Source organism: Nostoc sp. DSM 114161 (assembly GCF_052692665.1).
Map to the genome: position 1 here is coordinate 2945772 of NZ_CP195141.1, position 57671 is coordinate 3003442.

The 57671-nt window shown below is 41.9% G+C and carries 52 protein-coding genes and 3 pseudogenes (2 of these 55 cut by a window edge); 20 read left to right on the forward strand and 35 right to left on the reverse strand.

Translation table 11 applies throughout. The features are described 5' to 3' along the window. Together NSTC745_RS12995 and NSTC745_RS13000 are read right to left on the reverse strand one after the other, a co-directional pair. A pseudogene (locus tag NSTC745_RS12995) lies at window positions 1-1767 on the reverse strand (AAA family ATPase) (its annotated part extends 3398 nt beyond the left edge of the window); the annotation flags it as partial. Window positions 1768-1933: 166 nt separating this feature from the next. Next, window positions 1934-2668 carry an MBL fold metallo-hydrolase gene (locus NSTC745_RS13000; RefSeq protein ID WP_445637506.1) on the reverse strand — a complete coding sequence of 245 codons (735 nt, stop codon included), beginning with the start codon at window positions 2666-2668 and terminating at the stop codon, window positions 1934-1936. A gap of 193 nt (window positions 2669-2861) precedes the next feature. Between NSTC745_RS13000 and NSTC745_RS13005 the strand changes: the two genes are divergently transcribed. After that, the gene (locus NSTC745_RS13005; protein WP_445638593.1) at window positions 2862-4385 is read left to right on the forward strand and encodes a site-2 protease family protein; all 1524 of its coding nucleotides are present in this window, start codon (window positions 2862-2864) and stop codon (window positions 4383-4385) included. 11 nt (window positions 4386-4396) lie between these two features. Here the strand turns inward: NSTC745_RS13005 and NSTC745_RS13010 are convergent, their stop codons facing one another. The 3 genes from NSTC745_RS13010 to NSTC745_RS13020 all read right to left on the reverse strand — a co-directional run bounded on the left by NSTC745_RS13010 (window position 4397) and on the right by NSTC745_RS13020 (window position 8480). Continuing rightward, window positions 4397-7078, reverse strand: a complete 2682-nt coding sequence (locus NSTC745_RS13010) for an MGH1-like glycoside hydrolase domain-containing protein (protein WP_445637507.1) — start codon at window positions 7076-7078, stop codon at window positions 4397-4399. Between the two features lie 79 nt (window positions 7079-7157). Continuing rightward, a complete protein-coding gene (locus tag NSTC745_RS13015) occupies window positions 7158-7724 on the reverse strand; it encodes a phycobiliprotein lyase (protein ID WP_445637508.1) in 567 nt (188 codons plus the stop codon). 75 nt (window positions 7725-7799) lie between these two features. Further along, the gene (locus tag NSTC745_RS13020; protein ID WP_096534695.1) at window positions 7800-8480 is read right to left on the reverse strand and encodes a HEAT repeat domain-containing protein; all 681 of its coding nucleotides are present in this window, start codon (window positions 8478-8480) and stop codon (window positions 7800-7802) included. A gap of 270 nt (window positions 8481-8750) precedes the next feature. On the opposite strand from NSTC745_RS13020, the gene NSTC745_RS13025 reads away from it, so the two are divergent. Next, on the forward strand, window positions 8751-9302 hold the full coding sequence (locus NSTC745_RS13025) for a YciE/YciF ferroxidase family protein (protein ID WP_445637509.1): 552 nt from the start codon (window positions 8751-8753) through the stop codon (window positions 9300-9302). 628 nt (window positions 9303-9930) lie between these two features. Here NSTC745_RS13025 and glmS read toward each other — a convergent pair. From glmS to NSTC745_RS13040, 3 genes are all read right to left on the reverse strand, one after another. Further along, window positions 9931-11814: a glutamine--fructose-6-phosphate transaminase (isomerizing) gene (gene glmS, locus NSTC745_RS13030; RefSeq protein WP_445637510.1), complete on the reverse strand. Its 1884-nt coding sequence runs from the start codon at window positions 11812-11814 to the stop codon at window positions 9931-9933. A 407-nt stretch (window positions 11815-12221) separates the two neighbouring features. Next, complete coding sequence (gene psaC, locus NSTC745_RS13035; RefSeq protein WP_012411495.1) at window positions 12222-12467, reverse strand: photosystem I iron-sulfur center protein PsaC; 246 nt, start codon at window positions 12465-12467, stop codon at window positions 12222-12224. Between the two features lie 733 nt (window positions 12468-13200). Further along, window positions 13201-13437, reverse strand: a complete 237-nt coding sequence (locus NSTC745_RS13040) for a hypothetical protein (protein WP_445637511.1) — start codon at window positions 13435-13437, stop codon at window positions 13201-13203. Between the two features lie 208 nt (window positions 13438-13645). On the opposite strand from NSTC745_RS13040, the gene NSTC745_RS13045 reads away from it, so the two are divergent. Beyond that, a complete protein-coding gene (locus NSTC745_RS13045) occupies window positions 13646-14014 on the forward strand; it encodes a Dethiobiotin synthetase (RefSeq protein ID WP_445637512.1) in 369 nt (122 codons plus the stop codon). A 141-nt stretch (window positions 14015-14155) separates the two neighbouring features. On the opposite strand, the gene NSTC745_RS13050 is transcribed toward NSTC745_RS13045, so the two are convergent. After that, window positions 14156-14767: a hypothetical protein gene (locus NSTC745_RS13050; protein ID WP_445637513.1), complete on the reverse strand. Its 612-nt coding sequence runs from the start codon at window positions 14765-14767 to the stop codon at window positions 14156-14158. A gap of 159 nt (window positions 14768-14926) precedes the next feature. Here NSTC745_RS13050 and NSTC745_RS13055 point away from each other — a divergent pair, with 159 nt between their 5' ends. The 3 genes from NSTC745_RS13055 to NSTC745_RS13065 all read left to right on the forward strand — a co-directional run bounded on the left by NSTC745_RS13055 (window position 14927) and on the right by NSTC745_RS13065 (window position 15756). After that, window positions 14927-15187, forward strand: coding sequence for a ribbon-helix-helix domain-containing protein (locus NSTC745_RS13055; protein ID WP_445637514.1), 261 nt, complete (start codon window positions 14927-14929; stop codon window positions 15185-15187). A gap of 2 nt (window positions 15188-15189) precedes the next feature. Beyond that, window positions 15190-15495, forward strand: a complete 306-nt coding sequence (locus tag NSTC745_RS13060) for a type II toxin-antitoxin system RelE/ParE family toxin (RefSeq protein WP_445637515.1) — start codon at window positions 15190-15192, stop codon at window positions 15493-15495. Window positions 15496-15621: 126 nt separating this feature from the next. Then, the gene (locus tag NSTC745_RS13065; protein WP_445637516.1) at window positions 15622-15756 is read left to right on the forward strand and encodes a WD40 repeat domain-containing protein; all 135 of its coding nucleotides are present in this window, start codon (window positions 15622-15624) and stop codon (window positions 15754-15756) included. Between the two features lie 33 nt (window positions 15757-15789). Here the strand turns inward: NSTC745_RS13065 and NSTC745_RS13070 are convergent, their stop codons facing one another. The 5 genes and pseudogenes from NSTC745_RS13070 to NSTC745_RS13090 form a co-directional block, all read right to left on the reverse strand. Then, entirely contained in the window at window positions 15790-16134 is a 345-nt protein-coding gene (locus tag NSTC745_RS13070; RefSeq protein WP_445638594.1) for an HNH endonuclease, read from the reverse strand. Window positions 16135-16225: 91 nt separating this feature from the next. Then, window positions 16226-16486 carry a hypothetical protein gene (locus NSTC745_RS13075; RefSeq protein WP_445637517.1) on the reverse strand — a complete coding sequence of 87 codons (261 nt, stop codon included), beginning with the start codon at window positions 16484-16486 and terminating at the stop codon, window positions 16226-16228. A gap of 72 nt (window positions 16487-16558) precedes the next feature. Beyond that, window positions 16559-17581, reverse strand: coding sequence for a zinc-dependent alcohol dehydrogenase (locus tag NSTC745_RS13080; RefSeq protein WP_445638595.1), 1023 nt, complete (start codon window positions 17579-17581; stop codon window positions 16559-16561). Window positions 17582-17701: 120 nt separating this feature from the next. Beyond that, window positions 17702-17887 (reverse strand): hypothetical protein, encoded by a 186-nt coding sequence (locus NSTC745_RS13085; protein WP_096534704.1) that lies wholly within the window; start codon window positions 17885-17887, stop codon window positions 17702-17704. 109 nt (window positions 17888-17996) lie between these two features. Next, window positions 17997-19037 (reverse strand): annotated as a pseudogene (locus NSTC745_RS13090) (glycosyltransferase family 4 protein). A gap of 458 nt (window positions 19038-19495) precedes the next feature. Here NSTC745_RS13090 and xth point away from each other — a divergent pair. Continuing rightward, window positions 19496-20278 (forward strand): exodeoxyribonuclease III, encoded by a 783-nt coding sequence (gene xth / locus NSTC745_RS13095; protein ID WP_445637518.1) that lies wholly within the window; start codon window positions 19496-19498, stop codon window positions 20276-20278. A gap of 196 nt (window positions 20279-20474) precedes the next feature. Here the strand turns inward: xth and crtH are convergent, their stop codons facing one another. Beyond that, on the reverse strand, window positions 20475-21965 hold the full coding sequence (crtH, locus tag NSTC745_RS13100) for a carotenoid isomerase (protein ID WP_445637519.1): 1491 nt from the start codon (window positions 21963-21965) through the stop codon (window positions 20475-20477). 527 nt (window positions 21966-22492) lie between these two features. On the opposite strand from crtH, the gene upp reads away from it, so the two are divergent. The 3 genes from upp to NSTC745_RS13115 all read left to right on the forward strand — a co-directional run bounded on the left by upp (window position 22493) and on the right by NSTC745_RS13115 (window position 23949). After that, window positions 22493-23143 carry a uracil phosphoribosyltransferase gene (upp, locus tag NSTC745_RS13105; protein WP_445637520.1) on the forward strand — a complete coding sequence of 217 codons (651 nt, stop codon included), beginning with the start codon at window positions 22493-22495 and terminating at the stop codon, window positions 23141-23143. A 71-nt stretch (window positions 23144-23214) separates the two neighbouring features. Then, on the forward strand, window positions 23215-23565 hold the full coding sequence (locus NSTC745_RS13110) for a hypothetical protein (RefSeq protein WP_445637521.1): 351 nt from the start codon (window positions 23215-23217) through the stop codon (window positions 23563-23565). Window positions 23566-23685: 120 nt separating this feature from the next. Further along, window positions 23686-23949: a YggT family protein gene (locus NSTC745_RS13115; RefSeq protein ID WP_096534711.1), complete on the forward strand. Its 264-nt coding sequence runs from the start codon at window positions 23686-23688 to the stop codon at window positions 23947-23949. 100 nt (window positions 23950-24049) lie between these two features. Here the strand turns inward: NSTC745_RS13115 and NSTC745_RS13120 are convergent, their stop codons facing one another. After that, on the reverse strand, window positions 24050-24481 hold the full coding sequence (locus NSTC745_RS13120) for a biotin carboxylase (protein ID WP_445637522.1): 432 nt from the start codon (window positions 24479-24481) through the stop codon (window positions 24050-24052). A 648-nt stretch (window positions 24482-25129) separates the two neighbouring features. Between NSTC745_RS13120 and NSTC745_RS13125 the strand changes: the two genes are divergently transcribed. Next, window positions 25130-25741, forward strand: coding sequence for a hypothetical protein (locus NSTC745_RS13125; RefSeq protein WP_445637523.1), 612 nt, complete (start codon window positions 25130-25132; stop codon window positions 25739-25741). A gap of 103 nt (window positions 25742-25844) precedes the next feature. Here NSTC745_RS13125 and NSTC745_RS13130 read toward each other — a convergent pair whose 3' ends face one another. Continuing rightward, window positions 25845-27044, reverse strand: coding sequence for an alpha/beta hydrolase (locus NSTC745_RS13130; RefSeq protein WP_445637524.1), 1200 nt, complete (start codon window positions 27042-27044; stop codon window positions 25845-25847). Between the two features lie 424 nt (window positions 27045-27468). Between NSTC745_RS13130 and NSTC745_RS13135 the strand changes: the two genes are divergently transcribed. Beyond that, complete coding sequence (locus NSTC745_RS13135) at window positions 27469-30528, forward strand: PAS domain-containing sensor histidine kinase (protein WP_445637525.1); 3060 nt, start codon at window positions 27469-27471, stop codon at window positions 30526-30528. A 251-nt stretch (window positions 30529-30779) separates the two neighbouring features. Here NSTC745_RS13135 and NSTC745_RS13140 read toward each other — a convergent pair whose 3' ends face one another. Further along, on the reverse strand, window positions 30780-31661 hold the full coding sequence (locus NSTC745_RS13140) for a shikimate dehydrogenase (protein ID WP_445637526.1): 882 nt from the start codon (window positions 31659-31661) through the stop codon (window positions 30780-30782). Between the two features lie 321 nt (window positions 31662-31982). On the opposite strand from NSTC745_RS13140, the gene NSTC745_RS13145 reads away from it, so the two are divergent. Next, window positions 31983-32918: an alpha/beta fold hydrolase gene (locus NSTC745_RS13145; protein WP_445637527.1), complete on the forward strand. Its 936-nt coding sequence runs from the start codon at window positions 31983-31985 to the stop codon at window positions 32916-32918. A gap of 80 nt (window positions 32919-32998) precedes the next feature. On the opposite strand, the gene NSTC745_RS13150 is transcribed toward NSTC745_RS13145, so the two are convergent. Together NSTC745_RS13150 and NSTC745_RS13155 are read right to left on the reverse strand one after the other, a co-directional pair. Continuing rightward, a complete protein-coding gene (locus NSTC745_RS13150; RefSeq protein WP_445637528.1) occupies window positions 32999-33712 on the reverse strand; it encodes a hypothetical protein in 714 nt (237 codons plus the stop codon). A gap of 534 nt (window positions 33713-34246) precedes the next feature. After that, window positions 34247-34585 carry a hypothetical protein gene (locus tag NSTC745_RS13155; RefSeq protein WP_445638596.1) on the reverse strand — a complete coding sequence of 113 codons (339 nt, stop codon included), beginning with the start codon at window positions 34583-34585 and terminating at the stop codon, window positions 34247-34249. A 101-nt stretch (window positions 34586-34686) separates the two neighbouring features. Here NSTC745_RS13155 and NSTC745_RS13160 point away from each other — a divergent pair, with 101 nt between their 5' ends. The 5 genes from NSTC745_RS13160 (at window position 34687) to ggt (ending at window position 38964) form a co-directional block, all read left to right on the forward strand. Next, window positions 34687-35082: a hypothetical protein gene (locus NSTC745_RS13160; protein ID WP_445637529.1), complete on the forward strand. Its 396-nt coding sequence runs from the start codon at window positions 34687-34689 to the stop codon at window positions 35080-35082. Window positions 35083-35356: 274 nt separating this feature from the next. Then, complete coding sequence (locus NSTC745_RS13165) at window positions 35357-36109, forward strand: ATP-binding cassette domain-containing protein (RefSeq protein WP_445637530.1); 753 nt, start codon at window positions 35357-35359, stop codon at window positions 36107-36109. A gap of 118 nt (window positions 36110-36227) precedes the next feature. Further along, window positions 36228-36857 (forward strand): ABC transporter permease, encoded by a 630-nt coding sequence (locus NSTC745_RS13170; RefSeq protein WP_445637531.1) that lies wholly within the window; start codon window positions 36228-36230, stop codon window positions 36855-36857. Further along, window positions 36818-37129: a hypothetical protein gene (locus NSTC745_RS13175; RefSeq protein WP_445637532.1), complete on the forward strand. Its 312-nt coding sequence runs from the start codon at window positions 36818-36820 to the stop codon at window positions 37127-37129. The genes NSTC745_RS13170 and NSTC745_RS13175 overlap by 40 nt, the downstream gene beginning before the upstream one ends. A gap of 38 nt (window positions 37130-37167) precedes the next feature. Then, the gene (ggt, locus tag NSTC745_RS13180; protein ID WP_445637533.1) at window positions 37168-38964 is read left to right on the forward strand and encodes a gamma-glutamyltransferase; all 1797 of its coding nucleotides are present in this window, start codon (window positions 37168-37170) and stop codon (window positions 38962-38964) included. Between the two features lie 134 nt (window positions 38965-39098). Here ggt and NSTC745_RS13185 read toward each other — a convergent pair whose 3' ends face one another. Further along, window positions 39099-39356, reverse strand: coding sequence for a hypothetical protein (locus tag NSTC745_RS13185; RefSeq protein WP_096534721.1), 258 nt, complete (start codon window positions 39354-39356; stop codon window positions 39099-39101). 636 nt (window positions 39357-39992) lie between these two features. Between NSTC745_RS13185 and NSTC745_RS13190 the strand changes: the two are divergent. Beyond that, window positions 39993-40067, forward strand: a pseudogene (locus tag NSTC745_RS13190) (helix-turn-helix domain-containing protein); the annotation flags it as partial. 18 nt (window positions 40068-40085) lie between these two features. Here NSTC745_RS13190 and NSTC745_RS13195 read toward each other — a convergent pair. From NSTC745_RS13195 to NSTC745_RS13205, 3 genes are all read right to left on the reverse strand, one after another. Beyond that, complete coding sequence (locus tag NSTC745_RS13195) at window positions 40086-40541, reverse strand: DUF2141 domain-containing protein (RefSeq protein ID WP_445637534.1); 456 nt, start codon at window positions 40539-40541, stop codon at window positions 40086-40088. A 271-nt stretch (window positions 40542-40812) separates the two neighbouring features. After that, on the reverse strand, window positions 40813-42684 hold the full coding sequence (locus NSTC745_RS13200; RefSeq protein ID WP_445637535.1) for a PAS domain-containing sensor histidine kinase: 1872 nt from the start codon (window positions 42682-42684) through the stop codon (window positions 40813-40815). A 476-nt stretch (window positions 42685-43160) separates the two neighbouring features. After that, entirely contained in the window at window positions 43161-45746 is a 2586-nt protein-coding gene (locus NSTC745_RS13205) for a sensor histidine kinase (RefSeq protein ID WP_445637536.1), read from the reverse strand. A 1189-nt stretch (window positions 45747-46935) separates the two neighbouring features. On the opposite strand from NSTC745_RS13205, the gene NSTC745_RS13210 reads away from it, so the two are divergent. Continuing rightward, a complete protein-coding gene (locus NSTC745_RS13210) occupies window positions 46936-48579 on the forward strand; it encodes a hypothetical protein (RefSeq protein WP_445637537.1) in 1644 nt (547 codons plus the stop codon). Window positions 48580-48682: 103 nt separating this feature from the next. Here the strand turns inward: NSTC745_RS13210 and NSTC745_RS13215 are convergent, their stop codons facing one another. The 11 genes from NSTC745_RS13215 to NSTC745_RS13265 all read right to left on the reverse strand — a co-directional run. After that, on the reverse strand, window positions 48683-49243 hold the full coding sequence (locus NSTC745_RS13215) for a WcaF family extracellular polysaccharide biosynthesis acetyltransferase (RefSeq protein WP_445637538.1): 561 nt from the start codon (window positions 49241-49243) through the stop codon (window positions 48683-48685). A 1-nt stretch (window position 49244) separates the two neighbouring features. Beyond that, window positions 49245-49847, reverse strand: coding sequence for a YdcF family protein (locus NSTC745_RS13220; RefSeq protein ID WP_445637539.1), 603 nt, complete (start codon window positions 49845-49847; stop codon window positions 49245-49247). Beyond that, window positions 49844-50617, reverse strand: coding sequence for a glycosyltransferase family 2 protein (locus NSTC745_RS13225; RefSeq protein ID WP_445637540.1), 774 nt, complete (start codon window positions 50615-50617; stop codon window positions 49844-49846). The genes NSTC745_RS13220 and NSTC745_RS13225 overlap by 4 nt, the downstream gene beginning before the upstream one ends. Before the next feature lie 82 nt (window positions 50618-50699). Then, on the reverse strand, window positions 50700-51893 hold the full coding sequence (locus NSTC745_RS13230; RefSeq protein WP_445637541.1) for a glycosyltransferase: 1194 nt from the start codon (window positions 51891-51893) through the stop codon (window positions 50700-50702). A 163-nt stretch (window positions 51894-52056) separates the two neighbouring features. Then, window positions 52057-52191 carry a hypothetical protein gene (locus tag NSTC745_RS13235; RefSeq protein ID WP_445637542.1) on the reverse strand — a complete coding sequence of 45 codons (135 nt, stop codon included), beginning with the start codon at window positions 52189-52191 and terminating at the stop codon, window positions 52057-52059. Window positions 52192-52224: 33 nt separating this feature from the next. Then, entirely contained in the window at window positions 52225-53565 is a 1341-nt protein-coding gene (locus tag NSTC745_RS13240; RefSeq protein WP_445637543.1) for an O-antigen ligase family protein, read from the reverse strand. 10 nt (window positions 53566-53575) lie between these two features. Then, a complete protein-coding gene (locus NSTC745_RS13245) occupies window positions 53576-54691 on the reverse strand; it encodes a glycosyltransferase family 4 protein (RefSeq protein WP_445637544.1) in 1116 nt (371 codons plus the stop codon). A gap of 2 nt (window positions 54692-54693) precedes the next feature. Then, on the reverse strand, window positions 54694-55332 hold the full coding sequence (locus NSTC745_RS13250) for a class I SAM-dependent methyltransferase (protein WP_445637545.1): 639 nt from the start codon (window positions 55330-55332) through the stop codon (window positions 54694-54696). A 26-nt stretch (window positions 55333-55358) separates the two neighbouring features. Next, window positions 55359-56486 carry a glycosyltransferase family 4 protein gene (locus NSTC745_RS13255; protein ID WP_445637546.1) on the reverse strand — a complete coding sequence of 376 codons (1128 nt, stop codon included), beginning with the start codon at window positions 56484-56486 and terminating at the stop codon, window positions 55359-55361. Window positions 56487-56522: 36 nt separating this feature from the next. Beyond that, window positions 56523-57506, reverse strand: coding sequence for a hypothetical protein (locus NSTC745_RS13260; RefSeq protein ID WP_445637547.1), 984 nt, complete (start codon window positions 57504-57506; stop codon window positions 56523-56525). 5 nt (window positions 57507-57511) lie between these two features. After that, on the reverse strand, window positions 57512-57671 hold the end of the coding sequence (locus NSTC745_RS13265) for a glycosyltransferase family 2 protein (RefSeq protein WP_445637548.1). 704 nt of this gene lie beyond the right edge of the window; the window shows 160 of its 864 coding nt (coding positions 705-864); its start codon lies off the right edge, out of view — the gene reads right to left on this strand; the stop codon is at window positions 57512-57514.

Below are 57671 nucleotides of genomic sequence, written 5' to 3' on the forward strand. Positions count from 1 at the left end.
ATCAAAGGTAATTAGCCCGTCCTCATGTAATGTCTTGAGAAACTGAGTTGTAAAAAACGCATTGCCTTTGGCTTTTTGATAAACTAGTTCAGTCAACGGCAAGGCAACTTCTGTTACACAACTCAAGGTGTCTGCAATCAAATTGTTGACATCAGCTTGGTTTAAGGCTGTCAGCGTTAGAGTGTTAACCGTCGCTACCTTCTTAATTTCATCAAGTGTCAGCATTAACGGATGAGCCGCAAATACTTCGTTATCGCGGTATGCACCAATAACGAACAGATAGCCCTTTGAGTTTTCATCTATCAACAGCTTCAGCAAATTCAGCGATGCTGAATCTGCCCACTGCAAATCGTCTAGGAACACTACTAATGGATGTTCCCTCGTAGCAAACACTTGAATAAACTTGACAAACAGTAGATTGAAGCGGTTTTGTGCAGCAGCGCCTGATAGTTCTGGCGCAGGTGGTTGCTTGCCAATAATCAGTTCTAATTCCGGAATCACATCAATTATTACCTGTCCGCTCTCACCCAAGGCAGAGAGAATTTTATTTCGCCACTGTTGTAGTTGACTGTCGCTTTCAGCGAGCAACTGTGTCATCAAATCGGAAAAAGCTCGGACAAAGGCAGACAGGGGAATGTTGCGGTCGAATTGGTCGTATTTACCTTTGATGAAATACCCACTCCAGCGGACAATCGGCTTATGTACTTCATTCACCACAGCAGTTTTGCCAATACCAGAGAAGCCAGCCACCAACATCAACTCAGCTGCTCCATTGGCAACTCTGCCAAATGCTTCTAGCAAGGTTTTGACTTCTTGCTCTCGTCCATAGAGTTTTTCTCTTATGAGAAAGCGATCGCTAATATCGTGCTGTCCCAAATCAAACCAGGTATGTTTGCCTGTTGCTTGCCATTCTTGGTAACATCTCTCCAGATCGTATTTCAGCCCCAACGCACTCTGATAGCGGTTTTCAGCGTTCTTTGCCATCAGCTTGCAAATAATCTCTCCTAGCATTAAAGGCATTTCCGGGTTGAGATCGCAGATGGAATTGGGCTGTTTTGCGATATGGGAATGCACTAATTCCATTGGCTCGTCGGATGTAAAAGGCAGTTGTCCGCTCAGTAACTCAAAAAATGTCACACCTAATGAATAAAAGTCGCTGCGGTAGTCAATGCCTCGGTTCATCCGCCCAGTTTGCTCTGGCGATAGATACGCTAGCGTCCCTTCGAGTCCATTGATACTCTGAATTTCCTGGGTTTCTCTTGGTAAGAGCGAGGCAATACTGAAGTCAATCAGTTTGACTTGTTTGGTATCAGGGTGGATTAGGATATTGGCTGGTTTAATGTCCTTGTGAATGACGCGCTGTTGGTGCAACTGGTGTAAAGTATCTAACAGTTGCAGGGCAATGGGTAGAAATTCTTGTAATGTTAGTGGTTTTGCACAAGTAAATTGGCGTAGGGAAATACCACCAAAGTCCTCCATTACCAAGGCATAGCCATTATGATAGGGTTCGAGGCTGTAAGGTTTGATAATGCCAGGAATATCTAGATTTTTGGCGATCGCATATTGGTTGCGAAACTGTACTAATTCCCCCAAAGTTGGGTATTCTCGTTTTAAGAGCTTGATGACAACTGGCTGGCGATGCCTGCGGCGGGCTGCGCCTACGCATTCTCGTACTGCCCGATATACTTGAGTGCGAGAACCTGAATAAAGTTGTTCCACAATCTCGTAGCTAGCGATATTTACAGTTTCAACAACTTTTGCGCTCATAAATTTCTACCAGAATTCGTTGTCTAACGATTAGAATTCCCTAGACAGCATCTTGGTTAACAGATATGGGAAAATTTGGATTGGGCATTGGGAATGGGGAAAGGGAAAGGGGTAAGGGGGAAAAGTCTTTAATATTCCCAAACGAACCTTTGGTACTCGATAAATTTTAAAGTAGCGGCTGCATTCGCAGCAAAGCTTGTAAATCCAAAGAGGCGAGGTGTTGGTAAGCTCCATCTATGGCACGCTTGCCTCTTAAGAAACCTGTATTAGCTCCGGGGCAAATGTACTCAAGAGTTTCTGGTGTAAAACGTTCTAATAACAACCGAAGGCTTTTAATTTGTCGCGGCCAGTGAAAAGTTTTCGCTGTCCGTAATGGTACTGGGTGACCTTGCTGGTTAGGGAGTAAATGACGACCGGAAAACAGGATACCTCCAAGTTGACTGTAGTACAAGCAAGATGAACCGGGAGAATGACCTGGCGTCCAAATCACTTGTATTTCTGGATCGATAATAAATTCTTGACTAAAAGTAGTTACGGTTAAGCCTGGTAATAAATAAGCTTCCTGTTCTTGAATCAGGACTTTGCAGTCGAAAATTTGCTGAAATTCAGCGGTCTTGCCAATAGCGCCTCGATGGGTGAGAAATAACCAATCCACGCCCCCATGCGTTGCTAAAAAATCTTGATTTGTTTGGTCTAGGCTAGGGCAGTCTATGAGGATATTGCTTTCATTTCTTACAATAAAATAAGAGGTTCCCCCTAATGTGTCCCGATTGGGTGGGAAAGCAAAAATGCTCTCTTGTGCGAAGTCCATTCTTAGAGAATCTTCGCTAGGAATTTCGTTCGGGAATACAACTCGTGGTGGGTTGGTTGTGCGACTCGGCTGTTGAGGTGAAGGGAACATAATGTAAAGAACCGAAACTGAGGAGTTGTGGATAATCTGGTTACAGTGTAAAAATTCTCAAGGATTGAAACTTAAGCGTTAACTAGCACTGTTAACCCTTGGTTAAAAAATTAGGGTTTGGGTCTACCTTGTAGTTAAGGCGATGCTGCTAAAGCTACTGGTGGGGCGTTTTGTCAAAATTACTGAAAATAATATGGAATTTTGGTTTTTGTTTCTCCTCCTACTGGGGTTAGCTACTTATCTAATGGTGCAGCACAGCGTCGCTCAGATCACCCGGACGCCAGTATGGTTGTTGTGGTTGGTTTTAATGACACCAGCATTGCTGTTGATTGGATGGATGCTGATGTATGGGGCGAAACAACCTCCGCCAGTAGCGTTGTTCATGTGGTCTTTATTTATCTGCATAGTGTTTTACTGGATATTATTTCAATGGGGGCGTCGAGTACCACCAAATACACAGACCGATGAAGCCCCAGCCCCAGCCTCAGAATCACAGCCAATTACACAGCCTACCGCAGAAACAACAGTGCGTCCAATCGAACCAAGAGAAGAAACTCAACTGCGAAATTGTTTTCCTTGGTCTGTATATTACGTCCAAAATATTGAGTATCGACCGCAAGCGGTAATTTGTCGCGGTCAGTTGCGAACTAAAGCTAGCAATGCTTACCAACAAATTAAGGCTAATATTGAAGCACAATTTGGCGATCGCTTTCTACTAATCTTTCAAGAAGGTTTCAATGGCAAACCTTTCTTTGTACTGGTTCCTAACACTCAAGCTGCTAAACAAACAGATACACCACAAAGCGACCAACAACAGTTAACTCGACCAGGATTAGCGCTTTTACTGCTTCTCGCTACTTTGGTAACTACTACTTTGGTAGGAGTGGATATTGCTGGCGTTTCTCTCCCGCAAACATCTGATATAGGATCTTTACTAAAAACTCTATTTAGCCTTGATGTTTTACTCAAAGGTTTGCCCTATGCTTTAGGACTAATGGCGATTTTGGGCACTCATGAACTGGGACATTATTTAACAGCTAGATTCTACAATATTCGCTCGACGTTGCCTTACTTTATTCCCGTGCCTTTCTTCTTAGGAACCTTTGGTGCATTCATTCAAATGCGTAGTCCGATTCCTAACCGCAAAGCTTTATTTGATATTAGTATTGCTGGCCCCTTCGCGGGCTTTGTCGTCACGTTGCCGATTTTAATTTGGGGATTGGCTCATTCTGATGTGGTTGCTCTGACTGAAAAAACCCGACTTTTGAATCCCGATGCCCTCAATCCCAAGTATTCTATTTTATTAGCAATACTCTCAAAGTTAGCTTTGGGAAGTCAATTAACAGCAAAATCGGCTCTTGACTTGCATCCAGTGGCAGTGGCCGGTTTCTTAGGATTAGTTGTCACCGCTTTAAATTTAATGCCTGTGGGACAATTAGATGGAGGTCACATTATCCATGCAATGTTTGGACAAAGAACCGCAATTGTAATTGGTCAAATTGCTCGCGTTTTGTTACTATTACTCTCTTTAGTTCGAGAAGAATTTTTGTTGTGGGCAATTATCTTACTGTTTATGCCATTGGTTGATGAACCTGCGCTGAATGATGTCACTGAATTGGATAATAAACGTGACATTTGGGGATTATTATCGATGGCTTTGTTGATTGTTATTGTTTTACCATTACCACAGGCGATCGCCAACTTTTTGCAAATTTAATCAAACACACATTAACGACTGCCAGAAATCGGAATGTTAATGCGATTGCCTATGTTTAAACGAGCGATGAGCGCAGTCCAACCAGTTTGGTGACTTGCTCCCAACCCCCGGCCAGTATCGCCGTCAAAATATTCGTGAAACAAATTGAGATGCTGCCAATGGGGGTCTGTGGCAAAACGCACCTCGTCTCCATGCCACGGACAAACACCAGATTCATCGGGGCAAAAAAGGCTATTGAGACGGCGACTCAATTCTTTGGCAACCTGCGCCAAGTTCATCATGCATCCAGATCCTCTAGGACACTCCACTTGCAAAGTATCGCCATAGAAGTGGTAATAACGCTCTAATGCTTCAATCAGTAAATAATTGAGGGGAAACCAAATCGGGCCGCGCCAATTGGAGTTTCCACCAAACAATCCGCTATTGGATTCTGCGGGTTGATATTCTACTCGGTATTCCGCCTCGTCAACCTTGAAAGAATATGGTTGCTCTCGATGAATCTTGGAGAGCGAGCGAATGCCGTAGGGAGAAAGGAACTCGTTTTCATCGAGTAAATAATCAAGGATTCGTTCTAAACGTTCGCGAGTTGGAATTGCTAGCAAGCGACGCTTGTGTTGGGGATCTTCGCACAAACAAGAAATTTGTTTCGACAATTCGGGACGGTTTTCTAGAAACCAACGCATTCGTTTAGAAAAACCACGTAAGCGCTCAATCATCGGCTGTTCTAAAATTTCCACAGCCAGTAAAGGCAACAATCCCACCAGCGAACGTACCCGCAAGGGAACTGATTTTTTTTCGCAGCGCAATCGATCGTAGTAGAAGCCATCTTGCTCATCCCACAAACCAGTGCCACCGAAGGTGTTGATTGCACTGGAGATGGCCATAAAATGTTCAAAAAATTTAGAAGCGATGTCTTCGTAAGCTGGATCTTCAGATGCCAATTCTAATGCCATCGACAACATCGTGCCGCAGTAAAATGCCATCCAGCCAGTTGCATCCGCTTGTTCTAATTGTTGCCCACTGGGTAAAGATTGAGAGCGATCGAAAACTCCAATATTATCCAAACCAAGAAAACCACCAGCAAAGATATTTTTGCCCTCGGCGTCTTGGCGGTTTACCCACCAAGTAAAGTTGAGCAGTAATTTCTGAAACACGCGAGCGAGAAAAAGCCGATCGCGTTTGCCCTTGGGAGCTGTGAGCTTATACACACGCCAGCACGCCCAAGCATGAACGGGGGGATTTGTATCTGAGAATCCCAACTCGTAAGCAGGAAGCGCCCCATTTGGATGCATGTACCATTCACGCAAGAACAGGATTAGTTGCTGTTTTGCATAGTCGGGATCGATTTTCGCCATTGGAATCATATGAAACGCTAGATCCCAAGTGGCATACCAGGGATACTCCCACTTATCTGGCACAGAAATGATATCCCGATTGTACAAATGCTGTGCCCAATCGTGGTTAAGTCCGTGGCGATCGCTAGTAGGATAGTTTCCGTCACCTGCTAACCAATCGGCAACGCTGTAATGGTAAAACTGTTTTGACCACAGCAATCCCGCGCAGGCTTGAATCAGAATACGCCGTTCTTCGGGTGAAATGTTGTTTGGTAGATCGGCATAAAATTCCTCAGTTTCTTGGATGCGTTTAGAGAAAATGCGCTCGAAGTCTTGTCCAAAAGGCTGTTGAGGAGCTTCACCTTCAGCAAATAATCGTAGTTTTAGCGTTAAGCTTCCTTGAGCAGGAATTTCTAAGCGATAATGGGCAGCTGCTTTAGTGCCAACATTGTCAGGATTAATCGCCTCTGTTTTTTGCTCAATTACATAATTATGAAATCCATCTTTAACATAAAGATTAGTATTAGGAACGCCAAACACCTGCTCAAAATTTGTTTCATTATCAGTAAATAGAAAATTAACGCTTTCTTGTCCCGGTAAGGGTTCGGCAGCTAAATAAAAACGACCTAGCGAAACATGGTCGGCAATTAGTTGTGTTGGGTTATCTACTTTAATTTGTGGTTTGGGCCAATAACCTTCTCCGGTGCGCGACCAAGACCAAGTATTTTTATACCAAACTGTTGGTAAAACATGCAGCAGTGCAGGATTTGAACTGCGATTCTCGATGGTAATGCGAATTAGGATATCGTTAGGGGATGCCTTAGCGTACTCAACGAAGACATCGAAGTAACAATTATCATCAAATATACCTGTATCGAGCAGTTCGTATTCGCCTTCTTCGGCAGTGCGACGCTGATTTTCTTCCACAAGTCGAGCATAAGGAAACTCAGCTTGGGGGTATTTATATAAAGCTTTACAGTAAGAATAAGTAGGTGTAGAGTCTAAGTAGAAATAACACTCTTTGACATCTTCGCCATGATTGCCTTGAGTGTTGGTAAGTCCAAATAGCCGTTCTTTGAGAATGCGATCGCGTTCGTTCCACAAAGCAAGTGCAAAACAAAGACGACCTTGGCGATCGCAAATTCCCAACAAACCATCTTCACCCCAGCGGTAGGCACGGCTACGAGCATGGTCGTGAGGAAAGTAATCCCAAGTAGAGCCGTCTGGTGAGTAATCTTCACGCACTGTAGCCCACTGCCGTTCGGCTAGATAGGGCCCCCAACGTTTCCAGTTCTCATCTCTGCGGGCGTCTTCGGCTAAACGTTGAGACTCTGCATCTAGAAAATTGTTCTCACTCATTGCTGACTCTCGCAAAATATGGTAAGAATATTTAAATTTAATCCCCCATAAATAGCAGGGGGAGTGTTTTGTATTAAAACTAACTTGATACTGAGCTAGCCGCCTCAGAAGTCTTCGCCGCAGGTGGAAAGCCACCCAAGCGAATCTCAGAAGTGAAGGAAGTGATACTAAATCCACCAGAACGCTTTAAGACATTCACCCGCATTCGCAAATTGGGGCTAGCAAACCACAGACGCTCCTCAGAATGCATGGTTTCATCTTCTGTAGTTAGAGTCAAAGCACCATCACTATCTATCTGATAGCGTCCGGGAACTGGAGTTTTTTGGGCATCAACTATCTGCCTGAGTAACTTGCCTTGGGCCGGATTATCGGTATCGGGTACTGAAACTAAGACGGTAGAACCACTATGTTTTACTTGCTCCCGTTCCATTGTGCCGTTCCAAGTGACTTTGAGACCACAGGAGGCGGAACTAGGATTAATTGCGTACTGTTGACACAATTTGCTTACTTCTGGATGATCTGCTGGTAGTGCCTCGATAATGGTCTCTGACTTGCCATGTTCAGATTGATTCAACGCTAAATGATGAATAGTACGATGAGAAAACCATTTACCAGCACTTAACTCAAAAAACTCTTCAATATTCATGAATGAAATTACCCTGCATCAAAATGCAAAAATTCCCACTTAATTATTATTAAAAGGTACCAGCAGCCTTTAATATTAAGCTTGATTACCTATTTCCTCAAGCCTCTTGAGGCTAATTCTTGCTGCCTCAGCAACGTTGTAATGATTGTCTTTTTCCAAATATTTCAACGCTGAGACGCTCTTGGGAGTTGGAAGATTGCCTAAAGCTTCAGCCAAACGTTGCCTAATAAACCAATCATCTGATTGAGCAAACCGCAGGATACTATCAACAGACTCAACGGCTTTAATTTCTCCAAGCGCGGATATTGCAGCCTCTTGCAATACTTTTTCTTTGCTATCGAGGGCTTGTAACAGAAGTTGACGGGCACGCGGATCTTTAAGATTACCTAGCGATACGGCTGCGCTAAAGCGTACTAACCAATCAGTATCTTCATAAAATGCCCGTGAGAGTGCTTCAAAAGCTCTGACATCACCTAAATATCCTAAAGCACCAGCGGCATCAGCACGCATACCATAATCTGGATCGTTTTCGAGAATTCTGACCAAAATTGAATAACATTCTGGCGTAGGCTTGACTCCAAGGGCAAAGATCGCCATCGATCGCAGTTGCAAAGATTCGTCATCTAGTACTTTTTTAATTAAAGGTACTGCCTCCTCAGGGGAAACGTGACGCAGATTAGCAAGGGCTACCATGCGATCGCGCAAATCAGGACTTTCTAACTGAGTAGAAATTTCTTTTAAGCTTAAATTTGTCATTTGATTCAAAACGTTTTCTTTACTTATCTTAATTTACCCGATCCCTTCATCAGGCTGTCGCCACCATAAAGTAGGAGTTTGGCGACTTTACAAAATGGCTAAATTATGAGTCAAAAATAAATAAATATTAATTCTCGCGAGATTGTGTATGGAATTTAGCAGTTAGATTTAACACTTAGCTGTGTCTGAGGTATGAAGAGAAGACTTGATAAGGGACGTAGGTTAGGGGTGTGACTGTGAAATAGACTGTTAACCTTTAGGAGAATCATCATGGTTCAACTTAGCGAACGTCCAGGCACTAAAAAAATCACAAACTTGCGCGATAAGTTCATCTACGAACTTGGTGGAATATACGATGCTGAACATCGCTTTTTGGAAGCTCAGCAGCTAATGTGGCAGTATAGTCAACATAAGCAATTAAAGTCCTTGCTCGAAACCCATATTCGGGAAACCGAGCAGCAAATCAGAAATTTGGAGCAAGTATTCAGTAACTTGGGACAGCAACCACAGCGGGTGACTTGTGACGCTGCGGCTGGTCTAATTAGCGATGCCCAAAAGTTAACACTACTAGCTGCTGATAATCCGAAAATTGTGGAACTAGGAGTAGCAGGAGCGCAGGCTAAGGTAGAACAATTGGAAATTGCTACCTATCGCGGCTTGATTAAAGGTGCTCAGGAGATAGGGCAAAACGAAGTTGTGCGACTGCTACAACAAAACTTGCAGCAGGAAGAACAGACAGCTCAAAAGATTGAGCAACATCTACCGCAGTTACTTCAAGAAGCCAAATCTGCTGAAAGTTCAGGTAGTAATAGGTCTCGTTAATCTCTTGTCGGATTGATGTAGTGGAGTGAGCTAAAACAAAAGCAAGGTCACAACAGCCTTGCTTTTGTTATTGCTATGTCAGCCCTTTTTTGAGTCAACTACAAAAGCTAAAAAAAGAGCATACGCGAAACACCCAAACGCGAAGGCGGAAGTTGCTACAGGAAAGGGAAACAGAAAAATCCGATCTGCTCCCTTCGACTTCGCTCAGGGAACACTCACTTTGAATTTTCATCTTTTTTAAAGTTGAACAGCAGCAAATCTTAGATCGGCAAATACCAGTAATGTAGATATAAGCCACAAGCTAATTTATGCGATCGCTTTCTCGTTATAAAGAGTCTTCCCTGAGCCAAAAGAACGCTCCCTTCGACTTCGCTCAGGGAGCAGCAAATATCACTGAAACGATTGCCTGTTCTTACAAGTGCATTGTTTGACCTTTGTAAGCGATCGCAATTTTCAAGAATCAAAAATCAAATATGATTCCTATATTATTGGTGTTACATTAGTGTTGATTTCATAAAAATTCCTGTAGATGCTTGCATATTCACCTACAGGATAAGTTGTATAATTGTTTTATGTATTATACGACAATTTTATTGTTGTACAATTGTGAATTGTTAATGGTGCTTTCTCACTCAACAGTTACTGATTTCGCTAGGTTTCTTGGCTGGTCAACATCTAAACCGCGACGGGCAGCAATGTGATAAGCCAATAGTTGCAAAGGTACAACTGTGAGGAGGGGAGAAAGTAATTCTTCCACATAAGAAACAGGGAGTAAATCGTTAAAGATTTCGCCAGCTTCGCCATCTTTAACGGGAGTCACGCCAATTAAGCGAGAATCTCTAGCTTTGGCTTCTTGAGAGTTGGAAATAACCTTTTCATACACACTACCAGGAACTGCGATCGCCACTACTGGAACTTTCGCATCTAACAAAGCGATGGGGCCGTGTTTCATCTCGCCAGCTGGATATCCTTCAGCGTGAATGTAGCTGATTTCTTTTAATTTTAACGCCCCTTCTAAAGCAATTGGAAAGTTAATTCCTCTGCCTACAAAAATGAAATCTTGGGTTTCAGCAAATTCGTGGGCTAGCTGTTCGCTTAAATGTTCCTGAGTTTCTAATGTTGACTCAATCTCTTTAGGAATTTCTCGCAAGCTATTAATAATTTTCTCTAAAGTTTCTTTGTCAACTGTCTGACGATGAGCTGCTAAATCTAATGCCAATGCATAAAACGCCATTAGTTGGGCAGTAAAAGTTTTTGTCGCCGCTACACCAATTTCAATACCTGCTAAGGTGCTAATAATATTTGGTACTAAATGGCCAAGGCTACTTTCTGGACGATTAGTAATACCTAAAAGTCGTGCTTCATATTTAGCTTCTTTACCCTGGCGACGTTCTTTTTCCATTGCCAAAGCTGCCAGAGTATCAGCGGTTTCGCCTGATTGAGTAACGCCAATAATCAAAGTATTTGATGTCAATGGTGATGGTGCATAACGATACTCAGAAGCGTAATGTACTTGAGTAGAAATTCCTGCTAATTGTTCGATTAAATATTTGCCAATTAATGCTGCGTGCCAACTTGTGCCACAAGCAACGATGTGAATTTGTTCTAAATCTGTATATAAATCTTCAGGTAACCCTAGATTGATTGGCGATCGCACATTTTCTTCTACATTATTAAAATAAGCTTCTAAACTAGCTCTGACGACCCCTGGTTGCTCGTGAATTTCCTTGAGCATGAAGTGTTTGAATCCCTGTTTTTCTACCATCGTGGGATTCAAATTCAGTAATCGGGGTTGCTTTTTGAGCCTATCGCCAGCAAAATTGTAAATCTCAACGCCCAATGGTGTCAGGCGGGCAATTTCGCCATTTTCCAAAGGTAGCACCGCACGGGTGTAGGAAACGATCGCTGGCGTGTCGGAAGCACAAAAGAACTCTCCTTGACCAAAACCAATCACCAAGGGTGCTTGTTGGCGAACAACAATCAATTCATCAGGATAATCAGCAGAAACCACCGCAAGTGCAAATGCCCCTTCTAAGCGGGTAACAGCTTGGCGAACTGCTTCTAGGAAAGAAGATGAAGAAGGTGAAGGGGGAAAATTCTTTAAAATTTCGGCGATGAGGTGGGGGATAACTTCGGTATCGGTTTCGGAACGAAAAACGTGTCCTTTTGCTTTGAGTTCTTCCCGTAACTCGCGGTAATTTTCAATAATGCCATTTTGTACCACCGCCACTCGCATTGCGGTATCCATGTGGGGATGGGCGTTGTATTCTTCTGGTTTACCATGAGTCGCCCAACGAGTATGACCAATACCAATTTGGGCAGGGGTTTCCATTTGTTCGAGTTTAGAACGTAGGTTATGCAGCTTGCCCTTTGCTCGCACGCAATGAACTTCACCTTCCCAAACAGTGGCGATTCCAGCGGAATCATAGCCCCTGTACTCTAGTTTTTCCAGCCCAGCCAGTAAAATGTCTGTTGCAGCTTGAGTGCCTATATATCCAACAATTCCGCACATTGCTCACACCACTTTTTTTCAGGATGATTAAATCCAGTATAGTTGTTACCACAAACTGGGTGTTTTGCAAAGAAAAAAGGGGGCTATTTGCTCCCTTTGCCACTAGGTATTGTTATGGATTTTGGGCTTTTGACTCGAAGGTACAAAGGCGGCTTATAGGATTTAACAAAAAAGAATTCAGGAGTCAGGAGTCAGGAGTTCAGAATTCAGGAGTCAGAATTCAGTATGAAAAAGGTCTTGAGTGCTCAGTTCCGAGTCCTGAGGGAACAATCAAGAAATTATTTTGGTAATTTACTTGTTTGTATCTCAGCACTAAGCACTCTGTTAGAACTCCGAGCGCCAGTTATCCTTTGGAAATGCCAAAGGCTAACGGGCGATCGGAAGTTGAGTGACTCGGTAGGAGCTTTTTAGTAAGCTAGACCCATACTGCGAGTTGTTTCAGCACCCAGGTAAACCCGAATGCTCAAAAAGTCGGTGGGGCAAGCAGTTTCGCAACGCTTACAGCCTACACAGTCTTCTGTACGAGGTGAAGAGGCAATTTGAGCAGCTTTGCAGCCATCCCAAGGAACCATCTCCAGTACGTCAGTGGGGCAAGCGCGGACGCATTGAGTACAACCAATGCAGGTATCGTAGATTTTTACGGTATGAGACATTGAAAAAACGGCTCCTTTCGAGTGTTCTTCTCTGCGAAAGAATCATAATCAACGCATAGTTTACCGCAGTGCTTGATAGGCCGTAGTCAAAAGGCTACATAACTTCAAACAATTTAATAAGGACGTTAGAAAATTTGTTTTTGCGAGATCGTCCCTATTGACCTCTAAATTAGCAACATTATAGGGACGTATTTACCCCACTTAAATACCATAATATGGTTTGATAGTAAAGTCATCTACAAAAAAATCAATTTAAAAGATGAAAAGAGCAAGTTATCTATAGTACTTATTTATTGGATACTATACTAATCTCAAACAAAACGAATTCATAACAAAATATTAAATATTTAGTAAAATTTCCCAATTAAGTGTATAGATGATGTGGTTTGACGATCGCCTACCTATTCAAACTAGGCGATGGCAAGTTTCCATCGAAAACAGCATCTTTGTTGAGAATAAAACGATGAAAATCTAATACAGCAAAATTGGTGAAGTCAGAATTAGAATAGCCTTCACAGGTAGCTTTCAGACCTAGATATTCTACTTCACGCTTGTTGAAATCTGCTGTATATCCTCAATAACGAGTTATGTTTTGAAACAATTATGCGATCGCGTCACATAAATAACAGAAAATACAGCGATCGCTCTGAGTCTTTATAGCGATCGCTTACCAAGAATTTCTATATTTAGATTTTTAATTCTGGCAAATTTATAATTTTTACTCTCAGATATTTTAGAGTATTTCCGAACTGGCAAACTCATCATTAATCAAAGAGAATTTTGTTTGAATAACTGGTTCGCTAGCTATTTCAATTAATTCTTCTTGGGGAGGCTTGACATCAGCAAATTTATCTTTTGTATACTCCCTTTCTCTAATTTCGCGAGCAATACTTTCCAGTAGCCAAAGTTGTTCTTCCACAGACAAGGCACGGATGGAGCGTTCAATTTCTAGTAAATTCGGTGATATCATTTTGCTTGTGATTTCCAAAAAGGTGTATTTTTCAAAGCTATTATACTCAGTCTATCTAGTCAATCCGGAGCATCGCAAATTTGTCATCATTTTTCCCACGTCTATCTTTTCACAAACCAAATGAGATTGCTATAAATAACCTCAGCCAGTTTTATAACATTTTAATTAAGTATTACTGCCCAATCAAAATGTAGAGTAAGCTTGTTACATGAATTACGAAACAGCTCGGAAACTCCTGATAGATCAGACAATCCCAACTAAGGATTACCCAGATGCGCTGTTAGAGCGTATGAAATATGGGAAACCCCCAGTACCTGGTCAAATCACCTCAATTTTGTTGGCATTGAAAGTGGTGTTTGAAGCCCTCAAAGACGCCCCTACCTTAGACCGAGAACTGGTTTTGGCACTTTATCAGTTAAGCATCAAAACGCAACAGCTATTTGCCGCAGGGCGTAAAGCTGGCATTGATTGGCCGCCACTACTCAAGGAAGATTTGTTACGAATTTCCTTAGGATCTGAAAGTATTTTTTCGGGCACATGGCAAACCTTCGCTTCTGTCGGCTTGGAGAAGTTGTAGATAAATGGGGAATGGGAAGGCTCTTGAGGGAGGGGAAAAGGTTAAAGGGAAAAGGGAAAAGGAATAAATTTAATCTTTCCCCTTTTCCCCGGTTGGTGAGCTTGTCGAACCATACCCCTTTCCCCATACCGTGTTTGCCCATTATCGAATTTGCAATTCCTTTTCTAACTTGTCTAAGTCTGTTTTGAGCAAAATCGTCATTTGCCCGGTAAAAGCTTTGCCTGTTTTGGGTTGGGCAATTTCCACCCAATACACATACCGTGAGCCTACTCGTAATTCTCCTTTTAAAGCCTCTCTAATCGGAGTTTTGGCAAGACGCGCTGAGTTAACAGTCTTTTGGCTGGGATATTGATACACAACTTCGGCGCGATCGTAGTCTTGATAAATCTCCAAGCCATAAATTACTCGCAAGGATTCTTGGAGGCGATCGAATGTCATGCCATTAATGGCATCATACATAGCAATGCGCTCGCTCCGAATTGTGCCACGGTCTTTGGAAAACTCCACTCTACCGGGAGGCAATACCGACGCTTGAAAAGTGAATCTTTGAGCAGCTGTGTCAGTCTTTTGGACATACAATTGCTCTCCATTCCTGGGGCGGAGTGTGGGATGTGCTTTAATCCAAGTGCCTACTTCTTCTGTACTTTGTCCTGGTAAAGCATTAACTTTGGCATCAAAAAGCGTTCCCGCACATAGCCAAGGCACTAGAGAAAAAGGCAAAATTAAAACTTTAAGCAGAGATTTTTTGAGCATTTTTCTATTCAGGATTTATATGGAAATTTCCCCATCAGGGATTAACCATAGTTTTCCCGTTTTTCATCAAGATTATTTCAAGCGTCAACCCAACTTAAAATATCAGAGATTTTACTTATCAACGCTCTATCATAGAAAAAGCTAAGAAATGGAATCCTTATGAGCATTACGTTTAGCCCAGAGCAAGAACAAATAATTCAAGTTTTGCTAGCAACAGGTAAATTTAACAGTGTTGATGAAGTAATTCAAACTGCATTACACCTTTTAGCACAAGAGACTTTTTCTCACGAAGTATGGCTCGAAGAAACCCGCACCAAGATTGATGAAGGAATAGCATCACTTGAAAAGGGAGAAGGAATTGATGGTGAAACTTTTGTAAATCAGCTTTTAATACAGTTGAAGCAAGCAAAAGAGGCTTAGGAATGAATCGGTACATTATTTCACTTCCTGCTTCTCGTGATTTACAAGCGATCGCAGATTATTTCGCAGTAGAAAATGTTGAGGCTGGTGAGCGACTTTTGTATGCGTTTAATCAAAAATGTCAACAACTTGTTAGCTTTCCCAATATGGGACGACAATACGAGGATTTGCGTCCCAACCTAAGAGGACTTCCACTAGATGGATATATTATTTTTTACATAATTACTCGTGATGGAATTGAAATTGTCAGAGTTGTCAGTGGCAGACGTAACTTAAAATCTCTGTTTACAAATCCTGAAAAAATGTAGTTTATAAGTAGTTGTTAAATATCCTATTATGACTGGGAACACTATGAATGAGCTTGCTGACTCGCAATGATTGGTTAAACGAGAAAAATTTGCTCCTTTAATTCCAGAAAATATAGGAGTACATTTATGGAAACCAAGAGAGAAATGTGTACTCTATCTGGTCATGAGTCCTATATTATGTCTGTTGCCTTCAGTGCAGATGGAAAATTTTTAGCTAGTAGCAGTCATGATAGAAGCATCAAGATTTGGCAGCGTGGATAGGTTTTCAGCAGCCTAAAATTGCTAGTTCAAGTGTCAAAGACGAGGATCGTCTACAGGCGGGTGCCAGCCTCCTTGTATCCATAACTGCCTAGATTCTTGCATGAATCCTTGGTTGTGAAATTCATCATTGATATCTAGTCGATGACAAGTTGCTCTACCTGTAGCACTTTTGCCAACGATCTTTAGTCCATCAGCTGTCCAGATAAAGTGGTCTACCCAGGATTGCTGACGAGGATTGAATAGGGCAACTTCTTGCTGAGTTTGAGGATCGATGCCAGTTGTGAAGTTATAACGACGTTCATTACAGCGACGACAAGCTAGAGCTAAGTTGCTATCTTCATCTGAGCCACCTAACGATTGTGGAACAAGATGATCGATTGTGAAGCGATCTCAACTGGAGCGTTCTGGAGAGTGGCAATATTCACAGAGATATTTAGCTCTTTCGCGCACAAACTAGCGAGTGCTATCTTTAACACCCACAACTAGCAATGAGTTTAGCGTTAACAAAAGTCAGGATGCGCTCCAGTTCAGCAATTCCAGTATATTCGGCTTCTTCTTCAGGAGTCAGCAATCCAGCTTTTCGTTTCTCCAGCAATTCTTCTAGACGAGCGTGTAACTCATCTGTGAACTTGGCAAGGTTAACATTATCTACTTTCTCGATAGTAATGCCAGAGCGTAACCATGATGATGGTTCAATCATCAATACTGGTGTAATGACTTGAGGAGCCATAGTGCTTTAGCCTAAGTCTGTAGTGCTATATTTAATAATTCTAGTGTGGCCTGTGAATTGGCTGCCAAAATTCTAAGGAATCATCGCTACTTTAATTACTCGACGCGCTTTCATGTCATAAAATACTTGTTCTAAATCTTTTAATGGCCGTTGTTCGCTAATAAGTAATTCAAAGGGAATTTTCCGACTAGCTATTAGTGATAAAGCCGATCGCACATACTTTGGTGTATTATGAAACACGCCTTTTAGGGTTAGTTCGCTATAGTGTAGCTGTTCTGTATTTACAGTTATGCTGGTATCCCGCGGACAGCCACCGAATAAGTTTACTGTTGCACCAGGACGGGCGCAGGCGATCGCAGCTTCCCAAACACTAGGCACGCCTGTGGCTTCAATGACTACATCTGCACCCCATCCTTGGGTAAGTTCTTTCACTACACTCGGAATATCTGGAATTTGATGATAATTAAAGGTCTGGGCTGCACCCAATTTCTTACCAATTTCTAATCTCTGGTCATTACCTCCCCACAGCAACACCTCAGCAGTATCCGCTAAAGCTGCTACGAACATTAACCCGATCGCCCCATCTCCCAAAACGACTACTCTATCTTTGGGCTGAATGTGAGAACGCGCTACACCATGTAACACACAAGCTAGGGGTTCGGTCATAGCTGCTAATTCCCAAGGTAAATCATCAGGAATCTGCAATAAATTATGCTGTACTATCGGTGCGGGAATTTTCAAATATTGGGCAAAAGTCCCGTTATTCCAGGTTAAATTTGGACACAATGAATATTCCTGGCGTTGACAAAAAAAACACTCCATGCACGGGGCAGAATTATTAGCGACAACGCGATCGCCTACTTGCCAACCCGTAACACCTACTCCCAAGGCGACAATTTGCCCAGCAGCTTCATGCCCAAATAGCGTTGGCGGTTTCAACATTTTGGCATGACCGCCACGCCGCCAGACTTTGAGATCGGTACCACAAGTTGTTGCTGTTCCCACTTGGATGACAACTTCGCCAGCCGCGGGAGTGGGATCGGGAACTTCTTCTAGGCGTAAATTTTCTTGCCCATAAAGTAACGCTGCTAACAAAATTTTAAACCTATCAATTAGATCCACCTGATTTTACCAGTTGCACCTATTTGATAGGTCTAAACTCAAATTTGGTTTTGATTTTTTAGTAGGTTTTTATCAAACTAAAATGCTGAAAAATTAAGAATTCGCAGCTGTTTGAGGAAGGACTCCGGTATTTCGGCTTTCCGCATTCGGCAAACGAGTAACAGTTAACAGCGGTACTTCTTGTCGGCACGACAGGCAAAACCAATATAGTTCGCCGTGACGGATATGACGGAGGAGGGAACCACCGCAGCATGGGCAAGTGTTGGCTCTCGTACTCATACCAATGTCCTCCTTAAATAAAAGTTGTTGTTTAAGCTAAGCAAAAAAATCAGTTGATTAAAAGCGGATGTTCCCAGCGTGAATGCAGCCATTCGATTCTATGCGGTCTTTAATAATTTGTCTGTAAACAGCTAATAATTTGTCTGTAAACAGCTTCATATTCGTTAACCATTTGGCTAACACTAAAATTGTTTTCTACATATTTTCAACAGGTTTGACGATGGAGTTCCAAAGCTAGTGGAATCATTGCCGCCATTTCTCTATAGTTTTGGCAGAGAAAACCTGTTTTAGAGCGAGCAATCACTTCAGGTACGGAGCCAAAATTCATGGCAATTACTGGCGTACCAGTTGCCATTGATTCGATCGTTACTAAGCCAAAAGGTTCTTGCCAAGCGATGGAAAAAAGAGTAATAACAGCATTGCCCAGAAGTTCAGTTTTTTCGGCGTGGTTGATTTCGCCTAAATATTGAATTTGCTGACCATCAATATGGGGGGCAATCTCTTGTTCAAAAAACTTAGAATCTTCTAAGTCAACTTTTCCAGCCATCTTTAAGCGCCAGCCGGTTTGTTTAGCAATGGCGATCGCATGTTGTGGCCTTTTCTCTGACGAAAAACGACCTAAAAATGCCAAGTATGGAGGCTCTGACGGTTGGGGTACAAATGGATAATCTGTTAACTCAATTCCGTTATAAACCGTGGCAATATAGTTAAGGTCGATTTGACGTTGGGAATTACTAATGCTGTCGTATGGTTAGTTTTGGTGGTAGCTAAACGCGTTACGGTTATCCTTTGTAAAATTATTGTGTAGGGTATGCACTGTAGAAGTTGTTGTTATGAAATTCGCCAAAGATAATGCCGAAATTCCTACATGAGAATGGATAATATAGAACTCGGCAGTACGTTGATAAACTTGACTCACTTCCAGCATTTCGTACACTATATACTCTTTGACATTTGGGTCTAAGCGTAATGCACGTGGATAAACTGTTTCTAATTGAGCCATAGTTTGAGAATCGCCGGAGGCAAATAAAATTACCTCATGACCGCGACGAACAAGCTCATCAGTCAAGCGACTCAGTACCAGTTCTATTCCTCCATCACTAGGAGGTGGAACCCTTTCCCATAAGGGGGCAACTTGAGCGATTTTCATAAGTTGTTTCGGTTCAGTCTGTAAATTTGTCCTCAACATAATGAACTACGTCATTATTTTATGAGAACAAAGCATTTGTACTTACTTTTTTGAAATTTAAATTAACCTAACAGGCTACCAAAAGCACAATATTCGGTTTACCCTACCGCAAATTTTCTACCAACAAATCTCTAGACTGTCGGCAAAAGTTAGCTTCGAGCCACATTTATAACCTATAACTAATCAATTACTGCTTGCATCTGTCTTCGGGATCATAATCTAGTAGAATATTTTGTAGCAGAACTTACAAAAATGAATATTTTGTAGTTCCAAATACTAAATTATTACACGGGATCAAATTATTACAGCTTGGTTTAAACGCAATGAACAAATAGGATGTAAATTATAAATATTAAATAATTGTAGAAAAATTACATAATTTGTAATTGGTAATTTACAAAAGTTTTGATAGCCAACTCATGAAAATCGCTACTTGGAACGTCAACTCAATTCGCATTCGTCTCGAACAGGTTACTGATTGGTTAACTCATAATCCCGTTGATGTTCTGTGCTTGCAAGAAACCAAAGTTATAGATGCCGAGTTTCCGCGATCGCCTTTTGAGGAAATGGGCTATCAGCTTTATCTATCAGGACAAAAATCTTATAACGGCGTAGCTTTCATCAGCCGGCAACCCCTCTTAGACGTAAGTAGCGGCTTTAGGGCAATTTTGAAAGATTTACCGCCGGAATGGGACGAACAAAAGCGAGTAATTACAGGTGTCATTGACGGTATTCGGATTGTGAACTTATACGTTCCCAACGGCGCAGCGGTAGGAACCGAAAAATACGAATATAAATTACGCTGGCTCACAGTGCTACGTGAATACTTGCGATTGCTCCTGCTGTCACAACCGGATATTTGTATCTGCGGTGACTTCAACATTGCACCAGAAGCAAAAGATATTCACGAACAAGTGAGTACAGAAAATCATATTATGGCTACAGAAACAGAGCGCCAAGCCTTACGGGATATTCTGACACTGGGATTTGCCGATGCGTTTCGTAAATTTACTAGCGAAGGCGGAAATTATAGCTGGTGGGATTATCGCGCCGCCGCCTTCCGTCGCAACTTAGGTTGGCGGATCGATCATCATTATCTTACACCCATACTTTATGAACGCGCTAAAAGTTGCATCATCGATGCTGCACCGAGAAAATTAACCCAACCCAGCGACCATGTGCCGGTGATTGTTGAATTTTAAATTGGGCATGGGAAGAGGCAGGGGGCAGAAGAGGCGGAGGGGCAGAGGGGCTGAGGGGCTGAGGTGCAGAGGGGCTGAGGGGCAGAGGAGCAGAGGTGCACACGAGAAAGAACTTGTACAACAACTCTCCCCTGCTCCCCTGCTCCCCTGCTCCCCTGCTCCCCTGCTCCCCTGCTCCCCTGCTCCCCTGCCTCCTTCAAAATCCTAAATCTACGGCAATGCGGTGAGCGCAGGCAAAACCGGAAAAAGCTACTGCGTTCAATCCTTGGCCGGGAAAGGTGCTATCCCCAACACAATAAAGTCCGGGAATAGCGGTGCGATTAAAGGGCATTTTCAACAACCCGCGCAACTTGCGTCGGGGAATTGGGCCATAGGTGCCATCCTCACGACCCAAAAAGCGGCGATGGGTGCGGGGTGTTCCTACTTCCAAATAATCTAATCCGGCATCTAAGCCGGGAAAAATCTGCTCTAGGCGATCGATAATTCGCCAAGCCGCCTTTTCTTTCTTCGCTTCGTATTCAGTCTGAGAAAGTCCTTGCCAATCATCAATCCAGTGAGGCGTAAACGCATGAATGATATGATATCCACTTGGTGCTAAATCTGGGTCAAGCAGTGTGGGAATCGAAACAAAAATTGTGCCCTCCACCGCCATCATCTTTTCCCAATCTTCCAGCAAAATATGGTGACACTCCGTTCCTTCAGGTAAAACTGACTGTTTTACCCCCATGTGTAAACTCAAGAAGCTAGGTGATTTTTGATAATTTTGTTGCCAGTTTTTCTCATTATGAGGTATTTCCTCTGCTGGTAGTAATTGTTGAAATGTATCCCAGCGTGTAGCATTAGAGACTATGCGTTTACCCCGATATACTTTACCGTTAGCCAGCTGCACGCCTACCGCTCGTCCCTGTTCTGTGAGAATTTTCGTGACTCTGGCTTGGTACTGAATCTCACCCCCAGCTTTTTCTAGACCCTCAACCAGTTTTTGGGCAATTTGGCCGACTCCGCCTTTGGGATAGTTGACTCCGCCGTAATGCCTATCAGAAAAGACCATCCCAGCATTAATCATTGGCGTCATGTCTGCTGGAACTACCGACCAGCAATAACATTCCATATCGATAAATTTCAATAATTGGGGATCTTTGATGTAGCGTTTGGCTATGTCCCCTGCATTTTGGGGCAGATACTTAACTAAACCGAGACACGCCAAAGGATGCTGGAAAAATACCCGCAGTAAATACCGAGGTTCTTCCAGCGACAGCAAATCAATGTTATTGAGGCAGTTGAATACTTTTTGACATTCGTCATAAAAGCGACGAATTCCCCGTTCTTCGTGGCGAAAATGAGCAGTAAGATTTTGCAAAAATTTTTCATAAACCCGGTCAACCTTCAGATCTAAACCTTGGGGTAGATGATAGTGAATTTGCACTGGATCTGCGATCGCTTCTTGGCTAACATTTACAGCCGACAGTGCGCGGGTGAGTAAATTGGTAGTACCCTTTTGCCCCAGCCCAAAAATCATTGATGCTCCAACGTCAAATCGATAACCTTGCCGTTCAAAATAACCAGCGCTACCACCTGGGATCGAATAACGTTCGAGTACCAGCACTTTCGCTCCCTTTGCTGCTAGCTGAGTCGCTGTTACTAAACCACCAATCCCAGACCCAATAACGATCGCATCAATTGTCATTTGTCATTAGTCCTTGGTCATTATGTCATTGGGCATTGGGCATTTGTTATTTTCCTCTTTCCCCATCTTCCCATCACCGATGCCTAATCACAAAAAAGAGGGACAAGCCTGCTGCCGCTGGCTAATCCCGTCTGCCGATCCTTAAAGAGAGGAGAACACTGTATAACAATATAGCCTTGATTGAGAATTGATGTCAACGCCTAATGAAAATATTTATCAATAAAATTAACTCGTCAATTTTAGCCGTTATCGAAGAGGACAAGGAGATGAGGGCATCAGGCATGGGGAAAGGGGTATGGTTCGACCCTTCTCTACGAGAGGCTTCGCCAACGACAAAGCTCAGGACAGGCAAGCTCACCAACCGGGGAAAAGAGGAAAGATTAGATTTATTCCTTTTCCCTTTAACCTTTAACCTTTTCCCCTGCCTCCTGCCTCCTGCCCCCTACCTCCCCTCTCCTAGTCAGTCGGATGCAGGAAAGAGTATTATGGTTCTTCAGTTCATGTACAATAGGCGCTGACTTCTGGCTATGACGCTACAATTGCGGGTTTACGTACCACCTCATCCCCTGATACAACACTGGCTGGCAGTGGCCCGTGATGCAGGCACGCCTTCAGTTTTATTCCGCAGTGCTATGACTGAGTTGGGAAGATGGCTGACTTATGAAGCTGCACGTGACTGGTTGCCTACTCAAGAAACAGCAGTGCAGAGTCCCTTGGATATGTGTCCAGCAACTGTGATCGATCCACAAATACCAGTGGCAGTAGTACCAATTCTCCGGGCTGGGCTGGGATTACTAGAGGGAGCGCAGACTTTACTACCTTTAGCATCAATTTATCATCTGGGATTGGCACGAGATGAAGAGACACTGCAACCTCATTGTTATTTGAACAAGTTACCAGAAAAATTTGACCCCCAAACACGAGTGTTAATTACCGATCCGATGTTGGCAACGGGAGGGTCAATTATGACGGCAATGGCAGAATTGACACAGCGGGGTGTCGATCCAACCCTAACGCGGATTATTTGTGTGGTGGCGGCTCCGCCGGCTTTGCAAAAACTGAGTGCTACCTATCCAGGTTTAATAGTTTACACCGCTACCATTGATGAAAAACTTAATGGTCAGGGGTATATTGTACCGGGATTGGGGGATGCAGGCGATCGCATCTTTGGGACTTAAGTTAGTATGCAGCTAAGATAGATTCATGGCATAACTACTGTAATTGCAAGATTGTTCAAGGCGGTAAACATATGAGTCAGCGAGATGGTTTTGCCAGTGGTTTTTTAGCAGGGGCATTTGTCGGTAGCGTATTTGGTGGTGTTATCGGGGCGCTGATTGCTTCTCGACGCGATCCGGAATTGCTAGCAGAGGAAGAGACAGAACAAACAGATAGTCAAGCCGAGGCTAAGAGAATAGCAGCAAAGCGGCGTCAAATGAAAGCCTCCGAAGCTGAGAGCGTCAGCATAGAAACAGCTCGGCGATCGCTAGAAGATAAAATTGCCCAGCTAAATGCCACAATTGATGAAGTGCGAAAGCAGCTGGGAAATGTGAATGGCGGTTCAGCACAGATTGGCGATCGCTCCTTCACTAAGGATTCCTAAGCTTTGTTCCAGCATAGTGAAAGTGTGGTAAGTACTAATTCCACAAACACGATGGTATGGACTAAATTAAAATCAATAGATAAGACTTCGTTTGAAACTTACTAGGAAACCACGTTATCTATGGAATTACTGATTACCACTCTTGCTACTTTTACGCAGATTTATACTTTTTTGTTGCTAATTCGGGTTCTTTTAACCTGGTTCCCAACGATTAACTGGTATGACCAACCATTTGCCGCTTTGAGTCAGATAACTGACCCTTATCTGAATGTTTTTCGCTCATTCATTCCTCCACTGGGCGGTATAGATTTTTCACCAATGTTAGCTATTTTACTGCTGCAATTTTTAGGCGGATTTATCAGTCGTTTGGCCTACGTTGTCTAGTACAGAATTTGCTGTTTGCTCGATGTTTAGCTAAAGAATTTAAGGTCTGGGCTGGTTAGCCCAGACTTATGTAACTTAAAATTTTGTAACTTAAAATTTATTACTTACGCACTGGAGCGCTAAACCCAGCTGCCTTGAACTGCTTCAGCTTTAATGGAGTAGGCTGATTAGCAGGCACAGAAATTCTCAATTCAAAATCGCTAACACCTGGTGGTATCTCAGCAATCGAACCAAGACGGGTGCGATTTTGCATTACTGAATCATTATTGGCATCATAGATGCGTCCATAAATATCTGCATCATAAACTGTTTTTTTACTACCATTTTCTGCCTTGCCAGTAACAATAAAGCAATTAGCAGCAGCACTACCGCTACTAATAACAGCTCCTTTTGCCAGTTCTGGGGGACAATCGTTATAAGAAATATCAAATAGTCTAATCTGTGTCAACGCCAGAGCCGAGGGAGTAAGCACCCACGATAGAAAAGTGATGAAAAAGCAAATAAAAGTAACCGTGAGTGACCGCAACCGCATAAAAGACTCCGTAATTTAATTCAATAATTCTGTAACTTATAACCTCAGCTTACAACGGAATTACGATTGATTGATGACGGTTGACTGACAACGGTTATTGCATGAGCCATGCTAAGAGGCAATTTATAAAGTAAACCTTAAACTGTTGTGGCGTGGCAAGACTAAAATAGTGCATTAGGAGTAGGTTGGGTTTCGTTCCTTAACCCAACATCGATCGGGGTGTTGGGTTTCGCAGAGCCTCAACCCAACCTACAATTTTTGCATCAATTTAGGCTTGCCAGTCCAGTAGGGTGCGTTATAGCGAAGCTTAACGTACCAAAGTATCTGGTGCATTACTTACGCAAAATTATGAAAAATAATTCGTAGCGAGTATCTGTGCGATCGCCATAAGCCAGAAATTCCTCAAAAGTCTGGGATTTTGTTGGATGCTGAGTTTGAGTCATGGCCATTTCCGATAGAAAAATGCTAATAATTGTTCGCATTTTTTCCTGTTTTCGCCTGGAAGTGTCGGCATTATCAATTAGACCCTAATCATAAGTATTGAATCGAACCCGATCTAACTACAGCTCGATTGGCAGGTTGATTGGAAACTTTAATTTAACATTTGTAATAATTAAGTAAACAAACCTACGATTGCTATTAATTTTTATGACACCAGATGAGATTGAAACAGCTATGCAAGCAGCCTTTAATAGTTGTGATGCTGTAGGCTGTCCTCTCACTGACGCGCAGAAAGAGATATTATTGCAATTCGTTGAGCAAATTCAGGAAAATTCTAACTCTGGGGCGTCAGATGTTACTAATCCTTTGGACGAACTTAGCCCAGAGGAGTTAGAAGTATTTTTAGAGTTTGTAAAGAGCCAGGAACAACGTAACCGTACTTGGAAAGTACAATTACTTAATGATTGGCTGTTGGAAAATGACTCTGGAACAGTACAATTTATCCGCCAACGCTATGGTTTAGAGTGGCTCAACCGTGTTGAGTCGTACCATTTTGATAAGTATTGTTATTTAGAAGATGCATTGAAGTTGAAAGTAGGCGATCGCATTGAAATTTGCAATGCATTATGGGAATGGGTGCAAGAAGATGGGCCATGTAAACCGGAGTGGTTTCCATCCATCGTGATTCAGGTTGATGAAATTAGCAATCGCGCTAACTCCTGTACTAATTGCGTCGTCCGCTTCTTCAACGGCGCTGAGTATGAAATCCAAGGAATCTACGAATGGAATCGCTATAACTGGCGCTGGTGTCAGAGGTAGGGAGGAGGGGGAGATGGGGAGATGGGGAGATGGGGACTAGGAGAATAATTCTTAAGTACCCAGTTATCAGTCACCAGTCCCCAGTCCCCAGTCACTTCACTAGTCAATCTTGCAACGCCCAAGCTAAAAACCTCTCAGTATGATACAGGGCTAATTGATTGCTCACACCATTAAAAACAGCATCAAAAGCGTGTTCTGCCCAGGGAATTTCTAGGAACACCGCAGTGTTACCAGAATCATGCAAACGTTCATACATCTGTCTGCCAAATCGAGCTTGTACCAAATGGTCGCGACTGCCGTAAATTAATAAAGTTGGCGGTAAAGGATGCGTCAAGTAATTTATCGGTGAAGCAATTTGATACTGATTAGGCAATTCTTCTAAAGAACCACCGAGAAATGCTCTCAAAACAGCGCGGCTATTAATAGGATCGGGATTCGGTGGTGTTTTGTATCCTTCAGTTAAATTAACAGGCCCGTAATAGCTAACTACAGCACGGATGGGTGGTGCATCAGGTTGATAAGCCGCTAACATTGCTAAGTGTGCCCCGGCAGAACGTCCTAAAAGGACAATACGTTCTGGATCGGCTTCATATTCGGCTGCATGTTTGCGAATAAAATTTAAGGCTGTACGCACGTCATCTAATTGAGATGGAAATTGATATTTAGGTGCATGTCGATAATCGATCGCAAATACTGTATATCCCTGATGAGCAATATATTGATTAAACTCCGCATTGGCGCTAGGATTGCCACCTTGCCAAGCTCCAGCATAAATTACGATCGCTGCTGGATATTTTCCCACCTCTGGCGGTTGGTAAACTTCCATTTTTAAAGGCACTCCCGCAGGAGTAGCAAAAATAATATCTTTTTGATGACGCGTTTTTCCTAATGCAATACCCCGGAAAGAATTAACTAAGTTAAACGGATGAGGTTGCATTTTAGTGCTTAGTTGAACTGGAATTTTTTCTAGATAATCTGCTCCTAAATCTTGTTTCATCGCTTTAGCCATCTGCATTTGAGTGACTGGAATATTGACTAGCACCCATCCACAAATTAACAATCCGATTAAACTGACAGTGCAAGCTAAACGCCGTAGTTGACGCCGACGAATGCAGAAAAAAGAAAGCAAGAAAGAGAGTAAATTTAATAAAAATAACCAAGGGCTGACTTCTGGCGCTCCCACTGCTAGCGTCAGTAAAAACATATTTGGAGCAGGAAGTATAATCCAAGAACTGAGAAATAGGCTTGTAAAACTTACTAATAATGCAAGCCAAGATAAAAGGATTTTTGGTTTCAAGAACATGTATTAAATAACAGTAATAACGATTCACAAGAAGTACAATTTATCCGTCAATGCTGCGGTTTGCAATAGTTCAGGACTTACGCACTCAGATCCCCCAACCCCCGACAAATTGGGGAGCCACTGCGGTGGGCGGGTTTCCCGAAAGCCAAGCAAGTGGCGTGGCTTTAGAAATTCCCCCTTTTTTAAGGCGGGCTAGGGAGGATCGAGGTTTCAGCCCTCAGTCCGTAAGTCCTATACTTATTGCGTATTTCAGGTATAGCGGTAGTTACATAGGTTAGAAGATTTTTAAAGCGTGAATGCTACGAATAGCAATAGTTTTACCTCCTGCCTCACCTTAAGATCGCATCTCAATAATTGAATTATCAACAATTTAAGTATAATTGACTACTAATTCTCTCGGACAAGTTGTGTTTGAGGCAAATTGATGCTGGAACTTTTGAAAACTCTTGTTGCTTATAAACAGTTTGTCCCCCACGGACACTGCTATCTTTGGAAACCAGAGCTAGTAGGGTTACATGTTGTATCCGATTTTTTAATTGCACTTGCTTATTATTCAATTCCCGTCACGTTAGTTTATTTTGTCGGCAAGCGTCGAGATTTGCCTTTTAACTCGATAGTTTTACTATTTGCCACATTTATCCTGACTTGTGGTACTAGCCACCTGATGGAGATTTGGACACTCTGGTATCCAACTTATTGGTTAAGTGGTTGTATCAAAGCGATCGCAGCCTTAATATCAGTGTACACATCTTTGACGCTAATACAATTAATACCAGCTGCACTTGCGTTACCCAGTTCTGCACAAATAGAGGCTGCAAACCGAGAACTGGAACGTGAGATTGGGGAAAGGCAGCAAGCAGAACTGGCATTGCAAGAACGTGAAGCTATGTTGCGGGGAATTGGGGATAATTTGCCCAATGGAGCGATTTATCAAGTAATCCGCGAACTGGATGGTAGCGATCGCTTTTACTATCTGAGTACGGGAATCGAAAAACTGACACAAGTTAAGGCAGAAGAAGCACTAAAAGATTCAAGTTTGCTATATCGCCAATTTATTCCAGAGGATGTGCCTTGCCTCCAGGCAGCAGTTGATAAATCCTGGCGGGAACTGTCGGTGTTTGATATCCAACTGCGAATCCAAACGCCCAGCGGTCAGCTCAAATGGTTTCATTTTCGTTCCATGCCACGCAAGTTACCAGACGAACGTGTAGCTTGGGATGGATTGGTGGTTGATGTCACCGACTTAAAGCACACCGAAGAAACACTATGCAAAAGTAAAGCTTTGTTAGAAGAATCTCAGTTAGTTGCCCGTCTTGGTAATTGGGAATTTGAGATTGCCAGTCAAAAAATTAGGTGGTCAAAGCAGCTTTTTGAACTGTTCGGCAGAGATCCAGCTAAATCAGAGCCGAACTATCAAGAAATTTTGCAAATGTACTACCCAGAAGATGCAGGAAAATTAGCCCAAGCAATTGAGCAGGCAATCTCAACAGGCGAATCTTACAAACTCATTTTGCGAGCATCTCCAAACGGGTCTACTATTTATATTGAGGAAATTGGCCATGCAGAATTCAACGTTGATGGAAAAGTCATTCGCCTATATGGCACTTCCCAAGACGTTACAGAACGAGAAGCCGCACTCATCAAACGTCAACAGGCAAAGGAACAACTCCAACGCAGTGAAACGCTACTAGCTACTGCTCAAAAGATTGCTCATATGGGCAGTTGGGAATGGCACTTAGCACCTCAAAAACAAATTTGGTCAGCCGAAACCTTTCGCATCTTCGGTCTAAATTCCACTCAATCAGCACCAACGCAAGCGGAATTTATCGAGATGGTTCACCCAGAAGATCGCCCAGGGTTGCAGAAGCAGTTGGTAGAAGCGATCGCCAAGGGAAAACCTTTCAATCTTGAATATCGCATTGTTCGACCCGATGGTTCATTGCGCTACCTTGAGTCGAAAGCAGATGTAGCTTACGATCCTCAAGGACAAACTATTAGACTGTATGGAGCCATCCTAGATATTACAGAACGCAAGATTCTGGAACGAGAATTAGCTTATAAACAACAATTATTGGACGCTTTCATCATCAGCGCACCCGTTGGTATAACTATTCTCGATGACGAAACGCGTTACTTATTCATTAACGAGGCATTAGCACAAATCAATGGCATTCCAGCAACAGCACATATTGGCAAGACACCGTGGGAGGTTGTCCCCGATATAGCACCAAAGCAGCAACAGGTATTTCAACATGTTTTGACAACAGGAGAAGCAATTCTCGATTTTGAACTTAGCGGAGAAACTCCAAAACTCCCTGGTGTAATTCGCACTTGGCTAGCTTCTTACTTCCCTATTCTGTCTGAAGACGCTAAACCCATAGGAATTGGTATTGTTGTAGTTGAGATTACTGAACGCAAACGCGCCGAACAAATGTTGGAACTGCAAGCAGTAATCACCCGCAACATGGCAGAGGGAATTTGTTTGGTGCGAGTTGATGATGGAATCTTTGTCTACGCCAACCCCAAATTTGAGCAAATGTTTGGCTATGATTCTGATGAGCTAATAGGTAAGCATGTGTCAATTGTCAACTATGGAGATGAACGGACTACCTCTGAAGACCTGTATCGAGCAATTAGCAATATTATCTTTCAAAATCATGAAGCTACCTATGAAGTCCATAATGTAAAGAAAGATGGCACCCTCTTCTGGTGTAGCGCCACCGCATCTGTTTTCGATCATCCTGAGTATGGAAAAGTTATAGTTGCTGTTCATCAAGACATCACCGAACACAAGCAAGCCGAGGAAAAAATTAAAGCTTCTTTGAAAGAAAAGCAAGTATTACTTCAAGAAATTCACCACCGCGTGAAAAACAATTTAGGAATTGTCAGCAGTTTGCTGCAAATGCAGTGCAGACGCACCCAAGATGCTCAAGCCACTGCAATTTTGCGCGACAGCCAAAACCGCATAGCTTCCATCGCTTTAGTTCATGAAAAACTGTACCGCTCTGACGATTTAGCGAATATTAATTTTGCTCAATACATTCCAGATTTAACTAGTAATTTATTTGATTCTTATAATGTTAAATCGAGTCAAATTCAACTAAATATTCAAGTGGATGATGTTAGTTTGGACATTGAAACTGCGATTCCTTGTAGTTTGATTATCAATGAATTAGTTTCTAATGCTTTGAAATACGCTTTTCCCAACAATAGTATAGGCGAAATAGAGGTGAAGTTTTACCAAGAAGATAAATCTTTTACACGCAAGCCGCACCAACACAATTTAATGCTGATTGTTCGGGATAATGGCATTGGTCTACCTGCGGACTTCGATTCCAAAAAATCCAAAACACTAGGTATCAGCCTTATCCAAGGATTAGCAAAGCAGTTAAGAGGAAAAATTGAAATTAATACTCAGCAGGGAACAGAATTTAAAATTACTTTTACACAAGACAAAGGCCATCATGAAGTAGGAAACAGATAAGAACTACTTACATGCATGGTATAGCAAGAGGCAGGAGGTAAAACTCTTACTGTTCTTAGCATTTACGGTTTCACAATGTCCTAAGCTATGTGACTACGGCTATAATGAAAAACTTTTTCATCCGAACTATAGCAATTTGCAATTGAATAGACTACAGTAGGGGTTTTACAGCTGTAAAGCCCCTACAATGATTTGATTTTATTTCGGTGTATTCCATTCAATTCAAAACCGCTATATCTTGTGCTTTCTACCTATAAATCCAAATAATTTTCTAAAGCTTGGCGCATGACTTCTACAGGTATAGTTTCCTGTTGCAACCAGATTTTTAATGCTGCTACCCCTTGTTGAACTAGCATTTCTAAACCATCGATCGCAATTGCACCTTGTTTTTCTGCAAGCTTGAGAAATTGAGTTGGTTTTGGAATATATATTAAGTCATAGGCGATCGCACCTGTTGGTAAATTTGCTATTTCCTCTACACTCAAAGGCGACTCATCAACTTTGGGATACATCCCGATAGGGGTAGTATTTACTAGCAAATCTGTTTGAGGAATCAATTTTGCTAGTTCATCCCATGTACCGACTTGCAAATTCTCGTCTATAGGTGAATTAATCCAACTATCGCAAAATGCTTGTAATTTCTGCACATTGCGCCCCAATACATAAATTTTGGCAAAACCTAGTTGATGACAACCTGCTACAACTGCTCTAGCCGCGCCACCATTGCCTAAAATTACGGCTATCTTTTGACTCCAATCTTGCTTATATGTTGTCTGTAAAGGAGCGATAAATCCTTCGATATCTGTGTTTGTGCCTACCCATTTATTATCTTTGCGGCTAACAGTATTTACTGCCCCTATAGCTTGAGCAATGGGGGTAATTTCTGAGAGGAGGGGCATGATTGTCTGTTTATGAGGTATTGTCACGCTAAAACCGACAACACCAACAGCCGCGAAACCTGCGATCGCTACCTCTAAATTCTGTGGTTCGATAGGAAAAGGGAGATAAACGTAATCCAATCCTAAATGAGCGATTGCAGCATTATGCATCACTGGTGAGAGTGAATGTTCCACCGGATGTCCAATTACGCCTAATAGCTTAGTTTTGCCTGTAATTAATTTTTCTTTAGTCATTAGTTATTAGTCATTTGTCATTTGTCATTTGTCATTTGTCATTGGGAGTTAAGAGTTAGGAGTTGGGAGTTGGGAGTTTCGAGTTATTATTCTCCTCTGCTCCTCTGCTCCTCTGCTCCTCTGCTCCCCTGCTCCCCTGCTTCCCTGCTCCTCTGCTCCTCTGCTCCCCTGCTCCCCTGCTCCCCTGCTCCCCTGCTCCCCTGCTCCCCCACTCCCCTGCTCCCCTGCTCCCCTGCTCCCCTGCTCCCCTGCTCCCCTGCTCCCCCCCACTCCTTTGACTAGCCTACAATTATTAAAAGCTACTTAACATTTCTTTGAATTATGCAGGCAAGTACAGCCCCCTCTACAACTCCAATTCCTGGGAAATACTGGCAGTGGCGCGGGCACAACGTTTACTATGTGCGTGCGGGAGAGAAGCAAGGGCAGCGTCCGCCTTTGCTTTTGGTACATGGATTTGGTGCTTCTACAGACCATTGGCGCAAGAATATCACGGGATTGTGTCAAGATTTTGAAGTGTTTGCCATCGACCTTTTGGGGTTTGGGCGATCGGCAAAACCAAAATTAGAATACAGTGGTGACTTATGGCGCGACCAACTTCACGATTTTATCAGTGAAGCGATCGGTCAAAAAGCAGTCTTGGCTGGTAATTCTCTTGGTGGCTATGCTAGCTTGTGTGTTGCAGCACAACGTCCTGATAGTGCGGCTGGTTTAGTGCTACTCAATAGTGCTGGCCCGTTTAGCGAAAGTCAGCCAACACCTGAACCTGAAGCTTTACAAAGCCAAATTCAGCCTCCCAAGCAACCCTCTTCCTTACAAAACCTCTTGGGTGACTCGGTGAAGTGGATGTTTCAACAGCCTTTAGCCCAGCTTCTACTATTTCAATACGTGCGGCAACGTTGGGTAATTCGCCAAACTTTAGAAAAAGTTTATCTCGACAAGAGCGCAATTACAGACCAATTAGTAGAAGAAATTTATCGCCCAGCTTACGATCCTGGGGCATTGGATGTGTTTGTTTCAGTTTTTAGCACCCCTCAAGGGGAAAAAGTTGATACGCTACTCAAGGAATTAACTTGTCCTTTGTTGATGTTATGGGGAGAAGCCGATCCTTGGATGAATGCTAGAGAACGTTCTCGAAAGTTTCGTCAATATTATCCTCAACTGACAGAACATTTTTTAACAGCCGGTCATTGTCCTCATGACGAAGTACCTGATAAAGTAAACCAATTATTACGGGATTGGGTTTTCTCTATCTCGTAATAATAAATGTTGAATAGAGGCGCGGAAATCGCGTCTCTAAAAGTACGTTAGACAAATCAAAATATATACTATATTTTAAATTATTTCAGGATGTATGATTTAATTTCTTGTTCAAGGCGATCGCTAATAATTTCAGTTCCGATACCAGGTCGATCTAAATTCACCCTCACAAAGTTTGTGTTGTCTTCTCCAGTAAACTTTTTATCGTTATTGGAATCTTTAATGATTTTGAGGAAAATAGCGTTTTGGCTGGGAAGAAGAACCCAATTAATAATTTGCGTATTGTTTGGGGTAATTTGCTGGAGATTTTTACCCGATAAATCAGAAATATAACCAACAATCGCATCATCGCCGTTAATTTTTTTATCTGCGTTTGTATCTTGGTCAATAATTTTATATAGCCAAACTCTTGTAATTGGTTTATTTGCCGCTTTGACCTCCAGTAACTCAAAGGAGTTGATAACGGCTTTTTTATTTAATAAAAGATGAGCCTCACCATCTTGTTTATTATAAAAGATAATGTTATACAAGTTATTACTTCTTTCATAAGAACGTGAAAGACTTAAATTATTTGGCTTTTCTCGATCTTGGTCGGGAAAATTAACTGGTATCATTAGATAATCCGATTGTTCTTTAATAACTAAATCACCATAGATAATATTTTGTTCTGCCTTCGGTTTATCAGTCGCTTTTGCCTGTTCGCCGTTTCTAGTAACTTCAGGTTCGCAGGAAAAAGAGACAATGGCTATGATAATAGCTGTAGTAATTTTCTTTAAAAAAGTATAGTTTTTCATCAATTCACACTAGGGTATATTGCTGTTCTATTTTATTCCTTGTTGGAAAATTACCAAGAGTTTTATGGCCAGGACTTACGCAATATGTGACTGAAAACTTTATTCAAGCGTTGCGGTAATTCATGTAGACGCGGAGCGGCTACTCTACGAGAACGCTAAGAGCGAACCCGCAGGGTATTACCGCTACTTTCGTTATCTTTTGCGTAAGTCCTGATGGTAATAGGTAAGAGAGTTGGCGGTTTTTGATGTCGCGGTTTTACGGCAATTTTCACGTAAATAGACCACCTTGTAGGGCATTGGTGTCAACTTAAGGTGAAAACGTGATGAGCGAGTTCTACTCACTTACCATCAATATCCGCGTTACCCCACCCCGGCTTTGCTGGCGCAAAACCTCCCCTCCCCTTGCTAAGGGGAGGGGTTAGGGGTGGGGTAAAATGCATGTGGGATAAGTGTTTGAGCTTAAGTTGACACCAATGCACAGCTGTGCGCCCCTACGGGTAATTGTGGTTTAAATAGATGAAAAACGCTGTAAAATCAATCCTTAGTGCCTTCTCTCGTAACAGAGGTGACCTTCCTCGTCTCAGAGGTGACCTTTCTCGTCTCAGAGGTGACCTTTCTCGTCTCAGAGGTGACCTTCCTCGTATCAGAGGTGACCTTTCTCGTCTCAGAGGTGACCTTCCTCGTCTCAAAGGTGACCTTCCTCGTCTCAAAGGTGACCTTCCTCGTCTCAAAGGTGACCTTTCTCGTCTCAGAGGTGACCTTCCTCGTAACAGAGGTGACCTTCCTCGTCTCAGAGGTGACCTTCCTTGTATTTATTACCTTTGCCTCTTGCCTTCTTACATGAGTAATTAAATACCGAAATAATACTGGTATAACGTGAAAATTTTATGAAGAAGAATTGCGATTTTTGCTGAGCCGAAATGTAGGTTAATTAAGGCAAGCTAGCTCTAGAAGCATCTTAAGAGAGTAAGTTTATGCCTCGTAAAAAACGTACATCGCGCATTTTAGAAAAAATTGAGTTAAGAGCAGCTGGCATGAAATCAATTTTTCCAAGTATCAAATTTGATGAAGATAATACTTTGGAAAAACTTATTGAGTCAATGGAAAATTTACGCGCTCAACTTGATATTCATAATGGTGCTTTGGCTTTAGTTGATTCTTCTTTAACTAAAGTTGAACAAATGGAAAAAGAATTGAGTCTGCGTGCTGAGAAAATTTTAATGCTTGTTGCTGTCAAGTATGGCAAAGATAGTGCTGAATACGAAATGTCAGGTGGGATTCGGCATAGCGATCGCATCAGTAAAATGAGAGCAACTCATTTGAGAAAAGTTGCAGAAAAAGCATCAGAGCGTAGTGGGAAAAGTGAATAAAATACAATTAAATTTGGAATTTTAGATTTTGCATTTAACAATCTAAAATGCCAAAAATGCTCGTACATTTTTCCAAAGTAAGCTATCTTGGAATGTAATTTTGGGGAATTGGTTTAAGTAGGCGATCGCAACTCAAAATTGGTGTGCGGATTTTAGTAAAATATAGATACATAATATAGATTCCCCTAAGGGTAGCACAACTGTGGTACCCTATCACCATATTTGTATCAAAGTTTTCAAAATTCAAAATCCAAAATCCAAAATTGGTTGTTTCATGCCGGAAAATAACAAAATTGCTGTCGAATTCCGCGATGTCACCTTTAGCCGCAATCATCGCCCTTTGGTGTCAAACCTGAATTTCAACATTAGGCAAGGAGAAGCACTAGTATTACTTGGTCGCAGTGGTAGCGGCAAAACTACAACAATGAAGTTAATTAATCGTCTATTCACACCTACACAAGGCGAAGTTTTATTTGATGGTATTCCCACAACTCAATGGGATGAAATTAAACTGCGGCGAAAAATTGGTTATGTAATTCAAGAAGTTGGTTTATTTCCTCATTTTAACGTCGAAAGGAATGTGGGTTTAGTTCCTTCTTTAGAAGGCTGGCAACCGAAAAAAATTAAAACGCGGGTTTATGAATTATTGCAATTAGTAGGTTTAGAACCCGGACAATTCGCAGGGCGTTACCCACACGAACTTTCGGGAGGACAACGCCAAAGAGTTGGCGTAGCTAGGGCTTTAGCAGCAGATCCACCAGTGTTGTTAATGGATGAACCTTTTGGTGCACTCGATCCAATTACGCGGTTAGAAATTCAACAAGAGTTTCGGCATTTGCAGCAAGAATTAGGCAAAACAGTTGTTTTTGTCACCCATGATATTCAAGAAGCTTTTATTTTGGCATCTAGAATTGGTTTAATGTATGGTGGAGAATTGGTAGTATTAGGGACAACAGATGAATTTATAAAATCCCAACATCCAGAAAGTCTCGCTTTTATGGCATGTTTACCTTCTGTGAATGCGTAGGGACTGGGGATTAGATAGCAAATCAAAAAAATTGTGGGCGAAAAAATTTAAAAAATTGTTCGTTATGATAAATATTCTGAATTCTGACTCGGTGAATTCTGACTCCTGACTCCTATTTATGAAAGATTTTTTCCTCGTTAAGTATGCTCCAGAAATTATTCAGCATACTCTAGAACACTTTTTTTTAGTAGGTATTGCTATTGGAATTGCCATATTAGTAGGGATTCCATTAGGTATTTTAATTACGCGTAAAACTTCTCTCCGTCAACCAATTCTCGGCATAGCGAATATTCTCCAAACTATTCCAAGTTTGGCGCTATTTGGCTTACTCATTCCTCTTGCCGGAATAGGTGTATTACCAGCAATTGTGGCTTTAACTTTATATTCTTTTTTACCAATAATTCGCAACACTTACACAGGTATTACTGGCGTAGATCCAGCAATTCGGGAAGCTGCCAGAGGTATGGGAATGACAGATAGAGAATTACTATTACAAGTTGAAATCCCCTTAGCAATGGGAGTAATCCTGGCGGGGATACGAGTAGCAACTGTCATTGGCGTTGGTATTGCTACCATCGCAGCCGCAATTGGGGCTGGTGGGTTAGGAGTATTTATCTTTCGTGGGATATCACTAGTCAATAGTGAGTTAATTTTAGCTGGGGCTGTTCCGGCAGCGGTAATTGCATTGCTGGCTGATTTTGCAATTGGGTGGATAGAGAATCGATTAAAAATTGGGAGTGGGAAGTAGGGAATGGGGCAGGTGTGGGAGGTGTGGGAGGTGTGGGAGGTGTGGGAGGTGTGGGAAGAGAGGGGGGCATAAATTCTCTTTCCCCCCACACTCCCCACACTTCGTTGTCTCCCCTGCCTTTCTCTCCCCACACTCCCCACACTTCGTTGTCTCCCCTGCCTTTCTCTCCCCACACTCCCCACACTCCCCACACTCCCCCATCCCTCCTCTCTCCCCACTTCCTTTACAAACGCGCCGCAATTAAAGATGTAGTGTATAAAATGCGCGGTTAGGCGGTAGCCTAATAGATATTGAACAAAATGGCATAAAAATGCTTACTGTTGCCAAACCGAAGCGAGTTGCGATGGCTATGCCCGCCGCAGGCATCGCTATCTTTTCGTTTAGTGTTGTACTTTACAGCCAAGTTGCATCAGCGGCCTTTACACCCTTACGCAGCAAAAAGGGGATGGTGGTTTCAGCGCATCCTCTGGGTAGTGAAGCGGGAATTTCTATGTTACGCAAGGGTGGTAATGCTGTAGATGCAGCAGTGGCTACAACCTTTGCAATTTCTGTAGTTGAGCCTTTTTCGGCAGGAATTGGGGGCGGGGGATTTTTGCTGATGCATTCTGAGAAAACTGGCGAGATGAAAGCGTTGGATTTCCGCGAACGCGCACCCCTAAAGGCTACAAGAAATATGTATTTAGACGCCCAAGGTAAGGTGCGTCCCAATGCAAGTATTGATGGTTATTTAGCGGTGGCGACGCCAGGAACGGTGGCGGGACTTTATGAAGTGCATCGCCGCTATGGTAAGCTTTCTTGGAAAGAAGTAGTTAAACCTGCGATCGCACTTGCTAAAGATGGCTTTATTATTGGCGATGCGCCAACTTGGCGTTCTCTGCAAAGCAACCAACTTTATCAGCAACGAATTCTTAAAAATCCAGCACTGCGGCAAATTTTCACTCACAACGGCGAATTTTACAAATCAGGAGATAAGCTGGTACAGCGCGATTTAGCTCGCACTTTAACGGCGATTGCCAAAAATCCCCACGATTTTTATACTGGGAAGGTTGCCAAAGCGATCGCTACTGATATGGCAAAAAATGGTGGTTTAATTACTCTAGAAGACTTAAAAGCCTATAAACCAATTTGGCGGAATCCCGTTTGTGGAAATTTCCGCAAAGCCAAAATTTGCTCAATGCCACCACCATCATCAGGAGGCGTTCACCTATTGGAGATTTTAAATATTATCGGTGACACCGATTTAAAATCTCTAGGATGGCATCATCCGGACGCCATACATCTAATGGTAGAAGCAATGAAGATTGCTTACAGCGATCGCTCGCAATATTTAGGCGACCCGGATTTTGTTAAAGTCCCCGTACAAGAACTAATCAGTCCAGCTTACGCCAAAAAACGCCGCCAAGAAATTAACATGCAAACGGCTAGACCTTCTACCGAGGTCAAGCCGGGAAATCTCAATTCCGAAGTCCAAACTCCAAATTCCAAATGTCTCCCTTTCCCCTCATCCCCTTGTCCACGTTACGAGTCTCCCGAAACCACCCATCTTACTGTTGTAGATGAACAGCACAACGCCGTTAGCCTCACTTTTACAATTAACCTTGGTTTTGGCGCTGGGGTGGTGACGCCGGGAACTGGAATAATCCTTAACAATGAGATGGATGATTTTGCTGCTGCGCCAGGAGTCCCAAATGCTTTTGGTTTAGTTGGTAACGACGCCAACAGCATTGCACCCCGTAAAACTCCTCTATCTAGTATGACTCCCACAATTGTCACGGAGAATAATCGTTTCCGCATGGCCGCAGGTGCCCCTGGTGGTAGCACCATCATCACTCAAGTGTTGCAAGTGATTTTGAATGTGCTGGAATACAACATGGATGTTGGTGCGGCTGTCTCCGTTCCACGCATACATCATCAATGGCTTCCCGATGAATTGCGCGTCGAACCTTGGGGTTTGGATGCTTTGACTTTGGAGAATTTACGCCGTCGAGGACACAACATTAAAGAAACTGCACCTTGGGGTAATGGTAACGCGATCGCAGTTACAGCCGATGGAACGCTAGAAGGAGCTGCCGATCCTCGCAGTGAAGGTTCTCCTAGAGGTTGGTGAAGAACTGGGGAGACAAGGGGAGGCAGGGGAGATGGGGAGATGGGGAGATGGGGAAGTGTGGGGGAAAAGATTTCTTCCCTATCCTCCCACACCTCCCACCCCTCCCACACTTCCTGCTTGCCCTATACCCAAATTTAAAAATTCCTTGATTCTACGTAGCTACTGTTGCCAAACTCGTTTGCCCGTGCGCTAGGTACAAGTGTCCAACCTGCTTTGAGAAGTTTTTGGTAAGTTGCCCAACCTTTGGAACCACCTGGTATCGGATAATCTGGGACTGCAAAATGACCAAAAGCTGTGTAGGGACGCCAAGGTTGACCGGGTTCTGTCTGCAAAAACAAGATTTTCTCCCCGTCGCCACCAGACTTAGGTAACCAGCACATTTGTCGGTGCATTGCAAACTCCTTTACTTGTAGCTAAAAAGCATAATGGCAAACTTTTGTCAAGTCCAACCTCAGCCCTGTGGTATAGTTTTTTGCCTAATACTTTAGACAAAATGTAGTTAATTTCTATGCACTTCAGGACAATTACTTAGAAATTCATAGCCATCAGGACAGCTGCTTGGAGAATATAAATATAAGCAGCTTTCCGTCATTTTCTTTCTAGTATGAGGTTTTTCTAATGTTATTCGCGTTTTTGATGATTGTATGTAACGAGAACTACTATTTTATTTGGGGTGCGTTGTCGTAAAGTATATTACTACTAACTAGAAGGACTAAATTAAACCTAACTTGAGATTACCGGGTTTCGGCTTCGCTCAACCCTCGTTTTCTCAAAGGTCGAGCATTGAGCGCAGTCGAAATGCATCTTCTAAATAATTGTGTCCACTTACTTAAGTTTCTAGAATTTATATTAGACTTCTTGCATAAATCAAAAAAAAGAACCCCACCCCGCCTTTGACTTACGTCAAAGTCTCCCTTCCCCGCGAGCGGGGAGGGGCTGGGGGTGGGTGTTAGGGGACTTTTGCAAGAGATCTATTGATGTTAAACGTACTGAAGAACCGAATTTATCCAAATAAATAACAAGAAACATCCTTAGCTAAAAGCTTTGGATGTTCTCGTTTTGTTTGGAATTTTTACCTGAATAAAACTAACATTGAGTATTAGGAGACACTCCCCATTCTTCTAAAAATATTTCAATTGAACTTGGATATTAGTGTTGGGGCCTGCTACCAAAAATACTGCTTCGCTAAATTTAGGCGCACTTGTTTTGATTTCTGGATTTCTGGAAAATCCAAAGCCTTCGATGGGCATACCAAGACTATTACGATTGAGAGTGCCATCGCTATTTCCATCGTGCATAACAGCAACGGCATAATTACCTGCTTTTAAGTTTTCAAAAGTAATCAGCAAGGGAGTATCAGTAATTTTAATACACTGTTTTTGTAAAACGCGATCGCGTTGGTTAGGAAATCCTTGACTGCTACCAAATATACTCGCACAAACTTGTCCTTGTTTATTCTTAAATCCATCAATTTCCACGGTGAGTTTGCCGTTATAACCCGCCTTCGCAGTAAATGACCATGCTAAATTTCCCAAGACTGCCAACAAAAGCACACTAACTTTCAATCCTCTCACCATAAAATTTGTCCTTTGTTATTAGTTATTAGTCATATCAACTTAGGCTAATCGCTTATTATTAAAATTTCTTTGTCTCAAAGCGTCTTTGCATCTCCTGTAGCCCTTTGGGGAAGCAAGCTAGACCTAGCGTCTCCAATAAAAGAAGGTTAGCGATCGCCGTGATTTCTGCTTACGCCAGCTTAAATAATAAGTCTTTCAGCGCACATGATATCATTTATTTTTTGTGATTTGTAATTTTTTTTGTCTCAAACAAATGACTAATGACCAATGACTAATGACTATTAGAAATAATAGGTAATGTAAACCAGAAAGTCGCGCCTGTTTCGGAAGTGGCATTAATACCAATTTCGCCGCCATGAGCATTGATAATTTGTTTGCATAGATATAATCCTAATCCCAAACCTACGGAATTTCGGATGTTACTACCTCGAAAGTAAAGTTCAAAAAGCCGATCGCTTTGTTTTTGACTAATGCCCACACCGTTATCGCTAACAGTACAATAAAGTTTGTCATTTTCAGGAGTAGCGTTAATTGTCAAAAGCAATCCAGGCGGATTGTGTTTGAGAGCGTTGACAATTAAATTAGAAAAAACTCGCCATAGTTGAGTCGGATCGGCATTCACTAATGGCAAATCTGCGGTTACCAAATTTGTCACAGTCGCTTGGTTTTGTACCAGTAATGGCTCTAAATCTGCGATCGCTGCTTCGACAATCGTCAACAATTGTACTGGTTGGCGTTGTAAAATAATACCTTGTACTTCGCTGACATGAGCTTCCATCAACGAATCAATTAAGTTAAGTTGGCGATCGCTACTTTGAATCATCCGCTCTAAAATTGAACGCGGCACTGAAATTGACGATTGAGCATGGGGCATTGGGTTGTTGACTGTTGACTTAGGAGTTATTCTCCTTGTCTCCTTGTCTCCTTGTCCCTTTGTCTCCTTGTCTCCTTGTCCCACTCCCGACTCCCCTTCCCTCACCCCCTGATTTAACAAATTCTTCAGCACCATTAAAGTACCCAGCACTGGGTTGCGTAAGTCGTGGGAAACTGCATGAAAAAAAACTCTTAGTTCTTCTTCAGTTTGTTTGCGCTGTGTTATGTCTTCAATCAAACCTTCGTAGTATAGCAATTTTCCTTGTTCGTCACGGACTGCATAGGCTTTTTCGGAAATCCAGACAATACTGCCATCTCGGCGATAAATTTGGGACTCGAACTCGGAAACTCTGCCATACTTTTCCATTAAGCGCACAAATTCTGCTCGGCGGTTTGGATCGACATACAATTGGTGTTCTATATCTGTGAAGTTTGCTGTGACTTCTTCTGCTAATGAGTAGCCATAAATACGTGCTAAAGCTGGGTTTGCCGTAATGTAACGTCCATCGAGAGTGCTTTGAAAAATACCTTCAACGGCATTTTCAAAAATCGTGCGGTATTTCGCTTCTGCAACTTTGAGTTTTTGGTAGGCAGATTCTAGTTCTTGACGGGCGAAAAACTCAGAACGTTGTAAGCGATCGTACAGACAAACACCTATATCAGATATGGTACAAAACCAAAAAACGTATAAAATAAACGTTACATTATATATTTCTGGGTGTTCTGGAATTGGTGTTTTTAGTCCAAGTATGGTATTTACACCAAAATAATAAATCAGCACAGCTGCTTGAGAAAACAAGTGAAGAGTCCAACAGACTGGCATTAATATAGCTTGACTCAAGAACAGCAGCGACCAACCGATACTATCGGGTAGTGCGAAACCTCTGAGGGTGGCAAACAATTGTGATGCTAAACTGATTGACCAAGAAGAACCCAAAAATAATAAATCTGGGCGATGGCGACCGAATTGAGTTCTATGTAGAGCAAAGCAGACAAGTATATTTAGCAGCATTGCAAAATTAATTACAAGGCTTCTTGGTTGCAGTAATTCCGGGAGCTTCTTCAACTCTTGGAAAGGAAAAAACAAGCCATAAATGTCTCGCAAAGTGAAAGACAACAGACAAATCAGCGCCAGCCACAACCATAAACGGAGTCTCTGCCACAAAAATCTGTTGCGCCAGGCCTTGTAAAGGATATTGATTTCATCTGTTTTTGGTGCAGAAAAGGTTTTTCTCCACCAGCTTTGCACTTTTGTAAATGGGGTAGCCATGCGGCATTGGTTAGCAGTCTTTAAATAATACTTAGCATTTGACACTCCTCACGCCTATTGGTACGAGGATTCTTGGTTAAACGAGTCCACTTAGATTAGGTTCCTTGCGTTACCTAAACCTTCTTGTGGTTCTCTCCCCAAGCTTTAACTTTCGGTATGCCTACCGTAGTTGCATTGATGTAAAATTTGTTTGAAGTTGAGTGCGGATCGTCTAGTGCCTGTGAATTTTTTACCTACTTACGGGTGGATACTAGAACTACAAAGTAGAACCCCCTAGATTCAATTGTCTTCGCGTTAGCGTCTCCCCTTGGGAGAAGGTACAGCGTCTACTTGTTAAGTAGCAACTAGGTTTTTATACAGGTTGATTACCCTTCCTGTTCACCTAATCTTACCATTAGAGTCGCCCTATAAGGGCGAGGTTTTTGACTCAAATTTTCGATAATTAGCTGGTATTTACCGTCCCCTTTTTCGGTAATTTATGGGCGGTTTCTTGTGGATGGAGTTACTAAGGGTAATGTAAACCAAAAACTTAACCCACGCTTGCGGTTATTAGTCACACCAATTTCGCCACCATGTGCTTTAATAACTTGCCGACAAAGATACATTTTTAAGCCAATGCTTGTGGAACAACAATCTTGGGGATCGCGGACATGGAGATCGAAAAGGCGATCGCACTCTGTTTTACTCATTCCTACACCGTCATGTTGAATTTGAGTGCGAATCATTCCAGCTTCAACGGTGGCGCTCAAGGTGAAGTTTAATCCCGGTGGATTATTTTGCAAGCTATGTGTTACTAAATGCGCTACAACTTTCTGCAAGCGGGCTGCATCTGCCATTACTAATGGTAAATCTGCGCGAACCAAGTTTTTGAGACTCGCTTGGTTTTGTATCAACATGGGTTCTAACTGAGCGAAGATTCCTTGAAGTAGGGTGCTAAACTTGACAATTTCGGGTTTTATTTCTAGACCCTCTTTTTCGCAAGAATTAATTTCTAACAATGAGTTAATCATCGTCAGCTGGCGATCGTTGCCTTGAATCATCCGCTCGATTATTGAACGAGATACGGGAATTGAAGATTGGGCATGGGGCATTGGGGATGGGGCATGGGAAGGAGGTAGAGGTTTAGGGATGGGAGGAGACAAAGGGGAAAAACTTGCTGTAACGTCCCCCCTGCTCCTCTGCTCCTCTGCTTCCAGTCCCTGATTTAACAAATTTTTTAACACCATTAAGTTACCCATAACAGAAGTTCGCAAATCATGAGTAACTGTGTGTAAAACTACATCTTTAATGCGATGTAATTCTTCAACTTCTTGGATTTTTTGTTGCAGCTGTGCTGTACGTTCTCGTACTTGGTTTTCTAAATTAATGTTGAGTTCTGCTAGTTCTTGGTAAATCCGGCTTTGATGAATGGCGATCGCTACTTGTTCTGACATTTGTTGTAGCAAATCTATTTCTATTGGCTGCCACTGACGCGGCGCTGAGCATTGATTGGCAATTAACGCACCAAATAATTCTTCATTTAGCATAATTGGGACAGCTAAACTAGCCCTTGTTTGAAATTTTTGACAGTGTATTCTTACTTTAGAAGATTGCGGCATTTGCGTCATATCTTCCACGACACGCACAACATTATCTTTTAAAAAGTTTCTTAATTCTTGTATATAATCTTGATCGTTAGTAGACCACCCATAAACTGATGGATATTTGGGATCTACTGATTCGGCAAGAGTTTGGATTCCTGAATTGGTATTATATAAACCAATGAAAACCCGGTCGGTTTGCAGAAATTGTCTGACTTCATTGACCGTGGTTTGGAGAATTTCCTCTAAGTTCAGCGAAGACCTAATTCGCACTAGGGTTTCTGCCAACAAGCGATCGCGCTGGGCACAGAGGCGTAATTTAGCTTCTACTTGCTTGCGTTCTGTAATGTCGTGATGAACTGCTAGTAAGCAAGGAATACCATCTAAATCAATGACTTCAGCTGAAAGCAAGGTTGTAATTAACTTTCCAGATTTTTGCTTAAATTCTATTTCTAAATTGCGGATTACTCCTGTGGCTTGTAATTCCTGTATTAACTTCAGGCGATCGCTTGCATTCACCCAAAGATTTAAATCAAATGAAGTTTTACCAATCGCTTCATCTCGTTCATAACCTGAAAGTTTGACAAAAGTGTCGTTAACTTCTATAAAACGTCCTTCTTTGAGGGTACTTATAGTAATTGAATCGGGACTGCAACTAAAAGCTTTCGCAAATTTTTGGGCAAAATTTTGCAGAGCGATTTCTGCTTGTTTGCGTTCTGTGATATCTCGAACGATTGCTAATATTTCGTCTTGACCGCTTGCCACCAACCGCGCTTCATAATCTCTGATTCCCAAAGGTGTTGGAAGCTGATATTCGCAAGTTTGTAAACTTCCAGTGTCTAAAGTTTTAGCGATCGCTTCTTGGCTAATGGCTGCAACATCACTCGGCAATAATTCCTGCAAATTTTTTCCCACTATTTCTTCGCGATCGAGTGTGACATTTGCTCCCTCGCTTTTCAAATCGAGATATTCCCCATCGCGGCTAATGCGAAACATTAAATCGGGAATAGCAGATAAAATTGCTTTATACCGCGCTTCACTCTCTTGCAATTTTTCTTGGACTTGTTTTTGCTCTGTGATATCCATCACTAGGCCATTCCAAAGCAAATCGCCGTTAGCTTGCGCTTCTGGAATGGAACTACCCTGAATCCACTTTATGCCACTAGGTGTGATGATGCGTCCTTGCCAATGCCAAGGTCTAAAAGTATCGCTACAATCAGTTATGGATTCTGCAAAGGCTTTTATATCCTGTGGATGAATCAGTTTGTATAACACGCGAAAGTCTGCTTGTATAACTTCTGGTTTTATTTCATATAAATCTTCACAACCAGAACTTATATAAAGTACGCAAACAGAACCATCCTGTCGTTGCAGAACTTGAAAAATTATTCCTGGGAGATTGACAGCAAATTTTGAGAGCAGGTTAATAACCTCTTGCTGGCAATCCGATGTATAGGTAGACTGTACAACAGTTTCATCCACTCTTTGACCCTTTATAAACAAGTTATAGATGTATGATTAAAAGCTAGAATAGCCAACAGAGCATTTTTGATTCTGTTAGCGATGATGCTCCCAGAAGCAAGACTGCACCTTCTCCCAGAGTAGTTCGCAAGCAAGCGATCGCATTCACCCAATCGGGTGAACCATTTGTTAGAAAGAAGTAAAGCCGTTAAAAAATTAATGATAATAGCGATCGGCAATACTTTTTTGACACACCCCTTGCCTTCAGTTAGCTCTTATAACTCTACACTGATACTATCTGAAGACCATTGATTATAAATATAATACTGATAGCTGATAATAATTTAATTTCTTAAATAATTTCGTAAATAGCCCAGCAACTGCTTCTAATGTTTGCCTGAAAACTATTTTATCATTAACAGTAGTAAAGTATTTAGTTCATAGCAGAGCAATTCTATTTGATTGCATAAAAAATTCGCTCTCAAATCCAAAAGACTGATTGCTTGTTCCTTAGTTCTTAGCTACATCATAAATTCAACAATTAAAGCTGATTACTATTTATATATATAGTTATATATATAAATAGTTAAATACTATTAAATATAAATTATTAATAATAAATATTTTTGATGACTTTAATGATATGAAGGATCGGTAAAAGTAATTCTTGGGTTACTAAATACAAAGCCATATGGCGCTACAAATTTAAGTTAAGTATGGAATAACCCAAATTGTTATTTATCAAGAAGTCGCTTATTTAAGTACAAAATTTAATTATTTGGTATTTACCAGTACTGAAAATATCAGTTTTTGTATCTTATTGATACCATTTATGGGCACTAACTAGCAACTTATGTAACAGTCATAGAACGGTTAGTAGATATACTGAGCCAGTTAGAAAATGGAGCTTGTGCGAGTATTAGCTGTATGAATATTGCAGAATATTGGCTAAATTTGGCTAATAAGAAAAAAAAATCAAACGCCCTAATGTAGTCACAGAGTAGTTTTGATTTTATCGGAGATATTTACTCAAAGAAACTACCCTTGACTATTTTTACCAAAAATTCATAAACTGTACTCGCTTATAAAAAAAACGAAAAGGCGAGTGAATTTTACCATTTTTTATATTGGTAAAATCGCTTAATTATTCGCGTGCAAACATATTGCCATGCAGTAATTTGTGTTCCCTGTGTGGTGCTAAGGAGACTTAATGAAAAAACTTCATCTAGGTTCGATGCGCTCGACCATTTCTTCGGCGCTTAGCTTTGCCATGACTCTGGGTATGGTAGTTAATACCCCAATATATGCTCAAACCCTGACTTCACAATCGACTCCGCTAGATCATCTTAAAGCCGCACCTCGACCTGTATTTAAAAAAGGCAATACTCTATTTGCTTTGGGTCAAGCGCATTGTGGATTATCAAAAGAAACTTACATAGAATTAGCGAACTATTGGGGCTATGGACTACCAATAGACAGGGCAGATTTGGCAAAAGTTGCCTTAGCTAATCCTGGTCGCTACCAACCTATAGTTATGGTAGGAGAGGTGTATAAATTTTATGATAACTACGATGGGCGCCACTCTTACCTTCCTAAGCTGCCAGCGAGCACCTGGTTACATGACAAGAATGGAAATATCATTCTCAATGGTGGTCGAGCAATAGTCAGTCCCGCTGCACCAAATGAGGCATTTCAAATCATCGGTGACTACTATGGAAAATTGATAGGTCCATTAGAGAAAACTGCTGCACAACCTATCAAGGTAGTCCTTAACCAAGGTGAGAGTGGGCTTTGGATTCCTGGTGACAACGATCCGGAACTGTACTTCGGACAAGATCCTCAAGTAAAAGCTGACTTCAATAATTCTGGTCTGAACGACTGGTTTGCCTATATATCTCGCAATAAAGCACGACAGGAAGGAGTACTCAAAGAGAAGTTGTTTAGTAGCTTGCAGTCTCGACCAATGTACTCCTGGTATCAGGAACAATACGGTACTGAGCGTGGTCGCTGGGCTGGATGGCCATGGTATATGTTCAAATACGAAAATTTCCTAGACTCTGCTAAGAAAGCAATAGTATCTGATTATACCGCTCCAGAAATGTATTACAACTTTCATAACTCTGGCTGGACTGGTATAGAGTACAATACCGGGATCGCGTGGGACGCATTGACACAAGCGTTGAACAATATTTCTGGGGCAATCAGTCTGGGACAGAAGTTCACTTATCCTTGGGTAAGCATGGGTTGGGAAGGTTATACAGGTCAACCAATCTCCAGTCCAGATACCTTTATGGGTATGATGAAGACTTACTACACGGCAGGAGCCGTTGGGTCTGTGGGCGGGTATTTCGTATGTAGCGGGCCATTGTGGGAAGCACTCAACTATAACAAGCCCATTGGTGCAACAACTCCCACACTAATTCAGCAATTAATAATCCAAGGTCATGCCCATGCGTTGTTCTCACATTTGGAAGAGTACTTGCGTAAGGGTGACCTTTTACCAGGGCCAAAACTGCATCCCTATCAAAGTTACACTAAGGTCTTGCCAGCAATGGAGTTTCCTGCTGAAGGTCAAACACAGCAATTACAAGGTAGATGGGGGCCTGTTACCGTACCAACCGCTCGTGTGCTAGCACGCAAAATTATTGGTGAAGACCGTTGGCTAGTTACTGCTTGGGCGAATGTAGGTAGCGATCGCGATGTGAAGGTGAAAATTGATAGCAAACTCGGAACTCTGACTTTACGTGCTAGAAGGGCGGGGTCTGTATATGTCGTCAAACTTGTAAATGGTCTGGTTCAACAGACTCTGATAGATACTGATGCGATGAACCCGACTAAGTTTTTGTCTCCTTAATATCAGAACTTACGCACAAAGGTTGTCTGTTCAGATTGGGTGTAAGGGTGTAGGAATTCTTAACTCTTGTAGAAACGCGATTAATCGCGTTTCTACTCCTAACTCAGCACTCAGCACTCTCAATACCCAATTTCCGTTGCTTTATGGCTTGAGCGGGATTACCCGCATAAATTGTCATCGGCTCTAAAGAGCTACTAGCTACTCCGCCTAAAGTAAGTACTGCTCCCCGACCAACATTCACTCCTGGCCCAATTACTGCCTTGGCTGCAATCCAACTGCTTTCTTGAATATAAATAGGTGCAGTAATCAGTTGAAAATCAGGATGGTTCCAATCATGATTGCCGGTACACAGATAAACACCTTGAGATAGACAGACATGACTTTCAATCGTGACTAGAGCAAGGTTATCAATCCAAGCATCTTCTCCAATCCATACATAATCGCCAACTATCAATCGCCAGGGGAATTTGATGCGAACTCCTGGTTTGATACGGACACCTTGACCAATTTTTGCTCCAAAAGTACGAAGTAGCAAAACTTTTAAACCTGACATGGGAAGCAAGCGACTTTCTACTAAGAGCGAACCTAAAAAGTACCATAGAAGCTGCTTCCAATAAGGTGCGCCAGGAATATAATTACCGACTGTGTAGGAATCTAGACGCATACTAGGGTAAATCAATAACAGACTGAAGGCTGGTTCCTGTATGACCTGTGACAATCCACAGTAGGGAGCGTCCGAGATCGCGAATAATAGGAGAAATAGTTTCTTTTTTTGCTTTTTTTGATTGATCTGGATCTGATGGTACAGAGATTGGAGTAAAGGCGATACCTTTGATACCAAGAATCATGGTGGCGATCGCCTTCGCTCTAGCCATATGAAAATCTGAGGTAATTAAGTAAATATGTTGTATGCCTTTATGCTCAAACTCAGGAACAATTGTAGTAAAGTTTGTCACGGTATCAACAGCACGATAATCTAGGTGAAGACGACTGTCTGAAATGCCAGCAGCTTGAAAAATCGGTCGCGCTATTTCAGGGGGAGTACCAGAGGAAACCCAAACTTCCAAAGCAGGATACCAACGAGCTATTTCGGCGGCTGTCTGTTCGCGATCTATCCAAGCGCCAAGAGTTAGGATGGCTTGGGGTCGGGGGGCTTGGTAGTAGGCTAGAGTCAAACGCGCGGGAATTATTAACACTAAGCAGAGGAAAAAACTAGCTAAAGCTAAAATCAAATATTTTTTGCGTAGCCAAGGAAACTTTTTTATCATGCTTTTTGTTTTAATTGCTCGGCTTCAATCAAGTGAATTGCAAGAAGAATTTCTGCTAATACACGCTCAAATGCATAGTACCAACCGCGCCAGCCATCAAGTATCCCACCCTTGAAAATCAGGCAGTAGAAAAGGATAATGAAAGGAGCAAAAAGTTTTTGTTTGCGGATGCGATCGCCCCAGCTTAGTTCGCTCGTCGGAGTATTTAATAGCTTCTTGACTTCAATCACCATGTAGCGATCCTGTGCCCATAACCAACGACTAAGAGGTTTGCGATCGTCGTGGTAAATATAGCCAGATAACATTGCTGATTTACCGTTAACTTCTAAGAGTTGGGTATGACCATCATCAATGTAAATAGATTTATCTTTTCTAAAAAGAGCCTGTCGGGGAGGAAGTATTGTACCCCTTAGAGGTTTACCGAAAACACAATATTTAAATCTGATAAAATAACTATCTATTGGTGAATCTTCAGGTAATTCCTTGATTTCCTCAGCCAGTTTTTCTGAAACAATATAGTCTGCGTCTAGAGATAATACCCACTCGGAGTTAATCTGGGATAAGCCGTAATTCCACTGGGTAGCGTGAGTATCAAATTTCCTTTGAAACAATTTCGCTTGAGGGTAAGATGCAATGATTTCTAGAGTTTCATCAGAACTATAGCTATCAACAATAACAATCTGATTTGCCCAAGTGAGTTTTTCTAACGTTCGTTGAATATTAGGTGCTTCATTGTAGGTTAGAATTAATGGAGTTATTTTATCTAGCATAAATATAAAAATAAATACAAATAAATTGTATAACCAATCATTAATTTTTGTAGATTGGTAAATATAAATTGGTCAATAATTTTTACACAGAAGTAGGAAGAAATTCTTTTTGGAGAATAGTTTGATAAATCTGTTGCATTTGCAAAGCTGTTTTTTCCAAAGTGTATTTTTCAGAGATAAGTTTACGAGCTAGTTCGCCCATGTTTTGAGCGATTTGAGTATTATTAAAATAATCTTCTAAAGCTTGGGCGATCGCTGCTATATCCAAGTCGGGAACATAACCTAGTTGGTTTTGTTTGACAACAGAAGCTAGAGCCACACCAGGAGTCACAAGAACAGGAACGCCTACAGCTAATGATTCTAAAACTGAGACAGCAAAGTTTTCGGAATGAGAAGTTAGCACAAAAAGGTCAGAACCTTGCATCAATATATCTTTTGTTTGGCCTTCAACAAATCCCACAACAAGGGTGCGATCGCGCAATCCATGAGAGACAAGCAAAGATTGTATTTGCGCTTCGTAATCTGGAGTGCCATTACCTGCAAGTATAAAAGTAAAACGATGGTGAGTCAGTTTACCCAGAGCAGGAATTAGATACTCTAAACCTTTTTTAGAATGGAGTCGAGACAAAAACAAAATCACAGGTTCGTCTGCTCTGATGTTAAACTGTTGCCGCAAACGCTGACGAGCATCAGCAATTTTAGTTGGTAAAGATATTCCCAGGGGTAACACAAAATTAGGTTTGTGCAATCCAAGTAAAGACACTTCTTGTTGTTCCTTCTCGGAGGTAAAGTGGAGCATCTGAGCGCCGTCAAGATTTGCTTGTTCTATGACTTTAAGGTAGGTTTCTTTTTTGTGCGTACTTTGTTGTAAAGACCACTCACATAGTAAACCATGTGGAGTGACTATGTAAGGAACATTTTTCAAACGAGCGATCGCCATTGCGATCGTTGATGGATAGGAGAAAAGAGCGTGGATATGTACAAGATCGTACTGAGAAATATTTTGCCAAAGCCATTGTGTCAACTCACCGCTGAATGCATATTCTCTGACACCTTTGATATTGGGTGAAAAGCGGTGGAAAAACCAAACTGGAACATGATTGTACTGAATGCACTTGCCAAGCGGAACGTCTAGTAAGTTATCGCCATCGTCGTTAGTAGTAGCAATTTCGGCATTCACATTAACTATTTGCAATGCCTTTACCATGTCTAAAACAGCTTGGCTCGTGCCACCCCGGACTTTTGCGATCGAAGGAATAACGTGAAGAATTTTCATTAATAAATCAAATATAAATATTCAAAATAATTATACAGACAAATAAATTAAATTTTTAAAATATTAATAACAATTAATAACAGCGTAATTTGACATAATCCAATTAATTTATGTGCGATTAGTGAATAAATAAACTCTTTTTTGTATCCTAATTTGTGAAAATTTAGTGGTCTTGAAAACGCTCTTTACGAGACGCTGCACGTAGCTTGCTTCTTTGCAGGAGTACGCGGACACGGCGGTAGCTATCAGCGGCGGGCGATACTTCCGAGCGATTAATTATGACGCCTTGGTGGAGCATCTCAAGCTCTGATCCTGACTCTTGAATTGTTCTTCAATTTTGTATTTTTTGCCACACTAAGTATTTATTTTCGATATTATCCAAATCTAGTAAATACTTTCCCAGTGATAAATACATCAGCAGTGAAAACACAGGAAAAGATAGATTACCCAAAAGAAGAGCTTCTGAAAAGCTTCCTACCAAAAGGCCTGCCAAGCCAGCTATAACAGTACTACTATGCAAAAAATAAGTAGATTTTTTATGGCTTAATTTATGAAGTTCAAACATCATCTTCAAACACCCCAGCCCCATCAGCACTATGGGTATAAATCCCATCAATCCTGTAGTATCTCCAGCAGCTAACCACGAATTTTCTCCAAAAACCAAACGTCCTCCTTGTAAGGGAGAACCAAATAATGGGCTACTCATAAAGCCACTCCACATACCAGCCCAAGCTTCTTCACGTGTGTTTCCACCTGAAATGAACCTATTGCTTACTGGTGTGTTTTGAGTAATTATATCTGGACTTATGAACCAGAAGATTGCGCCCAACAAAACACCAACAAATAAGCCTAAGCGTAGTAAAGCACCACCTCGATTACGATAGAAAAATAAAATCGAGCTGATTCCCATCATTGCGCCAGTACGAGAACCTGTTAGAAATAAAAAGTATGCAACAACAAGTAAAATAGCGATCCAGAAAGCTTTTATCCAGTCCCATTTTTTATGGCTTTCAATGAGAAACATGAAGCAGGGAATGGTGCCTGCTAACAAAGCAGCTGCATGTTGCGAACTACCAGTAGTTCCCAGGAACCTTCCTTGCACAAATGTCATTGCATACATGTTAAATCTTCCTTGATAAGTGCAGGCAATAGCAAAGATGACACCGGTCATTGCTAGGGACCAAACACCTAAGCGGAAATTGTATTCATCCTGCAACCAGCGGGAAGGCCCTAACTTAAACATCAGCACAATTGCCCCAAATGTAGTTAGCGCAAGTAAGGCAAAACCTACGTCACCATAAACTAAAATTTTCAAAAAAACTGCCACCTGAAATGCGATCAAGTAATAAACTGGCTGTGGAATCATTATCCGGCGCCATCCATTCCGTGTTTGCATTCCCAGTAAGATCAGCGAAGCAAGGAGAACTATCGTCAGGGGGCGACCCATATCGCGTAACTGTTGCAACGGAAAAACTAAAGGTGGTGGTTCGAGTATCCACTGATCCTGAAACTTTGCTAACGAAGTTGCATAACAGCAAAAAGCGAATAATAGCCAAGCTAAACGCCGGGAGCGTCTAGCTTTATCCAATATGAAAAGACCAATGACAATACCCAAGATGCCATAAGGGCTAAAGATGAGGTCAATAAGTTTGCTAATAGGATCTGAAGTCATGGTTGAAAATTCATGCCAGATTTTCAGCGATCGGATTACTCGTATTTTGCTTGACTGTTTTCATCTGGTGTGCATTGTGTAACAATTCCTGCCAACGAGTTGCCCAGATATTGGCGGCGTAAGGAGCTGCTAATTGTTGCGATCGCTTTCCCCAAGTTGCTAATTCAGCGTAGCGCTGGTGTAAAGTCAGCATTGCCTTAGCTAAAGCTTTTGGCTGTTCTTTTGGTACAGTTAAGCCATTATACCAAGGTCGAATTATCTCAACCGCAGAACCACAAACATCAGTACAAATAATAGGCAACCCAGCCGCAGCAGCTTCTACTAAAGCTAGCGGCCAAGGATCGAATCGGCTGGGCAAAATAAAAGCTCCTGCCGATCGCCATACGGCTTGCATTTGTGATGGTTGTAAAAATCCTCGATTCTCGATTCCCGGTTTTCCCAAAAGATGCGATTCCAATGTTCCTTGTCCGCAACATACCAAAGTCCAAGGATTGGATACTTGAGAACGGTAAATTTGGTAAGCTTCTACAAGGACATCAATTGCTTTAACCGGTACGTAGCGACCAACAAATAAAAATGAACGGGGCCATTGAGACTCGATGCGTTGTTCCCACAATGGAGACCAAACATCATAATCAATACCATAAACTCCATGCACTATGTTTGCTGGTTCAATTCCTAAACGTGAAGCATATTGCCAACTACGTTCTCCAGCAACAACAATGCTATTTATACATTGCAAATAGGAGCGGAGAAACAAAGGGGCTAAATGTTGTTTCCACGTACCCCACCAAGGGGTATCCATAGTCATAACTAAGGCTGTGTTACATAATTGAGAAGCAAAAGCCAACTGACGATAAGGTTTATGCAACCAACCACAAAGAACAACCACATCTGGAGATTCTTCCAATACCAAACGTTTGATTAAATTTGCATCCTGTCTTTCTTTGATATCCAAAAGTCGGCAGGGAATATCCTGCATCAATCGATCGGAAAATGCGGTTTCAGTAAGAGCTTGAAAGCCAATGACAAATACATCAATTTCTGGTGTTTGATGCAGAGCTCGCCAGCAGGCTGCCATGTAACCAGAGATATCAGACCAGCAAAAAACAACTTTTAGAGCCATGTTTACTTACAACATTGAATCCCAAGTTCATTTTCCCACCGCTCCATATCTTCTAACTTGCTAAAAGCAGAAATATCAGAATCTCCTATGTAAGCTCGACGGATATCTTTAAACCCCACCTTTTTGAGTTCAGCTGAGAGCGATTTATAGTCCCACATCCAAAGGTGCTGACTTCCACTAATCCATTCTTGGAAAAAAGAAGCCAAGCTACGTTGCCTGCGTTCTTTTCCTAACCAGGTCACCCGCATGAATTCTAATGCAGCTTCAGGAGATGTTGATTTGACATACTGTTGAGCCATAAATTCTAAATCAGGCACAACCAAACGAAATATCCCATCGGGTTTGAGATATCGGTAACAGTTTTCTAGAGAATGACGCAGTTCTTCTAAAGTTAGATGTTCTAGAACATGCGAACAGTACAATAGTTCAACACTATTGTCAGGGATGGGTAACCCTTTCACTATGTCGCCATACTTCACATTTTGTGGAAATCTTCCAAAAGGCCCAGAAGGGACTAGCTTGCCTACCACAGGTAGCTTTTGTAAGCGCAGTGCAAGACTAGAATCAAAGTTCAACCATTGGCTAGGGGCGCATAGCCCACTACCAAATTGGACATATTCTGCCTTCTGTGTTGAAGGCATAGTGGTTTTGTTATTTGTTAATAGCATTACGCAAATTGTTTGAATGCAGTGATTAAGCGGTCTACACAGCGCTGCCAAGTATATTGCGCCGCATGTTTTTGTCCTAAGTGAATATATTTTTTCCGAAGATGTGAATTGCGATCGAGTTCTATTAAGATATCTACAATCGCATCTGTTTTCTCTGGGTTAACTATAATACCCGCATCTCCAACCACCTCTGGCAAAGAGGCTTTATTAGCTACAATCGCTGGAGTACCAGCTGCCATAGCTTCTAGTGCAGGTATGCCAAATCCTTCATAAGGAGAAAGGAAAAGGAAAGAAGATGCTTTACGCATCAAACGGGGTAAGTCTTCATCCGGAACTTTACCAAGTAAGGTTACATGTGAGTGAGCTTTAACTGCTTCAACATAAGCAGGTTCTGAGGCGCCAGCCACAATAATATGCAGGTTACTCTTGCGTTGACGCAGAGTGTCAGCAACAGCTAAGACATCATCACCTCCTTTTTTCTGCCGCAGACCTCCGACTATAATAATGTATGGTGCTTCTACGGGACTTTTCCAGTCAACAGGATTGGCTGAAGCAATGTCAAAGAAAGATTGCTCAACACCATTTCCTACCACCACAATCTTTTGTGGATCTGCACCCAAAAGTTCTACCATTCTTTGTCGGGAAAATTCCGAGACAGTAAACACCACCCGACATTCGGATAAAGCACGCCGAACCCAAAGCTCCCACTTGTAGCGAAAAAATCGGTGATGCCAACTATGCGACCAAGGTAAATTAGTTTCAAATGCTTGTATGTCGTGAATCGTAACCGCGACGGGGCATTTTGAGACGGGAATATAAGTTTCCATTGGAGCGTAGAGCCAGTCAGCCCCGTCTGGCAAATATTTATCCACACGCGGGTAGCCAAGTAGTTTCCATGTACGCTCAGTGGAATTTTCTACTGTAGGGAAAGTACGCTTAGGCAATTCACGTAATGGGCTGAGTGGATCGAGCTTACCATCGCTTCCTAGCCATTGTTTGAAGAAAAGCAACTCTAACTCAACCCCGCTTTGTGCTGCAAGCCCAAGCAGCATCTGATTCATATGCCGCCCTATTCCCGTGCAGGGTACATAGGTGCGAATGGGATGAATATAAGCAGTTAAGTTCACAAAACGCCTGTTATTATTGTTTATTTGGGTACTTTATTATTTAAAATTAATTTTATAATATTTTTCTAGCTCGTGATATAAACTATTGAGTAAAATTTGTTTTTTGATAATAGTAATGGGAGCATTTATTAAGTAATCTAATCCTAGCGTTCCATAAAATTGCAACTGCTGGAATATGGATTTCCCTCTTAACAAATATTTGTAAAACAAATAGTTATTAGGCATTAAAGCATTCAATCTGTAGCCGGCCCAATGTAGAAGAAGTATTTGTTTTTTATGATCTAAACCTCCGTAATCCCACAAATAGTATTTTCCATCTTTCCAGTAAATTTTACCCGATAATCTTGCCCAGCCGTTTTGACAAATACCTCCAATTACTTCTGCAAAATGCCCGTAGCATACAGGCTTCATGTCGCAGCAATAGTTGATGAAGGCTTGATCTGTATTGCGGGGGTTGAGTTGGTTACGTATTTTCAATGCACTTTCGGCTAATAATTCAAACTCTTCTATTGAAAATAGCCCCTTTCGAGAAGCCCAACGACCTGAGTTAAAACCGCGCCCTCGCCCCTGTCTTAACAACTCTTGACGAAATGTTCCTCGTTCGTAAACTTGATCGATCGCACAGTCATAATGTAGAAAGTCAAACCCAAGAGTTTCTATTGCTTGAATAAAGGGTTTAATATCTGCTAACACAATTTGCCGAGCATCTAAGTACATAAAAGAGTCTAGCGGCCCCCAAAAACATGCATAGCGCCTGAACCAATAAGGGCCAGTAGGAGTATAGCCTAGCTCAAATGCTTGACCGATCGCCTCCAACCGAGAAAAGGATGAATCAGTATATACTTCAAATTTGTAAATATCGCTCAATTTTAGTAAGCGATCGCACTGCTCGTTAAAAGGAATCAGAATCAGGCGTAAATCTGGGTTGAATGTTCTGAAGCTGTTGAGAAAAGCGATCGTCCACTCATAAACTGCATCGTTGGCTGAAAAATAGACTCCAATATTCTGACAATGAGCCATATTAATCAATATATTTTTCTATATTTACGTAAAGCAAGAATCCATTCACTAGGAAGCATCTCACGAATTTTACTAATGATGTTTTTCTGCAACCAAAAACTTTTGTATTCATTAAAAAAATATAATTCTTGCTGAAAAGACTTGCCAAAGTATCTTCTACAAATA

Bases quoted from the DNA above. Each gene is read 5' to 3' on its own strand.
- NSTC745_RS13135 (WP_445637525.1), top strand. From the start codon at position 27,469: ATGCTGGAACTTTTGAAAACTCTTGTTGCTTATAAACAGTTTGTCCCC.
- crtH (WP_445637519.1), bottom strand. From the start codon at position 21,965: ATGACAATTGATGCGATCGTTATTGGGTCTGGGATTGGTGGTTTAGTA.
- NSTC745_RS13240 (WP_445637543.1), bottom strand. From the start codon at position 53,565: ATGACTTCAGATCCTATTAGCAAACTTATTGACCTCATCTTTAGCCCT.
- NSTC745_RS13145 (WP_445637527.1), top strand. From the start codon at position 31,983: ATGCAGGCAAGTACAGCCCCCTCTACAACTCCAATTCCTGGGAAATAC.
- NSTC745_RS13020 (WP_096534695.1), bottom strand. From the start codon at position 8,480: ATGACAAATTTAAGCTTAAAAGAAATTTCTACTCAGTTAGAAAGTCCT.
- NSTC745_RS13165 (WP_445637530.1), top strand. From the start codon at position 35,357: ATGCCGGAAAATAACAAAATTGCTGTCGAATTCCGCGATGTCACCTTT.
- NSTC745_RS13075 (WP_445637517.1), bottom strand. From the start codon at position 16,486: ATGGCTCCTCAAGTCATTACACCAGTATTGATGATTGAACCATCATCA.
- NSTC745_RS13085 (WP_096534704.1), bottom strand. From the start codon at position 17,887: ATGAGTACGAGAGCCAACACTTGCCCATGCTGCGGTGGTTCCCTCCTC.
- NSTC745_RS13050 (WP_445637513.1), bottom strand. From the start codon at position 14,767: ATGCTCAAAAAATCTCTGCTTAAAGTTTTAATTTTGCCTTTTTCTCTA.
- NSTC745_RS13235 (WP_445637542.1), bottom strand. From the start codon at position 52,191: ATGCTCCACCAAGGCGTCATAATTAATCGCTCGGAAGTATCGCCCGCC.
- NSTC745_RS13125 (WP_445637523.1), top strand. From the start codon at position 25,130: ATGACACCAGATGAGATTGAAACAGCTATGCAAGCAGCCTTTAATAGT.
- NSTC745_RS13195 (WP_445637534.1), bottom strand. From the start codon at position 40,541: ATGGTGAGAGGATTGAAAGTTAGTGTGCTTTTGTTGGCAGTCTTGGGA.
- NSTC745_RS13115 (WP_096534711.1), top strand. From the start codon at position 23,686: ATGGAATTACTGATTACCACTCTTGCTACTTTTACGCAGATTTATACT.
- NSTC745_RS13230 (WP_445637541.1), bottom strand. From the start codon at position 51,893: ATGAAAATTCTTCACGTTATTCCTTCGATCGCAAAAGTCCGGGGTGGC.
- NSTC745_RS13015 (WP_445637508.1), bottom strand. From the start codon at position 7,724: ATGAATATTGAAGAGTTTTTTGAGTTAAGTGCTGGTAAATGGTTTTCT.
- NSTC745_RS13220 (WP_445637539.1), bottom strand. From the start codon at position 49,847: ATGATAAAAAAGTTTCCTTGGCTACGCAAAAAATATTTGATTTTAGCT.
- NSTC745_RS13210 (WP_445637537.1), top strand. From the start codon at position 46,936: ATGAAAAAACTTCATCTAGGTTCGATGCGCTCGACCATTTCTTCGGCG.
- NSTC745_RS13215 (WP_445637538.1), bottom strand. From the start codon at position 49,243: ATGCGTCTAGATTCCTACACAGTCGGTAATTATATTCCTGGCGCACCT.
- NSTC745_RS13040 (WP_445637511.1), bottom strand. From the start codon at position 13,437: ATGATATCACCGAATTTACTAGAAATTGAACGCTCCATCCGTGCCTTG.
- NSTC745_RS13245 (WP_445637544.1), bottom strand. From the start codon at position 54,691: ATGGCTCTAAAAGTTGTTTTTTGCTGGTCTGATATCTCTGGTTACATG.
- NSTC745_RS13160 (WP_445637529.1), top strand. From the start codon at position 34,687: ATGCCTCGTAAAAAACGTACATCGCGCATTTTAGAAAAAATTGAGTTA.
- NSTC745_RS13110 (WP_445637521.1), top strand. From the start codon at position 23,215: ATGAGTCAGCGAGATGGTTTTGCCAGTGGTTTTTTAGCAGGGGCATTT.
- NSTC745_RS13225 (WP_445637540.1), bottom strand. From the start codon at position 50,617: ATGCTAGATAAAATAACTCCATTAATTCTAACCTACAATGAAGCACCT.
- NSTC745_RS13065 (WP_445637516.1), top strand. From the start codon at position 15,622: ATGGAAACCAAGAGAGAAATGTGTACTCTATCTGGTCATGAGTCCTAT.
- NSTC745_RS13260 (WP_445637547.1), bottom strand. From the start codon at position 57,506: ATGGCTCATTGTCAGAATATTGGAGTCTATTTTTCAGCCAACGATGCA.
- NSTC745_RS13045 (WP_445637512.1), top strand. From the start codon at position 13,646: ATGAATTACGAAACAGCTCGGAAACTCCTGATAGATCAGACAATCCCA.
- NSTC745_RS13185 (WP_096534721.1), bottom strand. From the start codon at position 39,356: ATGCACCGACAAATGTGCTGGTTACCTAAGTCTGGTGGCGACGGGGAG.
- NSTC745_RS13120 (WP_445637522.1), bottom strand. From the start codon at position 24,481: ATGCGGTTGCGGTCACTCACGGTTACTTTTATTTGCTTTTTCATCACT.
- NSTC745_RS13200 (WP_445637535.1), bottom strand. From the start codon at position 42,684: ATGGCTACCCCATTTACAAAAGTGCAAAGCTGGTGGAGAAAAACCTTT.
- glmS (WP_445637510.1), bottom strand. From the start codon at position 11,814: ATGTGCGGAATTGTTGGATATATAGGCACTCAAGCTGCAACAGACATT.
- NSTC745_RS13000 (WP_445637506.1), bottom strand. From the start codon at position 2,668: ATGTTCCCTTCACCTCAACAGCCGAGTCGCACAACCAACCCACCACGA.
- NSTC745_RS13140 (WP_445637526.1), bottom strand. From the start codon at position 31,661: ATGACTAAAGAAAAATTAATTACAGGCAAAACTAAGCTATTAGGCGTA.
- xth (WP_445637518.1), top strand. From the start codon at position 19,496: ATGAAAATCGCTACTTGGAACGTCAACTCAATTCGCATTCGTCTCGAA.
- psaC (WP_012411495.1), bottom strand. From the start codon at position 12,467: ATGTCTCATACCGTAAAAATCTACGATACCTGCATTGGTTGTACTCAA.
- NSTC745_RS13150 (WP_445637528.1), bottom strand. From the start codon at position 33,712: ATGAAAAACTATACTTTTTTAAAGAAAATTACTACAGCTATTATCATA.
- NSTC745_RS13055 (WP_445637514.1), top strand. From the start codon at position 14,927: ATGAGCATTACGTTTAGCCCAGAGCAAGAACAAATAATTCAAGTTTTG.
- NSTC745_RS13060 (WP_445637515.1), top strand. From the start codon at position 15,190: ATGAATCGGTACATTATTTCACTTCCTGCTTCTCGTGATTTACAAGCG.
- NSTC745_RS13005 (WP_445638593.1), top strand. From the start codon at position 2,862: ATGGAATTTTGGTTTTTGTTTCTCCTCCTACTGGGGTTAGCTACTTAT.
- NSTC745_RS13170 (WP_445637531.1), top strand. From the start codon at position 36,228: ATGAAAGATTTTTTCCTCGTTAAGTATGCTCCAGAAATTATTCAGCAT.
- ggt (WP_445637533.1), top strand. From the start codon at position 37,168: ATGCTTACTGTTGCCAAACCGAAGCGAGTTGCGATGGCTATGCCCGCC.
- NSTC745_RS13010 (WP_445637507.1), bottom strand. From the start codon at position 7,078: ATGAGTGAGAACAATTTTCTAGATGCAGAGTCTCAACGTTTAGCCGAA.
- NSTC745_RS13250 (WP_445637545.1), bottom strand. From the start codon at position 55,332: ATGCCTTCAACACAGAAGGCAGAATATGTCCAATTTGGTAGTGGGCTA.
- upp (WP_445637520.1), top strand. From the start codon at position 22,493: ATGACGCTACAATTGCGGGTTTACGTACCACCTCATCCCCTGATACAA.
- NSTC745_RS13025 (WP_445637509.1), top strand. From the start codon at position 8,751: ATGGTTCAACTTAGCGAACGTCCAGGCACTAAAAAAATCACAAACTTG.
- NSTC745_RS13130 (WP_445637524.1), bottom strand. From the start codon at position 27,044: ATGTTCTTGAAACCAAAAATCCTTTTATCTTGGCTTGCATTATTAGTA.